Origin of the sequence: Pseudoalteromonas aurantia (genome assembly GCF_005886875.1) — a bacterium.
Classification (GTDB): domain Bacteria; phylum Pseudomonadota; class Gammaproteobacteria; order Enterobacterales; family Alteromonadaceae; genus Pseudoalteromonas; species Pseudoalteromonas aurantia_A.
This window is the reverse complement of the sequence record NZ_PNBY01000073.1, coordinates 1-57671: the sequence shown is the minus strand read 5'-3', so window position 1 is coordinate 57671 and position 57671 is coordinate 1. Positions and strand designations below refer to the sequence as shown.

Below are 57671 nucleotides of genomic sequence, written 5' to 3'. Positions count from 1 at the left end.
TCTTGATAACACCTAACGACTTTTGCGTGTGCGTTCAACGGCGGAGTAGATGCACTATTTGAATCGATATACACCTCTACCATTGCTTCCATATCAACAGGCTCCTCTATCTCAATAGATAACCCCGTTGCACTTAAGTCATTGCATGTCCCTTCAATACTTAATCCAGTTTCTAACAGCGTAATTTTTGCTTGTGCATTAACCATCATCCGCCTAAAGCGACGTTTGTCTTCGTGCAACATACCCTACTCCTAGACTATTAGTTTTAGTTTTTCTAATAAGGATTGCATTGAAAAGGGCTTAACTACATAAGCATCACAACCAGCTTCAAATCCCGCCTGCTGCTCTTGCTCTGTTTCTAGGCCTGACAACATAACGACCGGAATATCTTTCGTCTCTGGCGTGTTTTTTAGCAAACGGCACGTGTCGTAACCATCAAGGCCCGGCATGCACACATCTAAAAGTATCGCGTCAGGCCGCTGCGCAATTGCATTTGATAAGCAGCTTTTGCCTGAATCAGCATAACTTAACGTAAAAACTTCAGACAATGCCACGCTCAGCATCTCATAGTTAAAATATTCGTCGTCCACAACCAATACATGGGGTGTGGTACTCCTTGTTTGCTCAGCGGACATGGCTAGTGTCACTTCCTTTTCAAGATCCAAAAATTGATTCCTCTTATTAAAGTAATGGGCCTGACTAAAAAAGCAAGCTTCAAGTTAAATTATTCACATTCTTTAAGTGCATTCATAACCCTTTTGGCTGAAATAGGATAAGGCGTTCCTAATGTTTGAGCAAACAAAGACACTCTTAGTTCCTCTTGCATCCAAAAAATATGTAACAAAGCTTCTGGTAGCGGTAGCCCTTTAGGTACCCTTGAAACCTCTTTTTGATACGCTTGGCTTACTTTCTCAAGCTCTAACACACATAGTCTATCCCTGTTAGGATCCACCGCTAGCTTTTCAAGTCGCTTTTCTATTGCCTTCATGTAACGCAATAAATCTTCTAACTTGTCTGCACCATGATCACTCACAAAGCCTTTAAATACCAGCCGTTGTAGTTGTGATTTTACATCTCCATGAGCCGTTATCATGGTTAAATCTACAGGCCCTTTCATGCGTTTATTGATAGCATGAGCCACACTTAGTACTTGCTCAACCTGGGTTGCAATCTTAACGACACACTCACCTAACTCACCACGAATGCTCTCTTTCGCTTTATCAAATTGTTGTTCGTCTCTGATATCTCCATGGGCTTTTAGTAATCGGTCAACGCCTGCCGAAATGCAATCATTGATCAGATCTTGAACTTTACCAAACGGATTGAAATACAGTCCAAGTTTGGCTTTATTTGGTAGTTTTTGCTGTAAATATTTGATGGGCGACGGGACGTTTAATAACACTAAACGACGTAGGCCCTGTTGATGGGCCGCTGCTGCTTTCACCGAGCTATCAAATAACTCAATCGCCGTACTGTCTTTTTTATCCACTAGGGCTGGGAAGGCTTTAATCTCGTAGTTGCCCTGTTTTTTTGTATATTCACTCGGTAATGTACCAAATTGCCATTCGACAATTTCTTGTTGTTCGATCCCTTTTTCAGCTACTTGAGACAAGGTATCTGCCACTTTGCCCTGAAGCTGAGTTTTTATTGCATGTAAATCAAATCCGTGTGCAAGTACTGTATTGTTATCTCCGACGACTTGAAATTGCATTTTTAAATGCGCATCGAGTGTCGATAAGTCCCATGCATCACTGTCAACATTAACGCCTGTCATTCTTAATAAACGTGTACTTAACGCCTCAAGCAAAGTTCCCTGCATTGGCTCAACGGCTGCAAGTACTGCATCGGCATAATTAGGGGCTGGGACAAAATTTCGACGTAAAGTCTTCGGCAAGCTTTTAATTAACCCGCAAATTAATTCATGGCGTAATGCCGGAATATGCCAATCAAACCCACTCTCAGATACTTGATTTAACAAAGCTAGCGGAATATTCACCGTCACGCCATCTACCGCTTTTCCGGGCTCAAAGTGATAACTCAATGGCAGAATAATATTGCCTTGCTGCCATGTATCAGGGTAATCAAACTCGGTGATCTGCTCGGCACCATGCTGCATTAATTGCTCTTTGCTCATATGCAAAAAGCGTTTGCCTTGCTTTTTCTTGTCTTTCCACCAATGGATAAATGCGGCGCGCGTATTTACCTCTGCTGGAATTTTACTATCATAAAATTCAAAAAGCTGTTGCTCGTCAACTAAAATATCTCGACGTCGCGCTTTTTGCTCAAGTACCTGAATATCATCTATCAAGTCTTGGTTGTATTGTAAAAAACCTTCATTCTGTCCCAATTGTTGGCCAATAAGTGCTTCTTTAAGAAAAAGCTCTCGGCATAACTTAGGGTCAATTTGGCTATAAACACTGCGCTTGCGACCAACAATGATCAGTCCGTAAAGCGTTTGTTGCTCATAGGCAATAACACAGCCTGGTTTTTTCTCCCAATGCGGTTCACTATAACTACGTTTAACTAAATGTTGAGCTAAAGAAGGCACCCACGCAATATCAATCTTGGCATTAACCCGAGCATAAAGCTTACTTGTTTCTACCAGCTCTGCAGACATCAGCCATTTTGGGCTCTTCTTAAACAAGCTGGAGCCAGGAAAAACATGGAACTGGCTATTTCGTGCCCCCTTATAATTCTGCTTTTCGTCTTTGAAACCAATATGGCTCAACATGCCACTTAAAAGCGCTTGGTGCACATTATCTAATTCAGCTTCATTATCCGTAAGTTTCAGCCCCATCTCTTCAACAACAGTGGTTAATTGATACACAATGTCTTGCCACTCACGTACACGCATATAAGCCAGAAAGTCTTTTTGACATAACTTTCTAAACTGTCCGCGTGATAGCTCAGCTTGTTGCTGTTCGATGTAATACCAAAGATTTAAAAATGCCGTAAAGTCAGAATCAGGATGCTCAAACCGCGCATGCTTTTCATCTGCCGCGCCCCTGCGCTCTGAAGGTCGTTCTCTAGGGTCTTGAATAGACAATGCAGCGACAATAACTATGACTTCGCGCAACGCACCCAACTTACTGGCACTCAGTACCATTTTAGCTAAGCGAGGATCTATCGGTAACCGGCTCAGTAGCCGACCTGACTGCGTCAATTTAGTGGCTTGGTGACGTTTGCTTGGATGAACCGCTTCCAACTCTTCTAATAGCGAAACACCATCGTTAATATTCCGGCTGTCTGGTACTTGCACAAATGGGAAATCATTTATATCTCCCAGCCCTAAGCCCAACATTTGTAAAATAACTGACGCTAAATTGGTTCTCAAAATCTCAGGGTCGGTAAATTCAGGACGAGATAAAAAATCATCTTCTGAATACAATCGAATACAGACACCTGACGCAACCCGTCCACAACGCCCCTTTCTTTGATTTGCACTGGCTTGAGATACCGCTTCGATTGGTAAACGTTGTACTTTCGTTCGGTAGCTATAACGGCTTATTCTCGCGGTTCCTGGGTCAATAACATATCGAATACCAGGCACGGTTAACGACGTTTCCGCAACATTGGTAGATAGTACAATGCGTCGTTGGCTATGGGCTGCAAAAATTCTGTTTTGTTCTGCATTCGATAGTCGGGCATACAAAGGTAAAACTTCTACACCGCGTAAGTTACGCTTTGCTAAGGCGTCTGCGGTATCGCGAATTTCACGCTCACCATTCATAAAGATCAAAATATCACCTGGACCTTCATCGCATAGCTCATCCACAGCATCAAAAATGCCCTGCAACTGGTCGTTTTGTGCTTCGGTGTCATTACTTGCTGTGTCTGCAGGAGGTCTATATCGCACTTCAACAGGATAAGTGCGTCCAGACACTTCTATAATGGGCGCATTATTGAAATGCTTTGAGAATCTTTGTGGATCTATTGTGGCTGACGTAATGATCACTTTCAGATCTGGCCGTTTAGCTAACAAGTTTTTCAGATAGCCCAGAATAAAGTCAATATTTAAGCTTCGCTCATGAGCTTCATCAATTATGATGGTGTCGTATTGATTGAGGTACCGATCCTGCTGGATCTCAGCTAAAAGAATACCGTCTGTCATCAATTTTACGTAGGTATTATCTGACACTTGATCACTAAAGCGGATCTTAAAGCCCACTTCATTGCCAAGTTCACATCCGACTTCTTCCGCAATACGATTTGCAACTGTTCGCGCCGCTAACCTTCTCGGTTGGGTGTGGCCAATATAACCATCAACGCCCCGACCAAGCTCCAAACATATTTTTGGCAGCTGTGTGGTTTTACCTGAGCCCGTTTCACCTGCAACAATCACAACTTGATGTGCTGCAATCGCAGCTTTTATTTCATCTTTTTTCTGACTGACGGGAAGCTGTTCAGGGTAAGTAACTGCTGGTAGTTGTTCAGTGCGCGTTATTCTTAAGGCTTGGCTGCGCGAAATGGCCTGTGCAATAGACTGGACGGCCTTAGCTTGCTTAGTTTCATCGGTAATTTTTTTTGTGCCATGAAGGCGTTTTTTTAAAATGAATTGATCTTTCTTTAGGCAAGATTTTAGTTCAGAAAACAGCGGTCCAACACTCACTTCGCAATACCTTTATATAATACAAATCGCGACGTAGTGTATCAAAAACTAATAACTGAGCCTATGGTTATACCCAGTTATTCTATAAAAGCGGTATTATACGTATCGATTACCTGATTCATAGGTATCGTGAAGGTGTTTGTCTAACGCAAGTAATACATTTGCACGACTGATCACCCCCTGTAATCGTCCATCTTCATCACAAACAGGATAGAGCTTTGGTGCATTCACCGTCATTCGGTCAGCCATTTGTAAAATACTATCACTTGGGGAGACACATAGCGGGGTGCTATTCATAACATCACTGACCACACTATGAGACTCATTCTGATAAGTGGCTTCTAGCATTTTTCGTAAACAGTCCTGCTCAGACAAAAAACCCACCACATGTTTATTACTGTCAATGACCGGTCCACCTGATTGACCACTTTGTAATAATTTTTCTACCGCAGCTTCCACACGCATATCAGCTGAAAAAGTCACGGGACGATGATTTAAATAATCTGCTACTTGAATTGATTGCATGGTATCGACTCCATTAAAAAACGCCAGCATTCATAACTATAGCTGGCGTTATCTAATTTGCCTGTAATTTTTAATCTTGTTTAAAAATCGAGACTCTGGTTGCTTGTGAACTCGATTTACTGGCTCTGTACATCCCTTTAGTGTTAAAAGGCATACACATGTTGCCTTTTGTATCCCTTATGATCACACAGCCTCTTGCAATTTGACACGATATGCTTGTTCTTTTTCCAGTGAAAATTTGCTTTTTTCAATGGTGCCAGCTCCCCCATGAATGGCAATCGCAATAGGGTTTTGCGTCGCTTGAGCCGGTATAGATAGCACGGAGAGCAACAGCGCTATACAGCGAAGTGACGTGTTAAACATCGTGTTATGCCTTTTATTATTGTATTTACCGCTTTAAACAAACTTTGACGAGAATTACTGCACATAGCAAGTAAGTTGCGACACGCTTATAAATATCAGATACAAAAAAAGCACCCTAGGGTGCTTTTTTAACAATACAGATTTATTAAGCATCAGCTTGGCGTTGTGCTTTTAAACGCGCTAGACGGGCAACTTGGTGTGTTGACGTTAAGAACGCAAAAATAGGCGCTAAATAGCCGCGCTTACGCAATTCAAGGTGCGCTTCATCACTTAGTTCATTTAGCTTACGCTCATCAACTAAGTAGATACCATTGATGTCTTTTTTCTCACCTTTGATATCAACAGTTAAAGTTTGTTGAACTAATAACTCTTTATCAGCTAAGTACTGTGTGAACGCTTCTGTTACACGAGAGAACTCAATGAAGTTTACTAAAGCTTCTTTACGCGCTTTTAAGTAATCAGTTTCTTCGCCGTCTTTAAATAGCGCGTTGCCTTGCTCTTCACCAACCAGTGAACTTGCTTCGTCAATTACGATGCCGAACTGGTCTTCTTCAGGATGCTTCACTAAGCCAAATGGGTAACGAGTCGCAGCTAAAGGTGCAAACCCTGCTGTCCATTTCCCATTTTCGATGAATAAGTTTTCACCTGGCTCTAGACCAAACATTGCTACAGCTTGAAATTGACCCGTTTCAGTGTTTTTTACAAACGCCATTGGGAACTCAGTTGCTACACGAGCAAACTCATGTGCAACAACGGGCATTAAGTGCTGTGATTTTAAGAAATCAACGTTGATGCCATTTTGTACTTTAGTATTAGCATGTTTTTCGTTGTGTAAAGGCTGCACTTGTTGCTCTGCCATAATGTTACTCCGTTCATTTACGTAATTATTACTTTTGTGGGCATAAGGCTAAAGGTTTTGGAGCCAAAATGGAAGTGTATTTTCACCATATTCGCTCTAGTCTCAGAGTTTCTTTTTAAACCATTGATGAATGCTCTTTTTATCATCACTTGTCAAATTTACGAGTATGTCATGAAGTGTATCTGGTAAATGCAATTTAGGATCAACCTCTGTTTGAAATACAAAATAATCAAAAATTGCTTTCCATGCTTTTCGCTCAGATAAAGGCAATGTTGGAATAAAAGACATTAAAAATACCATACTATCGAATGGTAACCCCTCTTTACTTGTATCATTGCGCCACCAATAATTTAGTAACATATTCTCATTAGAAATTGACTGCACGCTATGCCACCAAAGACTAGGAATGAAAATAGCCTCACCATCATATAGCTCAACTTCTATCGAATTTTCAAGTGCTTGTGCATATCTAGGGTATCGTATAAAGTCAGGCGAGCTTGCATCAACGAGACTTATTGGTGTGCCACCTGGAGAGAGAGAAATTGGACCGATATATAAATTAGTAATTTGCTCAGGCGGAAATAATGTGAATTTTCGCTTCCCAGCCACGACATAAGCAATATTATGCGCAAAGTCAAAATGTGCCGCTGTATTGCATTGATTACCTATCCAAGCTCTAACATCAACAGAATGGTCAGCTAACTCTTCACAATGAAACCACCTATTCGCTTCATCATTAAAAACAACGCCCGTTGGAATTGCCTGAGCGGCATAAAACCGTTGCTCTTCATGCTCAGTGTTCTCTAACAGACTAAAGAACTCCTTTAAGCTACAGCTGCCGGTCTCAAAATTAAACCCGTTTAGCGCTTCATTATAAAAATACCGCCCCTTCTGATCGTTTGGACATGTTAAAAAGTGTATATTTGGTGAAGTGACACTATTAAGTAACCTACCCCGCCCTTTCTCTCCATGTAAATTTTCCAATAATGATGTTCTAAAGTCAGTGATTTTTATTGGCATAGCTTCTTTAACATATAATGTTAAATTTTTAAAAAACTCAGAACGGCTAACCTCTAGCACTTTCATGAGACAAACCTTTATTTACGCAGTATAATAAAAATGTTTTAACATATAGGGAGTTGTTATTCAAACCATGAAATTTAATACTAGTACTGACATTTCTATAGAAATAAAAGAAGTAGGTGATAGTCATATTTTTATTATTGACAATTTTTTAACTAACCCTGATGATCTGGTTGATTATGCTACAAAGCGGGCCTATTTTTCACCGCCCGGAAAGGATGGTACCCTCTACCCGGGCATCAGAGACTTACTCCCAAAACCATATGAAAGAGTACTCGAAGAATTGTGTAAAATAGTTCATGGTAGCGATCTAATTATTTCTGTTCACCGCTGCTTACTTAGCCTCGTGACAGTTGAAGAGGATAACCTCGGCGAATTACAAACCTTTCCTCATATAGATTCGATAGATAATACAGAGTTTGCATGCGTACATTACTTATGCAGTGAAAAATATGGAGGAACATCAATATACAAATATATACCAGAAAATATTATCAAAATTACTGAAGAAGAAACCCATATTTTCGAAGATATCCTAAAAAATAATAGAAACAAAAAATACTTAAACGGTAGTACAGAACTATTTGAAAGAGTAGTAGAAATAAAAGCCAAATATAATCGTATAGTAATATACCCTAGCAACTTACTTCATTGTGCCGATATAAATCATACATACAGTATCTCCAATGACCCTAAATTTGGTCGATTAACAGTGGCATCATTTTACAAAATAACACCACTGTAATTTCCATTATTAAATACTGGGAAACCCATGTAATTTCAATTTTTTTAATAAAGCGCGCTGATCAGGTAATAATTTTTGCTGCTCTTTCGCAGCCATTAATACTTTTACAACCTGCTCTCCATACCTATCCATCGCTTGAGGGTCTAAAAGCCGTTTTGTAAAGCCGTACTTCATTCCACACAAAATATATAAGTAATTTTCAATATCAAAGACTTCAAACTTAGAGAAAAAGTCATCTTTTGTTGGGTAAGAGTGCTTCCATAATGATAACTTTTCAAGTAATGAGTCAGGAATGGAATTTGTGTTACGGTTTTCTATCCAAAAATCACTGTCCTGCCTATCGGAGATACAATAGTGGAGCTTAACAAAATCAATTACACGCTCCCAAGTATAAATAACAGCGTTATTGAAACGTTTTTCTAATACGGGCAACTCAGAAGTATTATGAGGTAATTTATTGCACAAAAAGTTAGCAGAGAAATCTGATATCAAAATTGCTGTTGCCTCTAGTGGCTCAACAAAGCCTTGAGATAAACCAATGGCAACACAATTTTTATGCCATGCTTTTTTCCGGTGGCCTATTTTCATTTTTATTGCTCTAACATTGAGCGAATCTAATGATCTACCAACGTACCTTTCTAGTTTTTGGTAGGCTTGGTCTTGTGCCATGAAGTGATCACTAAATACAAAGCCAACGCCTCTTCTTCTAGATAAAGCAATATCCCAGACCCACCCGGCCTTATGCGCTGTGGATATTGTATAGGGTGGTATAACACTCTCCTCCTCAGGAACCTGAACTGTAAGAGCACGATTTGAGAAAATCACATCTTTTTTATCTATAAAGGGAATTTCTAAACTCCCTCCCAATAAAATACTTGAAAAGCCAGAGCAATCGACATAAAAGTCAAAATTCTTGTCTCCACATTGTTCGAGTACAATAGCTTCAATCAAATTTTCAGTGCCTAATCGCACATCCGTTACATTATCTTGAATGTACTCAATTCCTAAATTATCAATAGCATTGCGCTTTAATAACACTGCAAATTTATGCGCGTCAAAGTGGTAAGCATAATCGGATACACCCTCGAATTCTCTATGTACCATATCTTTTGGTGCTCGCATGCTTTCAGCTGTATGCTGTTGAATTGAGACCATTTCAGCAAAATCAGAAGATTGATCGTTGTGCCAATAAGGGCATAAGTTATCACCAAATGGAAAGGGGTAATCAAACAGGTGGTGGTAGCTATTATATTTACCATGTATTGAATTATCTAACCAATTGGTGAACTTAATTGACTGTTTAAAGGTCGCATCGCAATGAACGAATAAATCTCTTTCTGAGATTCCAATTTTACGCAGGGTTTCTCTAATCGATGGAACAGTTCCCTCTCCAACTCCAATAATAGGGATGTTAGGTGACTCAATAATAGTCACCGTTTTGGTAGGATCTCCTTTTAGCTTTTTTGCAAGCAAGCTTGCACTAATCCAACCTGCGGTGCCGCCACCGACCACTACATACCTGTTAATATCCAAGCTACTTCCCCTTACTCATATCTATCGATACAAAACCACTCTTACCTGAAATATCTTGTAAATAGGCCTTATGGCTCATTACATGACTACAAACTTGCGCTTTCCTATTGTCAAGGTAATCAAATACTTCATCAAACTCTCCAGGTTTGAACGGAACAGCAAGTTCAGGGTAATATTTCATACCATATAAAATATACCTATAACTTACATCACTAAACATATGAGAGGTAGAATCAGAGACATCAAAATATTCACAAACCTTGTGTTTCCATACTGCTAATCTCGACTTTAATGTAGAGCACCCATCTAAAGTTTTCGAAACATCACACCAAAAATCAGAATCAGTCCTATCACTTAATACATAATGCAATACGATAAAATCCTTTAATTCATCATACGTTTTGCACATTGTTTTATTATAATTGCCAATAACAACATCATTATTTTGCTCAAAGTTGTAATGTAACGCGACAAAACGTGCTGCAAGATATATTAAATGTAAACCTGTCGACTCGAGTGGCTCAATAAAGCCACTCGACAAACCTATCGCGACACAATTTCCTATCCATTGTTGCTTTCGGCGCCCCACACGCATATCAATATGATTGAATCTGTCGCTCTCATCGAGACCTAAATGAGCTCTAAATTCAGACTCTGCGGCATCAGGTTCAAGGTACTTACTTGAATATACATAACCATGACCAGTACGATTTTGTAAATCGATTCGCCATGACCACCCAGCGTTCAAAGCGTGTGAAACTGTGTAACTTTTTGGAGTGTAGCCTGGTTTATGAGGGCGTTGAATAGTCACCGCTTTATCACAAAGTAAGACATCTTGATAACTCTGCCAATTACTATCTGATTCAAGTTCAGATATTAATAACCCTTGAAACCCAGTGCAATCAATAAATAATTCAGATCTAATCTCATAGCCATCGGTCACCAAGGAGGTAATCTTTCCATCTCTGGCATTTACTTTTTCCACATGTGCCTCAATTCGAGATACACCTTTACTCGTTGCATAGTCACGTAAGTATTGACCGAATAAACGAGCATCCAAATGAAAGCTATACCCAACCAGGCCTTGGTATGGTTTGCTATTAAAGGGTTTAGGTGTCAGGTTATCTTTAGCTAATGAAAAAGATAATGAAACGGATTCGTCATAACCCTGAGCTCTAGAGGACAATAACCAAGAAGTTGCAACGTCGAGTCTTTTTTCGACTCGCTCTTGGTCAAAAGGGTGCATATAAGAATGCAACGACCCATCCTCATTTGGCACACACCAATTCTTAAATATAATACCCGTCTTCAGTGTCGCATTCGTATGCTTAATAAAGTCAGCTTCGTCTATTCCAACGACTTGTAAAAAATCTTTTATTGCAGGGACTGTTGCCTCTCCAACACCTACAATATCTACATCTGGGCTTTCTACCACTTGTATAGATACTAATCTATCAAATTTATTGTATGTTTGGTTTAACAACACAGCTGTCATCCACCCAGCAGTCCCACCACCAACAATAGTAATTGAATACATAGATACTTCCCCAAATTTAAAGCTAAAAAGCCCAGCATATGCTGGGCTTTTCTAACTAATCAACTTCTTAGAAGCGGAAGTTTACACCCGCCTTAATACGTCTTTCGCCTTCAAATGACCAAGCTGGGTATCCAGTTTTAAGGTCATTTTTAACCACTGATTCTGCTGGTGCTACACCGTATTGAATACTATCTTCTTCAAGAAGGTTAACTACCTCAAATGTGAAACCAATAGACTCTGACAAAGTGTATGTCGCAGATAAATCAAGCGTTGCATAATCATCATGCATACGGTTTCCGTAGAATTTAGCTCCTTCACGGATCATATACTCAGAACGGTAGTTGTAAGCAGCTCGAACTGTGAAATCGTCAGCTTCATAGTAGCCAACTAAGTTAACAGTATGCTTCGATGAATCAGAGAAACGAGCAACTAAATCTGCGTAGTTTCCTGCTTTCGCCGTTGCATCTACAAATGTGTAGTTTGCTACATAACCAAAACCGCTATCAAACGAGTTTTGCCATTGAAGTTCGAAACCTTCAATTTTTCCACCCGTTGAGTTTTGTTGAGTACTTAATGTCCAGTTATCATTACCAAAGTTATCAATTATACCCAACTGTTGATTAGGGATTAACTCAGCAGTTGTAAACGTTGAAATATCCTTGATGAAATATGTAAATGATAAAAGCGCACTACTGTCATAATACCACTCTAAACTTAAGTCTGCCTGACTCGCCTTAAATGGCTCTAAAGCTGGGCTACCTTTTGATAATACTTCATTTAATTCGATATCATCATTATAACCATTTTGTTCCTGACGTGAGAACATATTTGCATAATTTGGACGGGCAATTACTTGCGCTGCTGAAGTACGCAGGATCAACTCATCTGATAAGTCAAAAACAACGTTAATACTTGGTAACACATCGTTATAGCTTGCTTTCTCTGTCGATAGAGTCGTCTCATATGCTTGATGGCCTTCAAGTGAGCCTCCTTCAAGATAATTTCCAGCGGCAATACCGGCAAAATCTACAGCATAAAAATCTGATTCAACATCTGTACTGATATATCTCAGACCGAAGTTACCACGAACACCATCAGCTTCAAACTCAGCCATGACATAAGCAGCTACATTCTCTTCGTCGATAGTTCCATAACCAGAACGAAGTAACTCCATCTCACCCACGCCACTTTTTGCTCGTGCTAATAGCGCACCATAGTCAGCTTCAGGGAACATATAACCCTGACCTAATTGTAATTGGCTATCTAAATAAAGGTCACCTGGTACACCATCAATCAAGCCTGTTGGTGCTACTCTAGGATTTGGCCAGAAAGTCTTTTCTTCAACAGAGTGATCTGCATATGAAAAACCTGTTTTAATAGCGGTTATTGCTCCGAAATCAACAAAAAACTTCACATTACCTTGAACAAATGTTTCTTCATCTGTATTCGGCTGACTTCTAATAGACCAACCGGGTAAATCCAAGTTACTAACAAAGTCATCATGAGTCCATGACTTAACAGCTGTGTCTACGTTATATACTTTGCCAGTTGCGTCGTATACACCAGCGAAATCAGATGCTAAACCTATACCTGCGCGTTGTGCTGCTGTAAAGTTAGTACCACCTTCTGACTTAGTAGTACCAATACGGCCATCAGCTTCAAAGCCATCGCCTGTATATTTACCATTTAATTCAAGAGTCTTTGAATTCATTTCTGCATCACGAACCCAAGTCTGTCCCCAACTACCACCAGCTAAGCTGTCTAGTGTTGTTTTAACACATTGGTCAGCTGCGTTAACTTGCTCACACGTAGGCATGTTACCTAAAGGACCATCAACAGGGTTTTCTGTACCACCACCATCGCTGTATCTATCCCCAAATGGGATCCAACGTGCCGCGTCAGCGCCTTGTGAGAACATAAATAATGAAGAGTTGATGTTATCCGCTTGTAAGTCTAATGACGTGTAGTTTAAGCCAAACTCAAGCTCATCTGATGGTGCATATTGTAAAGCAATATTTGCAGCTGTACGCTCACGTTCCTGTTTGAATACAGACGGTGCAACGGCACCACCCCAGTTGATGATTGTTTCTGTACCGCGACGCTGATACTCAGTGTCTTTACGAGACAATGCGACTAACGCACCAAAATTCTCATCATCATTTTTCCAGCTATAAAGACCAGAAACCTCAGGGTCCCACTTCTCAGATACTGAACCGTAGTCAAATTTAACACTACCAAACACTGTATTGGCATCTAAATCTAATGGCTTACGTGATTTAACGATGATAACACCACCAACACCACCTTCTGGAAGGTCTGCTTGAGATGATTTATAAACATCAATTCCACCAACCATCTCTGATGGCATTAGTGAATAATTGAAGCTTCTATCAATCGCTTGTTGATCATACCAATTCGTCGATGCAACAGTATGACCATTTAGTAATGTTCTTGTAAGTTGTGCTGATGCACCACGGATTGAAACCTGCTGACCTTGGCCAAACTGTCGACCAACAGACACACCGGATATACGACCAAGCGCTTCACCAACATCACTGTCAGGGAATTTACCTACATCTTCAGCTGAAACAGCATCAACAACCGAGTTTGCAAAGCGTTTAGTATTAATCGCAGCTTCTAATGAACGGCGAATACCACGTACTTCAATTACTTCTACGTCTTCTTGAACTTTATTTTCATCAGCAGCATAAGCTACGCCTGAAGCGCCAGCACTCAATATAAGGCCGACATTTAAAGCTAGTAAGCTTTTCTTAAAATTATTAGCTAACACAGGATTCCCCTTGAATCATATTGTTGGTTTTTTAATCACTTCTGCCCAGTGATGATGACAACGCTGTCATCTAATAACAAACATACACCGTAAATTACAAATTCGCTACATCTTTTTTGTCATATTAGACAAAAAACAACCAACAAAAAGCCTAAGTAATTGGTTTAATTGAACTTTGAAATTCACTAAAGATAATTTGTTACAAAAATCGAGGCAAATATACCATAAATTGAAGGGCGCGCAGTACTAAATTAGTTAAATTGGGGACTTTATAGCGTTCAATTATAGAAGGCTCGGTATGGATAAACGTAGCTCATTGGTAATGAAAACTTTGGCAGAAGTGTTCAAGGGTGATAACCATTCTCAATGACAACGCTGTCATTATAGATTTTCATGTACACTATGTCCAGTAATTTAATAAAAATATACATAGCTATTTCTATCGAGATACCTTTAATTACGGTACATACAGGCAAGTGCATGAGTTATCAATATTTATCTTTTTACAGAAATAGGGAATAGCAAATTCCTAAAGAGATTTTTTGTCTTGAAATAAAGTACAGGGTTACGAAAATGATTTTTGGGTAGGCTAGAGAGATTAAAGCTTTTTTATTAACCGTAGTATTAGCCTAAGCTCACCTAAGGTGGGCAATTAGGCTAATACTATCAACTGCACATTAAGGGCACCAAAATACCGAGAGGGTAATATCTGGGTGATTAAGTACGGCTCTTAACGGTATATCAAACTCTGAACCATGAGTTTTCGCTTGCTCATACATAGCACGTTTTTCTTCGCCACTGATAAGTAATACCACCTCTTTTGAGCGAGTAATTCCGTGTAAGGTTAAGCTCATACGCTCAGTAATACTGCCCGTCACTTCACTTTCTATTGCGTTTATAGGGCAAACAATATTTGACGTCTTTAAACCATGCTCGAGACCCTGTGCATTCGGGAACAAAGAAGCGGTATGTCCATCTGGCCCCATTCCTAGAATCGTCACATCTGGTATTTTCAAGGCATTATAAGCTTCTTCACAGTGTGCATGCCCATCGATAGCAGAGCTAGCAACGTTTTTCATCGCAGTAAAGTGTGTGCCAGCCGCTTTGTTTTGCAGTAAGGTCTCATGAATAAACGCTTCATTTGACTTTGCGTGGTTAGGTTCCACCCAACGCTCATCAACCATTGCAATTGAAACCTTATCCCATTCTAGAGGTAAGTCTGATAGATATTTATAGGCAGGTGCAGGAGATGACCCTCCTGATACCATAACCAACGCTTTTCCATCTTGCTTAATACCGTTGGCAATACCTGCTTCAAGCAAAGATGCTAAAGCTTCTGTCATTTGAGCTTTAGATTCAAATATACGTTCCACAATATTTGCCATTAGACTTGCTCCCCTGCGTTAAACCACACATGACCACTTTCTGCTAACAGCTCATCAGCACCTTCAGGGCCCCAAGAACCCGCGCGATACAATGCTGGAGCACCTTTTTCTTGCCAACGTGCAACAATTGGATCAATCCACTGCCACGCTTGTCTTACCTCGTGACGATGAATAAACAGCGCTGGGTTATTTGCCGCGGCATCTAACATTAAACGCTTATAAGCATCTGAGTGAAAACCATTTTTATACTGTTCACTCAATTCAATATTCAATGTTACAGGCTCTAGTTGCATCTCCAAATTGTCTAGGCGTTTAGACATTAAAGTCAGCTGAATACTTTCTTCAGGCTGCAAACGGATCACTAAACGGTTTGGTTGAATTGGGCCAACAGAGTCATCGTATACATTGTGTGAAACCGGCTTATATTCAACTACAATCTCTGCACAGCGTTTGTTCATGCGCTTACCTGTGCGTAGATAGAATGGCACGCCTGACCAACGCCAGTTATCAATATGGGCACGAATAGCGACAAACGTCTCAGTGATACTTGAACCCTCGCCTAGCTCCTCTAAATAACCAGGTACTAATTTCCCTTGTAAATCACCAGGAACGTACTGCCCACGAACAATATTATTATCTACATCCGCGTCAACTAATGGGCGTAATGCTTCTAATACTTTAAGCTTTTCGGTACGAATACTACTGGCATTAAGCTTATGAGGAGACTCCATTGCCACTAAGCACAATAATTGTAATAAGTGATTCTGAACCATATCTCTTAACGCACCGGCCTTATCATAAAAGCCAGCCCGTGCTTCTAAGCCTACAGTTTCTGAAATACTGATTTGAATATTATCAATAGACTTTGCATCCCATAAGTTTTCAAACAAGGCGTTAGAAAAACGTAGGGCCATTAAATTTTGTACTGTTTCTTTACCTAAGTAATGGTCAATACGGAAGATTTGCTCTTCACTAAAGAACTGTGCAATTTTGCCATTTATTTCTTCAGCAGACTCACCGCAGTAACCAATTGGCTTTTCTACAACAACACGAGATGTATCAGTGATGAGCGCTTTAAGTGACAATATTTCACAGCATCGTCCATAGACTGCTGGCGGTAAAGACAAATAAAAGACCCGTGACTTATCACTGGCATCTTCATCTAAAATTGCTTTTAATTTGTCCCAATTATCATCAATGTCAGTGACATTAACCACAACGGGCACCAAAAACTCAGAAAAGGCTTGCCAATCTTTTTCGTTAAACTCTCCCGCGCTCAAAAAAGACTGAAGCGCTTGATGCGCTGTTTCGATGTATTCTTTTTGTTTATTTTCTTCTCGAACAGTTGGCAGAATACGAGAGCCCTTTGGCAGGTTCCCTTCTTGATATGCTCGATACATAGCTGGTAATAATTTACGTAAAGCTAAATCACCACCTCCACCAAAAATTACGATATCAAAAGGATTAAGCATAATTTACTCTCTACAGGTTAGGCGCGTCGCAACAAACTAGGGTTAAAAGGCGCGCAATTTTCATTGTTATATTTGCTAGTTAAGACTACTTAGCCTAACAAAACAGTCGCGTCATACGACATTGAATTCGATTGCAAGATACTTTAACAGGAATAGGCTGTAGGTGGACATTTTGCGATAAATGAGCCTTAGGGGCCCTGTAATTCCTCTCACAAAAATACAGGCCCTAAGAACTCCAGCGCTACCCGTTCAAAGGTAATCTTTTCACATTGCGTGATTCAGTTGTCTCACTATTTTGAGACGAATTTATTACAGTTATCAGCGATGTTGCTTATAATAAGCGATTAAACCGCTCGTTGAGCTATCATGTTCTTGATTAACATCGTTTTGTGTTAATTCAGCTTCAATGGCAGAGGCAAGCCCTTTTCCAAGCTCAACACCCCACTGATCAAAAGAACAGATCTCTAATATAATGCCTTGGCAAAATATTTTATGTTCATACAGAGCAATTAAACGACCTACCGCTTTAGCATCAACCACATCTAAGATCATTGACGTTGTAGGTCTGTTTCCTTGATGAATTTTATGCGCTACCAGCTGCTCAATCTTCTCTTGAGCAACCCCTTTCGAGGATAAGTCTTCACGAACTTGTTGTTCATCAACACCTGCCATCATCGCTTCTGTTTGGGCAAAGAAGTTAGAAAGCAAAATATCGTGATGCTGACCAATCTGTTTTTGTGGTCTTACGGATGCAATAAAATCAGCTGGTACTATGGTGTTACCTTGGTGTAAGTACTGGTAAAATGCATGTTGACCATTGATACCTGTCATCCCCCAAATAAGTGGAACTGTCGTGTAAGGTACCATTTTGCCATCGAATGCGACGGACTTACCGTTACTCTCCATTTCACCTTGCTGCAAATATGCAGGGAGCATGTGCAATGCCTGATCATAAGGTAACACTGCCTGAGCTTTATGTCCCAAGAAGCTAGTGTTCCAAACACTCAACAACCCCATTATTAATGGAATATTTTTATGAGCAGGCGCATTCTTAAAATGCTCATCAATTTCAAAAGCGCCATCTAAGATTTCAGAAAATGCTTCAAAGCCAAGGTACAAGGCAATCGGTAAACCTATAGCACTCCATAAAGAAAAGCGACCACCAACCCAGTCCCACATGGTAAATACGTTTTCATCGGCAATACCAAATGCACGTGTTTTCTCTAGGTTTGTACTTACCGCAACAAAATGCTTTGCTATGGCAGCATCGCTTTGCGCACTTTCTAAGAACCAGGTAACGGCAGAGTTTGCATTTGTCATGGTTTCTGATGTAGTAAACGTTTTTGACGATATCACAAACAAACACGTTTCCGCGTCTACTTTTTCTAATACATCAGCCAGTTGAACACCATCTACATTAGATACGTAATGTACACTTAACTTATCATCAGCATACGACTTCAACGCGTCCGTTGCCATTTGAGGCCCTAGATTCGAACCGCCTACCCCAATCGCTACTACATCTTTAACTGCTTTACCTGTGAATCCTGCCCATTGGCCGCTTCGAACCTTTTCTGAAAAAGCTTTAATTTTTTCTAATTCGCTTTGTACTGCGGGCATCACATCATCACCATCGACATACACTGGTGACGCAGAACGATTTCGTAATGCAGTGTGCAGTACAGCCCTATTCTCAGTGAAGTTAATTTTTTCACCGCTAAACATTTTTGTTCGCCAGCTGCCTAAATCGACTTGCTCTGCCAAAGACAGCAATTGATTAAACGTATTTTCATCAATTAGTTGTTTTGAATAATCGAAAAGTAAGCCAGGGATTTGACAAGAAAACTTATCAAAACGCTGCTCATCTTGAGCAAACAGGTTCTTTATTTTTTGTTGTTGTAAATTAGCTGCTGATTGCTCTAATGCTTGCCAGCTACTCAGGTTGCTTCGGCAACTCATACTCTTCCCCTAAACACGACTAACTCGTTGTAAAACACACTATATAAGAGATATAAATCAATAAAATGATACTTGCACAATAAACCTTAAGTCAAAATGACAACGCTGTCAATGTTCTACTTTTCAATTTTACAGTGGGGATAATAACCCAAATTTCACCATTTGACACCGGTATCATTAAATTATTTATGATCTTTATGCTGCTATTTTATGTTTGGATTAGATAGACTAAGCTACAAATAATGATATTTACTGAATTTTGAGCTCGTTGCGCTCTCTCACATAAAAGAACAACAACATGAAAGTCACTATAAATGATGTCGCTAAGTTAGCCGGTGTATCGATGAAAACCGTCTCTCGTGTGATCAATAAAGAACCATCGGTTCGCAAGAAAACGTACGATATCGTAATGAATGCGGTTAAAGAACTCAACTATCAACCTAATATTGCAGCAAGGAACTTGGCAGGAACATCCTCATTTGCCGTAGGCTTAGTTTATGATAACCCAAATGCTTATTATGTGATTGATATGCAAAACGGTGTATTGTCTCGATGTAAAGAAGAAGGGTATGAACTGGTTATACACCCTTGTAGTTACTCTGACGATAACATGCAAGAAGACTTTATCACCATGATAAAGCGCTCTCGCCTTGCAGGGTTAGTTTTAACTCCCCCATTGTCAGAACAACAAAAAATTATTGATATGCTTGATGAAATCGGTATTCAGTATGTACGCTTGCTTTCCGGTAGAGCGACCGAAACCGAAAATAGCAGTAATTGTATATTCGTTGACGATTTTGCAGCCGCGCATGAAATCACGGAACATTTAATATCACTAGGGCATAAAAGAATTGGTTTTGTACTTGGGGACAAAGAGCACAAATCAACCTCTGAACGTTTAGCAGGCTACCGCCAAGCTTTGCAAGATCATGATATTAGCTATTGTGAAGATCATATATTTGAGGGCAGCTATTCTTTTGAATCAGGAGTATTAGGCGCACAACACCTATTAAAAGACAGTAATAAAAACAATATCTCAGCTATTTTAGGGGGTAATGATGAAGTCGCTGCTGGTGCGTTATTTGCGGCTCGATTAATGAATATAGATATTCCCGCTCAACTTTCTATCACAGGATTTGAAGACTCACCATTCTCTCGTCAAACATGGCCAAAACTAACGACAGCGCATCAGGCTAACAATGTCATTTCAGAGCATGCTGCACGATTGTTATTTTCTAAAGCCAGGGGCTCTCGTAAACAAGATAAAGAAATTATTAGCACCTTTACGCCGTCACTGGTTATACGCCAAAGTACTGGGGTAGCCGTAGACAAAGCTTAAACAGCTACCCATTAGAGCAGTCATAAATTTACTGCTCTAATGAACCCGACGCATTTTCCTGCCATTGGGTAGACCATGCATTAAATAATGCTTTAACAAGTGATGCTAAAGGTATTGCAAAGAATACGCCCCAGAACCCCCAAAGCCCGCCAAAAAATAGCACTGCTACAATAATATAAACTGGGTTCAGGTCTACCGCTTCTGAAAATAATAAAGGGACTAGTACATTACCATCTAACGCCTGTATTACACCATATACCATTAATACCGTCCAAAATTGCGTATCAATACCAAATTGAAATAAGGCAACAGCTGCAACAGGAATAGTCACTAACGCAGCACCAATAAATGGGATCAAAACAGACAAACCAACTAACGCACCTAATAAAGCTGCGTATCGTAAGTCCAAAATATAAAAAGCAATAAACGTGACACTACCAATTATCACAATTTCAAATACCTTGCCTCGTATATAATTCATGATTTGATGGTCCATTTCATGCCAAACCTGCGTAATCAATCGCCTATCTTTTGGAATAAGACAGCTGATCCCTTCAGTTAAAGACGCTTTATCTTTTAGCATAAAAAAGACCAATAAAGGCACTAACACTAAATAAATTAACCAAGCAACCACATCTTTTAGTGAGGTAAGCGACGCAGACACGATAACTTGCCCCAGCTCAATTACTTTACTTTCTACAGTTGTTACAAACGATTGTACTTGCTGTTCAGTGATCAAGTTTGGATAGTCATCAGGTAAATGTAGCAAGAAGTACTTACCCTTCTCAATCATATGTGGGCTTTCTTGTAATAAGTTACTCAACTGCTGCCAAAGCACTGGCACAATACCAAGTAAAAGTGCTAATACAACACCAACGAATAACAGCATGATCAACGTTGTGGCTAATACCCTATTATGAACAACATTCTGCATATGGGCTGTTGGCCAGTCCAGTAAGTAGGCAATCACAAGCGCAACTAAAACAGGCACCACAAAAGGCCCTAAAAAATATAATAAGCCAATCAATGTAATCAGCATGAGGAGCAATGTAACAGAATGAGGGTCTGAGAATTTATTTTGATACCACTGCTTTACTATTTCAAACATAGTCGGCATTTACCTCGATAAATAATTGGGATGTTGTACTTTGGGTATAAGAATAGTGATGCAATGTTAAATATTTAAATACATCTGTCATATCTTGCGCATCTGAATAATAAAAACGGACTCTATTACCGGTCTTCTTAGCTTGTAATAAATGCCATTTAAATTGAACAAAAAGCTGAGGACATTGAAGTTCATACAGTTCAGTCTCTATCATATATTATGCCTATACCGACGCATGAGTTACCACCTTGAAACCACGTTAATTAACGAGTGTAACACTGTGATGTACAAACTAAAAAGAATAGTTCTATGGCTTGCCTCATGACAATAGTTTATCCTTGTAGTTATACGTTATTTTAGGAAAGTTTTTCATGCCAAAGCCTAGTGGCAAAGCACAGTTGCCCAGTAACCCCACGCTAAAAGAAATTAACTGGTACAAGAAACAAATTAACTGGGGCGAACTGCCGCCATTTTATCATTTGGTCGCGTCTTCGGTCAGTGAAAGTGAGGGGATTTTGCAACATGGTTTCGATAACGCAGTAAAACGTTTACTCGATAAACGCAACTGGAACCTGGAACTCCTCAATGGCTATGAAGATGACAATGGGATCATCCATAGTCATGAAAAACCGCGTATTGCATTACATCAAGCATTCACCGATAGAGGCTTTGAATTATGGGCTTTCCCTTATGCTAAAGATATGAAAATAGATAATTATGTAAAAGAAAACCGTTTTATGGAGTTTCAAATATGGGACCCTCACACCATGAAAAACCTAATCCGGATCAACCAACTACATAAGTTTATCGGTTTTTATTTTGAACGAGGTGATATTGCAGACAAGGCCGTGATTTTACATGCTCACAAAGTAGTGCATAAAATTATTACTTTTTTGAAGAAAGAATTGAACGTCAAAACGGTAGATGGGGTCTCAATTAAAGATTTTTATCAATTGTGCGAAAAAGATAGTCGTGCATGCGACGATGAGATTGATCTTGCCAAGCTTATGCTCGGTGATGATATTAAGAAGGATTAGTATGACGTTAAAAAGAGTATTCGCCTGTGCAGTAAGTGCAGGATTACTAATATCTAGCTCACTAACATACGCTCAAAGTAATTTTAAACTCCCTGATTTAGGCACATCTGCTTTGCAGGCGCTTCCGCTAGAGAAAGAAAAAGCGATTGGTGAAGTAATGATGATGCAAATTCGTTCGGGTTCCCCTTTATTACAAGACCCTGTTTTAGACGAGTACCTAACGTCATTAGGCAATCGGTTGGTCGCTAATGCTAATGATGTCAGGTTTCCGTTTACATTTTTCTGGATCAATAACCCAGCAATCAATGCCTTTGCATTTTATGGGGGTCATGTTGGCGTGCATTCTGGGCTCATCGCACAGTCCGATAATGAAAGTCAATTTGCATCTGTATTAGGACACGAAATTGCGCATGTTACTCAACGCCACTTAGCGCGAAGGTTACAGCAAGCTCAAGACAACAGCGCGCTCACAATCGCGGGGATGATCACCGGCATATTAGCAACCGTTATTGCCCCAGATGCCGGTATGGCAATCATTGCAGCCAATTCAACGCAAGCAGCTTTAAGTCAATTAACTCACAGCAGAAAAGCAGAACAAGAAGCCGATAGAATTGGTATGCAGACGCTCCACAACGCAGGCTTTGATACAACACAGTCAGCAGAGTTTCTGAGCAAACTCGCGGCACAAATGCGCTTTAAAAACAAACCACCCGTTTTTTTGTTAACCCACCCATTACCAGATTCACGTGTATCAGATGTTAGACTACGTGCACAACAGTACGCATCGGTTAACCTACCAGAAAGTCCAAAATTTCAATTAGCTAAAAGCCGAGTGCTTGCGCGTAATCATTATACAAGTGAAGATGCTCAGGCTTATTTCGAAAAGCAGATTAAACAATCGTCAAAGCTGGACGATAGTGCATTAGAATATGGTTTAGCTTTATCACTACTCGATCAAAAAAAGTATCAGCTTTCAGGGAACCTCATTGTCAAATTACTTAAAAAAGAGCCTGATAACCTATTTTATCTTGATGCATATACCGACATATTAATTGGGCAAAAAAAGGCTGTTGACGCGGTAAAAATACTTCATAAAAAACATGAGTTTAGACCAAACAATCAAGTCATCACCTTGAACTATGCCAATGCTGCTATAGAAGCAAAGCAATACGATAAAGCAGAACAACTACTGAAGATTTTTTTACTTGATAAACCAGAGCACACACTCGCAATCGAACTATTGAGTAAGGTTTATAAACAACAAGATCATAAATCGGCTTATCATGAGGTCAAAGCCAGTTTGTTAGCCCAATATGGTGCATATATACAAGCAGCTGATGAAATTCAACGTGCACTAAACCACGTAGAAAAGAAAGAAACCGTTAAAGAAAGTCGCTTAAAGGCACTCTTGAGCCAGTATCGTCAAATGCAAAAAGAGCTCGCAAAGCTTTAAGAAACCAAATAGATAATTTAAAATAACGAAAACATTATTCGGAGCTAATTATGTCTGTCACCATCTATCATAACCCACGTTGTTCAAAGTCGCGCGAAACACTCGCGCTTATTGAAGCTCAAGGTGTCACTCCAACTATTATCGAGTATCTGAAATCTCCGATAGATTTAGCCCAGTTAGATACCTTATTGGAACAACTCAACTACAGTTCTGCACACGAGTTAGTACGTAACAAAGAAGCCATCTACAAAGAACTAGAACTCTCAAAAGCCACTGATGAAGCACAATTAAAGCTCGCAATGATAAACAATCCAAAATTGATCGAGCGACCTATCGTTGTAAACAATAACAAAGCCGCTATTGGCAGACCGCCTGAGTCTGTTTTGGCAATTCTCTAATGCTTAATATCCTAGTGCTATACCACTCTAGTCATGGCTCTGTCGCCAATATGGCTCATGAAATTAGCGATACTATTGATAACTTAGGCGCCACTGTAAAGCTAAGAACATTCGAAAAAAAACAACCTCATGACATCATCATCACAAAGCAGGATTTAATCGAGTGTGATGCCTTAGCTTTTGGTACACCAACCCGCTTTGGCATGATGGCCTCGCAAGCAAAATTATTCTGGGAAACAACCAGTGATCTATGGTTAAAGGGGCAACTCATAGACAAGCCAGCCTGCGTATTTTCATCTTCTAGCAGTATGCACGGCGGGAACGAAGCAACTTTACTTAATCTATCTTTGCCGCTGCTGCACCACGGTATGATGTTATTAGGTGTACCCTATGATGTACCAGAACTCATCGACACTGTAACCGGTGGCACCCCATATGGTGCCTCACATGTTGCAGGGGCTGATAACTCCTCAAAGTTATCAAACACGGAAGTTAAAATATGCCAATCCGTCGGAAAACGATTATTTACCATTGCAAGTAAACTTAAATGACACATATTACCAAAAGTAAAATCACACAAAAATATCAAAGAATGGCATTAGTAGGTTATGTTGGCTTACTTATTTTAATGCCTACTTGGATGTTTTTAATAAGCCCAACAGAGCAATATAGTAATGGCTTTATATTTACTTTTTACGTATTACCTTTATTGCTGCCACTCAAAGGAATTATTCAAGACAAACCCTATACATATGCTTGGGCTAATTTTATTGTAATGATTTATTTCATCCATAGCCTGACAATGATTTGGATTACTCCAGAACAGCTTATTTGGGCACTGTTAGAATTAGCCTTCGCAACAAGTATGTTTATTGGTTGTACCTACTATGCCAGGCATAGGGGACAAGAGCTTGGGCTAAAAATACGAAAGTTAAAAGACGACTTAGCTGATGAAAAAGCAGCACATCAATCAACAAAAGATTAATCGCTGTTTATAAGCTAAAAACCCTTTATCTTGGGTGCCTAATATTAGACACCCAACAATGTGATAAGCACTAATAGTGAAAACATACTCTGTAAGCTGATACTCAGCCAGCTTAATGCACTTAAGCCTTTAAGAGACCAAGGGTGTGGCTTTGATGGATACAACGGCCCTCTTCGCACACCACGTGCAATCGCAAAAATACTCCCACCCAGCAATGCAGCACCCCATACAAACTCTTGCTTTGCACTTAAGCTATCATGAAAGAAAAAGAATAACTGAAGGGGCAAAAGTAATGTCACTAAAGCATACAAACCATGCACCTGTCGAATTTTGTTATACTGCGCATCTTCCGATAACTCAATGATCCCATGTTCTTCAAGTACTTTTCGCGCTGCTAATGCACCATTTTGCATTGTGAGTCTGTAAGCTGTCTGATCATGAACATCACGTTGATGAGGATCACAGCCTGCGTGAAGTATTAATTTTACCATACTCGGTAGGTTCGACTTTACAGCATAATGTAAATAAGTTTCTCCCATGTCATCGATACAAGTGATATCTTGATAGGGTAAAAGTTGTTCAACAACATTAACAAAGCCTTTTTCAATTGCCCACATAAAAGCAGAGCGCCCGACATCATCTTTTGCATGTCCTTTTGCCCCTTGGCTAATAAAAGCTATCAAGGTTGACTGTTTCGCTTGAGGGTCTATAACATGGGCCAGTAATGCTTGTTCAAGTAAACTACTCAACTCACTTTCATCACATAACTCACGCAGTAAAGAGTAGTACTCTTCCCCTTTAAGCAAATGCTCTGTAGCTAGCTGAATTGTTTCTGTAATATTAGTAACACACTCAGGTAATACATCAATGATCCCACTACGCAGATCTTCATTACTCCAGGCATCACAGAGGTCAGCTCCAGTGAGCTTTACGCCTTGAGATAAAGCCCAAGTCATGGTTTGAAAATAGCGCCTATGAGTTAGTAGCTCATAAAATGAAGGAGTAGATACGCTGTCTATCTGTAATTGCAGGTCACTATAGCCTTTCAACCTCTCTAACAACGTTATCGTCAGAGATTGTCGAGTCATATCAGTCGAGTCAAGGTGCTCAAAAAGCTGTTGAGTGTATACCTGCTGCTGTTCATCATATTCATCGATGTGTTGAAAATAACAAGACTCAAATGGTTCTAACGGTTTTAGCCAAAGTAAATAAAATGCAGGAGGTAAGATAGTACTTTCAACCCCTTGCTCATCGATTGATGTACCACAAACAGGCCATGATTCCAACGCATCAAGGATAAAAGCACCATTTTGTTCAGCTAATCCACGTAATAATAACGGATATTGTGCCGGCCAGATTAATACATGTTCCATCAGTTGACTACTCACCCTGTCCCAAAATTATAAATATGCTAGCCTAAAATGACAGGCCTGACTGAGAAGTGAATAATATCAAGTTAACGTTAAAATTGCTTTGGAAAAAGGCATAATTTTACATTGATTTAATTCATTGTTAGCGGGCGCCACATTGGGCACTCGCTTTTTAGCCAAAGCACAGTACAATAAGGATTATTAGTAAGTCGGAGAACCATATGCAGCAGTTAGAAACTTGGCAAGTCATCTTAATCATCGCAGGCGTACTCGGTATTATTTGGAGCAATATCGCATTATTGAAATATGCCACTAAGTTTGAAGTTAAAAAGAAATTAAACAAACAGCTTCACAGTGACGACAAAAAAAAAGACACTGATTAAGCGCCTTTCCTCTGTTGTCTAGTTTATTCTATGCTCTGGCTATCCAACCAACCAATGCGCCATCAATGCTATCACAGGTAAAGTCACTAACGTTCTCAGGACGAAAATAGCAAATAGCTCGAATAGATTAACTGGTATTTTACTGCCAAGTAATAAAGCACCTACTTCTGACATATAAATCAATTGAGTTACACTCATTGCCGCAACAATAAAGCGAGTGACGTCACTGTCAATACTACTGGCCGCCAATATCGAAGGGATAAACATATCGGCAAAACCAACCACAATTGTTTGCGCAGCCTGCGCGGCTTCAGGCACCTGTAACAGCTCTAAATACGGTACGAATGGCGTGCCTAAAATTTGGAATATACTGGTATGTTCAGCCACTATCAGTGCAAATGTCCCCACAGCCATCACAACAGGTAAGACAGCAAAAACCATATCAAGTGCATTCGTCACTCCTTCTTGTAAAGTACCTTTGACACCTGGCGCTTTTCTCGCCTTCGCTAAAGCCACGTCGAGTGCGTGAGTAAATAGGGTCTTCCCTTCTGGGACTGACTCAGCATCGACATCAACGGGCGTTCCATCAATATAAATATCTTTTTTAAACCGTAACGGCGGTAAGCGCGGCACAATGATCGCAGCAACCAGACCCGCTAAACAAACAGTCAAATAAAAAGGTGCAAACAAGTGCTCTAGTTTGACCTGGCCAATAACAACAAGACAGAATGTAATTGATACTGCCGAAAAGGTTGTACCTATGACAGCCGCTTCTCGTTGAGTATAATACTTATCTTCATATTGACGCGCCGTCATCAATATACCCACACTGCCATCACCCAACCATGATGCCACACAATTCACAGCACTGCGGCCCGGTACACCGAACAAGGGGCGCATAACACGTGTGAGTAGGGTTCCAACCAACTCCAATAACCCAAAGTTCAATAATAAAGGGAGTAATAAGCCCGCTAAAATAAACACTGAAAATAATACGGGTAATAGGTCGTTTAAAACCAAAGCACCCGTATGTTCTGAATAGATAACCTCAGGACCAACTTTAAAGAAAGTCATAATTATAAACGCAGCCCCAAACAACCGCGTTATTAACCATATCCAGCTCACATCAAAGAGATGCTGTACTAATGGTACTCTTTCTAACCAATTAGGTTTTACCACTTTAATAACAGCACTCATCAGGCCGGTTAAACAAATGATGCCAAGGATCAGCTCACTGATAAAAGGAGCAACAAAAGCCTGTAAAGATTTAGCCATCACTGCAATCGGAATGGTCATTGCCTCGCCAATCGCAACCGGAGTCATAAATAGAAAAACACCGATTAACGATGGGACAATAAAAGCGAATAATGTGCGAAGGTCCAAAGACTTATCGCCACTCAATTGTGTTGTCATTATATTTTGCCTACAAAAACAAAGAAAAGAGCCTAAGCTCTTTTCTTTTTTAAAAACAGAATGATTAAATAGTTAACCCTTTCTCGCGAAGCACCAGCAATAATGATTGCTGTAATTGCGCCATCACTTCAGAGTCTAAAACATCGCCTGCTGCGTCACGCCAAGTCAACGAAGTAGTCGTTTCTTTCGTTTTCGCAACACGGATCGTGTAATCACCGCTGCTTAAAGGCAACAATAATACATCATCACCCCAAATTGAATCCCAAACACTATCATCTGGCTTTTCATAACGCACAGATACTAAGCCTGACTCACGATCAATCTTAATGACAGTAAAGTTTATACGCTCCAAAAACCCTGTAAACCTATCTATCACAGCTTCATTGCTTTGCTCTGTAATCAAAGCACCATTGCCTTTATCATCAAACCCAAGATTCAAAGACAATACACCTTGTTGCTTGCGAAGCTCAACTTGCAGCAAACGATATAGGTAATCAAACTCAGCAATAACTTCATTTAAAGCCCTCACCTCTAATTGTTGTTGCAACAACTCACTAAGAGGTTGACTATCACTACGATAATCGATTAACTCGGCCTTTAATGACGCTGTACGTTGATGCTCTTTTTGCTCAATAACGAACTTAATTCGTTGCTCAGAAACTAGTTTTTTATCTTCCCAAAACCAACCATCAACTGGCTGAATTAAAGAATACCAATCCGTATCAACACCACCTTCAGTCAGTTTATCCCGCGATATAGCCGTTTTGTTATTGAGCATAACGCTATCAATCGCTTGAAAAATAAACTGATTTAAATCATCAATGCCATCATTTTTATCAAAATAGACCCGCGCAACAGTTTCATTTTCTTCAACCCAACTACCAGCTGCAAGTGTTAGTACTTGCTGTGGTGGACGGAAACTCTTCGCCTCTGGGTCATTTTTAAACGTTGCCACATCCATTTTATATGTTGGATCTTGATATGGTTGCTCTAATTGAACTGGTGCTTTAACTGCATCATTAACACGGTAGTTCCGCTCATTATGCGCGTCGTTAACAAATACACTACACCCAGACAAACCAAGAATCACACCAACTGTCAACGCTTTAGGGATCCAATACTGCACTGATTATTCTCCTTAGCAAACCCGTTATATTTTAATTCATTACTATGAGTGAGGAATGCTGATTTGGTTCACTGTAAAATATAAATTTACGCCTATATCAAGATTGCGACATTATTAGTGAAGCACTTAGCCTATACAAACGAAAAAACGACACTATGGTACTTTCCCAAGCCACTAAACACAAGAAAGCCGTTAATTTATTGCATATTTAAAGCCCTTATAACAAAATCAACCATGTGTTTATGCGCCAACTATGGTACTATTTTTGGTTAAATATCAATTATTCGTCGTATTGCTAGATTGTCTTATGGCATTCAGTGGTATAGGCATAAATTTAGGCACCTTGAATGACTGCTTTTGAAAACCAACAACTGGTATTAACAGCCATCGGTGAAGATCGCTCAGGTATTGTCAGTGAGTTGACCCAGTTAGTCAGTGATTGTCACTGCAATATAATAGACAGCCGCATCGCTATTTTAGGTAATGAATTTACCTTTATCATGCTCCTCAGTGGCGATATGTCAGCTATTAGCCGTGTTGAGCATACGCTGCCCGTAAAGGGTATGGAACTTGGCTTACTCACCATGATGAAGCGTACAAGCGCTCATCAGCATAGTAACTTCAGTGCAGGGTATACCCTTGAATACCATGGTATTGATATGCCCGGCACACTGAGTAAAATAACGCGTTTTTTTGCGGAACAAAGTATTAATATTTGTTCATTAAAGTCAGATACATATGAAGAAGCAGACGAAACTCATATGCGTTGTGAGCTTGAAATAAATATTCCAACAGATGTTGACGTTGACGCATTTAAGATTAAATTTGAAGATCTTTCTGGTGTACTCAACGTAGACTATGTACTAAGACGCATTCGCTAAGGAAAACATTAATGAATACACTCACTGAAGGCGATAACGCCCCTTTATTTTCTTTAAAAAACCAAAATGACGAAGTGGTAGAGCTTGCAACCTTGCTGACCGAACATCAAGTTTTAGTTTACTTTTACCCAAAGGCACTGACACCAGGTTGCACCGTACAAGCGGAGCAGCTGCGAGATCATAAAGAACAACTCGCTCAGCTAAATACTGTTGCTGTGGGTATAAGCCCAGATCCAGTGAAGAAACTCAAAAACTTCGAAACCAAAAAAGAACTGAATTTTGACTTATTGTCAGATGAAGACCACGCCATTGCTGATGCTTTTGGTGTTTGGGGGTTAAAAAAGTTCATGGGTAAAGAGTATGATGGCATTCACCGCCTAAGCTTTTTAATCGCTAAAGACGGCACCATAAAGCATGTTTTCAATAAATTTAAGACCAAAGAGCATCACCAAGTTGTGCTTGACTACATAAGCAGCAACAGCTAAAAAATGCTGTGCAGTAAGCATTCACAACTCAGTGTGAATGCTTACCTTTAGGTTAATAATCTCATTACTTAACAATGACTTTCATATATTTCTAGCGCTTGCTGCAAGTCAGTAATCAAATCTTCTACATCTTCTAAACCAATATGCAAACGAATTATTGGACCATCCTGCCACCCTGTTGTCGTGCGCAGAGCCGCCATCGACTTATTCGCAGTGACGAGACTTTCATATCCGCCCCAAGAAAAACCCATTTTAAAATGCTGTAAGCCATCTAAAAATGCGTTAATCGCTTTTTGATTGCCTTGCTTCATAACAAAAGAAAATAGTCCATTACTCCCCGTAAAGTCACGTATAAAATGCTCATGCCCTGGGCAACTCGGCAATGCAGGATGACGCACATGATCCACCAGCGGGTGAGTTTCCAACCAATGCGCCACCTTTAATGCAGCTTTTTCATGTTGTGCTAATCTTACCGGCATAGTACGTAACCCACGCAGTGCCAAATACGCATCATCGGCTGATGTGCACTGACCGAGTAGATATGAATGCTCTCTTAATGTTGGCCACAGCGCTTCATTTGCAACCGCAACCCCCATCATGACATCGGAATGACCCACAATATATTTTGTCGCTGCTTGAATGCTAATATCAACACCATGATCCAACGGTTTGTAATGCCAGCCATTGCCGTATGTATTGTCTAGCATCGTAATTAAATCATATTGCTTGGCAACCGCAACCAAACTTGGTACATCTTGTACTTCCATAGTTATGGAACCAGGAGACTCTAAAAAAAGCACCCGAGTATTAGGCTGTATTAAAGCCTTAATTCCAGCTCCGATCATAGGGTCATAATAGGTCGTCGTGATCCCTAGCCCTAATAAAATCTTATCGCATAGGTCCCGCGTAGGCTCATAAGCAGTATCCACCATGAGTAAGTGATCGCCTGATTTTAAAAACGACAGTAAAGATTGACTAATGGCAGCGGCACCTGATGGATATAACGCACACCCTGCAGCATTCTCTAACTCCATAATAGCATCTTGCAGCGCGTAATGTGTTTGCGTGCCTCTACGCCCATAAAACAACGTACGATTACCCCGCCCTTTAACTGCCTCATGTAATTCAGCAACGGAATCAAACACCACGGTCGAGGCTCTTTGCACGACGGGATTTACAACCCCGTGCGTATACTGGCTCTTTCGACCAGAACTGATCAATTTTGTATTCTTCTTCATATTTTAACCTTTAAGATGCTCGCCAATGTTCTAGAAGATAGCGAGATATTGAATCTTTACGTGTTAACTTAAAACCTGGTGCATCCACTCCCCACTCTAAAAATGCGTCTAATTCTGAACGGGAAAACCATTGTGCATGATCAAGTTCATCTTGTTCAACAGCAATATCGGTTGTCGTTGCTTTCGCAATAAAACCCAGCATCAAAGAGCTTGGGAATGGCCATGGTTGAGAAGCCAAATATTTCACTTCTGCAACGTCAATATTTGCTTCTTCTTTAACTTCTCGAATAACAGCTTGTTCAAGCGTCTCAGCAGGGTCTACAAACCCGGCTAACGTCGAATAAACCCCATCAGGCCATTGAGCTTGACGACCAAGTAAACAGCGTTCTATACCATCGCTGAACATATGTGTTACCAACATTATGACTGCGGGGTCCGTTCTAGGAAATGTCATATGTCGACACTCAGGATTTAAGCATTTACGGGCATGCCCAGCTTCAACACTTATATTTTTAGTCCCACAACGGCCGCAAAACTGATGTGTATTGTGCCAATAGCACAGCCCTTTAGCTAACACACCAACAGACGCCATAGTTGGTGGTAATTGCGGGCCGACCTGACGCATATCCACAAAATGTGCGCCGTGAGGGAGTGTCAGATGATCTTTATTCGCACTCTTACTAATATCTAACGCAAAATAACTTTCCTGACCATCAAGTCCGAGAAATACTGCATTATCTAAATGAAACTCTTTGACTTCACTGAATGATAACGTAATGAGCTGGCATGTCTCAGTGTCTACCAAATTTTTGTCGTCATCTATCAAAAGCCAGTGGCTATCACCGCGCATTTGCGCAATGATCCAATCGTTACTTTTTCGCTCACTAGAAGCACGATTTAAATGCATTTCGGTATAATGTAGCACAGACGGTTCCCTGTTAAATATTTAGCCCAACGCTATCATAACAGAGGATAAAGCAAAACTATTTCAAGAGATTAAGAGTGTTCCAAAGAAGTTGGAGCAATAGATCAAAAAAAAGCCCTTTCGGGCTTAAAACTACAGTGTAATTTTTTACACTACAGAGAAGCTAAATAAGCTTGAAGCTTCTGATTTTCAGCTTCAATATGTTGGTAAAACTCAATATCTTTAAGTTTGCTTGCCGCTGCTTTATCAATAACAATAACGGCATCTCGGTGCATTTGCAGTGCAGATGCCGGACAAGCTGCAGTCAATGGACCTTCAATCATCGCCTGAATGGCTTCAGCTTTATTTTCACCTGTTGCCAATAAAACCACTTTCTTAGCGTCTAAAATTGTGCCGATACCCATTGTAATAGACAAATGAGGCTGATATTCATCAGGTTTAAAGAAACGTGCATTATCATCAATCGTTGCTTTGGTTAGTGTTTTAACACGGGTTCTTGACGTTAATCCAGACGAAGGTTCATTAAAACCGATATGTCCATTACGGCCAATACCTAGCAACTGAATATCAATCCCGCCTTTTTCTGCAATCTTCTCTTCATACTCATGACATGCGGCAACCGGATTCTTTGCATCTCCCGGTGGAACATATGTGTGCGCTTTATTTATATCGATATGATCAAAAAGCTGACTATTCATAAAGTGACGGTAACTTTGTGGGTGACTACCATCTAAGCCAAGATATTCATCTAAGTTAAAAGACGTAGCCTCTTTAAAGCTCACATCTCCAGCTTGATTACGTTCAATCAATGCTTGATATAAAGCAACAGGAGTTGAGCCTGTAGCCAAGCCTAAAATGGACCTTGCATTTCGATTTAACTGAGCGGTAAAAATATCTGCGCCATAGGCTGCAACTTCGATTGCGTCATTAAGAATAACAATTTGCATAATGTGGGCTCGATTTATAAATTAGGAAAAATGGGATCTGAGCCTCACTTCGCGTGCAATCAAAGTAAGGTCAGATCAAACCTAAAAACGATAGAAGTTTAGGTTATTACCATTATGACAACGCTGTCATTATTATCAGAAAACAAGTATTTGTAAAGTAAAAGTGAAGAAAGTTTTTGGAATTACATATTCAAATATGTGAGGTCCGCATGTGGCGCGGACTTCACAGGCAAACTTATTTACACACTGACAAATATTTTACGTTTATACATCCAGTGTAAAACGATTAGCTGTACAGCCAGTAATGCCACTACACTCAAGAACGGCTGCCATTGCGCTGGTGAACCACTGATAACACCACCAAATACGCTACGCGACACAAACGCCCAATTGACCAATGATGATGCTAAATAAATAATAATGGAATTTGCGCCGATAATCACAAATAGATAAGCAAAACGCTGACCATTAAGTACATCAACCAAAGCATAAAAAGCTGCCAACAGTATGGCACTCCAACCCACTGTCACAAGTACAAATGAGCTAGTCCACAATTCTTTATTTACAGGAAAGTGTAAATCCCATAACCAGCCAAGGCCTAACGAAACAAGCCCAAACAGAAATAACCTTCCGACAGTATGCCATTGACCCACATTTTGTGCTTGTGCAATAAGTCGCCCTGCAAATACACCTGCAATCGCGTTCACAATAGCAGGTAAACTAGATAAAACACCTTCAGGGTCTACAGGTCTATTTTGATAGCTGATCCCAGGTAAAAAGATTGAATCAACCCAAGCATTCCAACTCCCCTTAGCTGACAAATCCCCAGCAATTCCGCCCGGCACAGGAATGAAACATAACAGCACCCAATAGCCGACCAGCACACCGCCGCCAATTAAAGCTAGCATCCGTAAGCTGGTGTGCCACACTAAAAGCATACAAAAAAACCATGCGATTGCGATGCGCCCCAATACACTGGCGTAACGTACTTCATCTAACGCAGCTGGTATTCCAACGCCCCATCCATGATTATAAAGCACTCCAAGGGCCGACAATAAAAACAGCCGCTTTAACGCTTTGTTGTAATAGCCCCGACGTTCAGAGAAAGGCAAATGATCAATGCGCTTGGGAGATAACCCCATAGCAACACCAGATAAGAAAATAAAGAGAGGAAAAATTAGATCATAAAATGTAAATCCATGCCATGCACTATGCACTGTATGGGCCTCAAATACTTTCCAACCTTGCCAACCCGTCAATACAAATAATGCTGCGAATATAGACTGACCGCCTAAAATCCAGAACATATCCATGCCTCTCAGTGCATCAAGCGAAGCTAAGCGTTTTTTTTCAGTTTTTGTTGTCATATTTTGCTGCCTTAAAAACAAAAAAGCCCCGCGATTAATTCAGCGGGGTTTTTCTCAGGGAGAGTTAAATCTGTTTTCCAGCGATAAAGGTCGCTTGAGTATAAATCTGGTCATCTAACACAACAAAATCTGCGTCAGCACCATCACGTAGGTGGCCTTTCGTTTTCAAACTTAAATACTCTGCTGGATAAAGTGATGCCATACGTAAACTTTCCGATAGCGGCACATCAAGCCAGTTTACCGTATTACGAACGGCACTTGCCATATCAAGGACACTGCCCGCAAGTTCACCCGTTGTTGAGTTTAGTCTATCACCCGTGCGGATCACTTTTCGCCCGTCAAAGAAGTCAAACTCCATATCATCAGTGCCGACTGGTGGCATCGCATCAGTCACTAGCATTATTTTTCCACGCTGCTTAGCTCTAAGCGCAAGCTTGGCTGATGTGCTATGAACATGATGTCCATCAACAATTAATCCACACCATGAGTTATCATCCCATAACGCAGCACCAACAACGCCAGGCTCTCTTGAGGTAAATGCTGACATTGCATTAAATAAGTGAGTAAACCCATCAGCACCAACATGTAATGCATTCATCGTTGTTTGGTAATCGGCATTTGAATGGCCTACACACACCTTTACGCCTAAGCTAACAAGCCTTTCAATGTCTTGTAATGGCACTGTTTCAGGCGCCAGTGTAACCATTTTCACGCCTAAGTCTTGTCGAGCATAAATTTCAAACTCTTGCTCTGTGATCGAGCGAATATATTGCTCGCTATGGGTGCCTTTTTTAGGATGTGACAAATGTGGACCTTCAAAGTGAATACCCAGCACACCTGCTTGCCCATTGGCAATCGCTTCTGCCGTGGCATCTGCCGCTTTAGCCATTACTTCCACTTTGTCAGTAATGAGCGTTGGCATAAGTGCTGTCGAGCCAAATTGGCCATGTGCAGACACCATTTTAGCTAAGCAACTAGTTGTTTGCTCAGCATTAAAAAATGCCCCACCACCACCATTGACTTGCACATCAATAAAGCCAGGTACAACTAATCCATCAAGTTCAATTAAGTCAGTGCTTAATTCATCATGTGGATATGCAATCTTTCCATCTTCAACAGCAAATACCATGTTGCTGATGAATGTATTGCCGTCAAATAACTTTTTTGCTCGATATAATTGCCTAGACATTACTTGACCTTATTTAATTGTTGCTCAACAGAGTTTATTGCAAAGTATATCGCACCCATTTCTGGCGGTTGCTTGGGTAGTTCTACTTTTTCAGCAATCTCAGGGGCAAGCCATTTATTTAATGGCTCAGCTAAGCCACCAATCATAGACAACCGAGGAGGGCCACTGTCTAATAAGCGCTGCGCTAAACGACTAATATACTCTGCACCTTGCTTTACAATTGCTAACGCAAGCGCATCACCCTGCTCTGCAGCACTAAACACAAAACGCGCTAATTTAGCGTAGCCACTTGATGGTTGACCTGCCATCTGCTCTGCAATGCCCATTGCATTTTCTGTATTGAAGTGCTGTAGTAATAAGCCAGACAAGAGTGTTGACTGACCTAACCCATCCAAATCAAGCAATGCTACTTTCACAGCTTCTAAGCCCATCCAAGCGCCGCTACCCATATCACCTTGAGCAAAACCATGACCACCAAAATTAACTGTTTTTCCACTCACTAACGAGAACCCACACGAACCAGTTCCTGTTATTATTACAGCTCCATCCTCACCCTCGTGAGCACCAATACAGGCTGTATGAAGATCCGTCGTCAAAAACATTTGTTGAAACGGGTGATCCCACTGCATAATTTTGTCATACAATGCAGGTAAGTTAACACCGGCAAGTCCTAGGCCTGCATTGAGCGAATGGACTTGTTCTACGTGTAATCCCGCATCTTGCAAAGCGAGCTGTGTTGAGATCATGATAGACTCGAGAGTACGTTCAAGACCGTGCAACGGGTTTGCTGGACCACCTAAACCAGTGCCTAGCACACCGTGTTCTAAAGAATAGATAGTGGCTCGGCATTTCGTCCCTCCGCCGTCTATACCTATATATAATTGGTCTTGTTGCACCTGTTTAGCCATCATGTTGCGACCTCTATGAAAATGGGGTTTGGCTCAATTTTATTTATTTCTTTACTGAGCGTTTAGTCATGTTGAATTAATGTTACACATAAAATGACAGCGTTGTCATTACTTTTTTTTTAAAAACGAACAATATTGAAAAAATCTAATATTGCACATCTTAAGATTATTGTCAGGAAAAATTTACCTAATTTGTTGAAATCAAGCAAAGAAATAACAATTACTGACGACTCCACCTAACATATAGCTTAAAATTACGGCGATTTTTACTTTCTTCATAAAAAAGCCAATCCTTAAGATTGGCTTTTTTTCGTTATTGATTACAAGCTAAGCTTACTTTACACCGAGTTCTTGCAAACGTTCTTGTAAGTAACTGTCTGCAGTGTAACGTTCAGATAGCTCCACATCTGGACGAGGGTGTAAAAACAATGGCAAAGATATCCTAGATTTTTCAGACCCCTTACCTGTTGGATTAATTACTCGATGAATCGTTGATGGAAAGTAGCCTCCAGACGCCTCTTGCAACATATCCCCAATATTGATGATTAATGAACCAAAATCACATGGTACATCTAACCAACCGCCGTCTTTATTCTGTACTTGCAAGCCTGGTTCATTAGAAGCAGGTAATACAGTTAACAGGTTAATATCTCCATGTGCAGCGGCACGAATAGCCCCTGGTTCCTCGTCACCAGTCATTGGCGGGTAATGTAAAATGCGTAGTAGCGTTTGCTCTGACTCAGCAATCATGTCTTTTAGATCGATTGAAAATTTAGAGCGCACATTTTCAGGCGCTTGCGCTTGAACCCAGCTTAGCAACTCTGCTGCAAACTCATTAGCTAAACGGTAGTACTCGCGGATCTCCACTTCTAACTGAGCAGGTACACGCCCCTTTGGATAAACATGAAAGTACTCTTTAATATCTTTAACGGTGAAGCCTTTAGCAACTTCCGATACATCAGGTGGGAAATAACCATCTTGAGTGTTTTTATTAAATAAAAATTCATGCTTTTGCTCTGAATTAAAAAACACCTGCCAATTTTTATAAATGGATTCGACGAGCGATTGTGGGATCGGGTGGTTTTTTAAAACACCGAACCCTGTATTACGAAGAGATTCGACAAATTGAGATGCGGCGTCAGAGGCTCGATAATCGACTGTTGGTAGTAGTTGCATAATGGTTCCACCCAGATTGTTGCGTGATCAATAAATCACATTCAATACCAATTCTTATGGCTGAAGTAATCAATTTAAATAATCTATTATTGCTCGCGAGCATAGATAAATAAACCAGATCAGATAAGGACTTTTGTCCGCTACACTGCCACTTATACAACGACTTTGATTTAGCGCAAACGCACCATAGGTATTTTTATTATCCATTCTATACCTCGGTCGGTACTTCGAACTGTATATCCACCTTGTAACGCACCACTAATGATATTAGCAGCAACCGGTGTACTCAAACCAACGTGACCACTGTTCCCTCTTCGAGACGTAACAAACGGCTTAAGTAAATCTTCAATCGTTATATCAATGAGCCCTATCCCATTATCCGCATAGTGTATTTCTATTTCTTGCTCATTTGCGCGTAACATTATCTCAATTGGTCCTTTTTTATCTACCAAACCATGATTGATAGAATCTTCAATAATATTGCCCAACACTAATTGTAATAAATTTGCATCTAATGTCACATCGAGCACTGAATGCTCCGTCGCTAATTTTATCTCTACGCCCGTTTCATCAAAATGATATTGACTGATCAATTGCTTAATTAACTCAACAAGATCACACATGCCTGGCTGGGCAGGTGCCTCGGCCTTTGAAATAGTTTTAAGTAAATTTACGAACTCAGCCACACGGCTCAAGCTCCTTTCACAGAGTTCGATACTCTCATTAGATCGTATTAATAAGTCTGAAAGTAAGTTTTGTGACAGTGTTTTCTTCTCAAACTCTTTCGTTAATTCAGTGATCACCCCAAATAAATGAGATGCGGCCGTGATCCCTGTACCAAGCGGCGTATTGATTTCATGGGCAACACCAACGACCATTTGGTTTAATGCATCTGATAATTGCCGTTTAACTTGTAATGCATTTGCCTCTAATAATTTTATTTGCGTATTCACACGCGCATTAATTTCTGCGGGTCTAAATGGTTTACTAATGTAATCAACTCCTCCGACCTCCAATGCTTCCACAATATTACCCGTATCGGTGTAAGCACTTACAAATACAATAGGGATGTGGCTCGTTCTCTTATCTGCTTTTAAAAGTCGACACAAATCCACGCCACTCATGTTAGGCATTTTAATATCGGTGATTATCAGATCGGGTAATTGATTTTCAATGAGTTGCAAAGCAGTATGACCACTAGTTGCAGCTCGTATTCTAAATCGAGGACACTTTAAGATTAATTGTAACATTTGCAGGTTTTCTGCCACATCATCGACGATTAAAATATCAAACATGCTAACTCCCTAAGCCTAATGGGCTTAGTATAGTAAACTCCACGTTGATTGCTTAGTTAGAGTGAATTTTAGAGTTTTCTTGTGAAAAGTGTATAGCAGGCTATTGTTTAATCAGGGTAACGTAAAGTCATAGTATTGGAGACAAATGAGCGCGAAATTGCTGGTTAACTTATTATTTTATATGATGAGCCTCTTATTTGTGTTGTTGCTCAGCCTCGTGCTTTATTCGTTTCACATATCAAAACAACAAGTCCGCACTTTAAACGCCATCAATTCGCTTCAAAATCTCACCAACGAACTAAAACAGAGTTCAGACTTGCTAAGCAATTATGCGCGAAATTATTCAGTGACAGGGGAAAAACAGTGGTTTATTTTATTTAACCATGTTTTGGCAATTCGTAATGGGTATTTGCCTGCACCAAAAAACCCCATTAATTATTGGGATAATTTAGCCAAAAACTCAGTCCGTCATTTAAGTAACCCCTTGGACGAGAAAAACCACCTCTCAATTATTGATCGGATCGCGCAGACTGGGATACGACAAGAAGAAATCAATAATTTAACCCTTGCGCTCAATACTTCTAATCAATTGTTAAAGTTAGAAGAACAAGCATTTGAGTTACTTCATAACCAACCAATTGAAGGCAAAGCAGCTGCACAAAACATTCTCTTTGGGCAACCATATTTAGAAGAGAAAGCAAAAGTAATGAATGCCATCGCCCACGCCAGTAAAATCATTGATATTCGTAAACAAACACACCGAGAAATATTGAATGAGCAAGCAACTAAAAATCAATATTTAGTGACAGCTTGCTTTTCACTTACCGTCATAATGTTCTTGTTTTCTTATATAACGCTCAGGATCCACTATTTTTTACCGATAAGAAAAATTCACAAAGCTATTTCAGAATCTTTAAATCAAAAGCGTCAAACACTCCAACTGCCTAATGATCTTTCTGGTGAATTAGGCACCTTAGCCAAAGAATTTAACGCGACATTGAAGCAATTGAACAGCAAAATACAAGCCGCGGGCGCCATAGAAAAATACCATACGGCCTTACGGGGTAAAAACAGGCTCAATGATGTTATTCGAGAGTCTCTGCAATTTGTGTCACTGCAATACAACGCACCTAGCTGCGGTATTTTTCTGTTCGAGGAAGATAACTTAAAACTATTTGAATCAACAGGAACCCCTCCGTGCTTTGATAAACGCTCTCCCTATATTAAGGCAGCTTTAAAAACTAAAAAGCCACAGAGATTAGGCGCATCATCACAAACACTTACTATCACAAAAGGCCAACAAGTACTAGAACTTGCGCAAATTCAATTATTCCCTTTGTTAGTCAATGATCGCTGTATTGGCATTTTATATCTCGGGTGCGTATTTATACTCGATAAATATCAGCTAGATAGCCTTGAACAAATCAGTCGTGAACTGGCCGTTTCAGTTGAGATAAGCAGGAACAATGCAAAACAACAAGAAATTGAAGCTGCTTTATCTCAGCAACTTGAATTAACACATCATATTGTCAATGCAATCCCTAACCCCACGTATTATCGAGACAAAAGTGGGAATTTTATGGGAGTAAATCGTGCTTTTTTGACATTCCTCAATCAATTCGAAGTGGATGTAATCGGCAGCTCACTCGACACAGTTTTTGATACAGGCACAGCTAGCCTATTTCATGCGCAAGCGCAAAAGATTTTCCAAAAACAAATGAACGTTGCTTACGAACTTATCACCTTGGATGGTCAAGACAATGCGGTAGAGCTCATCGTATATGAAGCGCCATTCTTCAATAGCAAGGGAGAAGTAGCCGGTATCGTAGGTATGTTTTTAGACGTTACACAACGAAACGAACTAGAAAGAGAGCTAGTGTCATCGAAAGAATTAGCAGACCGCTCAGCCAAAGTCAAAGGGGAGTTCTTAGCAAATATGAGTCATGAGATCCGCACTCCCATGAATGCAATTATTGGCATGGCACATTTGGCATTGAGCACAGATTTAAACCCTAAACAATATAACTATGTAAACAAAATTGATGTAGCAGCCAAACAATTACTGTGCTTGATAAACGATATTTTAGACTTTTCTAAAATCGACGCTGGAAAAATAGAAATTGAACACACTAAATTTGAACTCGACAAACTTTTAGATAATGTAATGACCATCGTCAGTGTCAAAGCACAAGAAAAACAACTGGAGCTCATTTTTGACGTGCCAAGTACGATCCCAAATAATTTAATGGGTGACCCATTACGGTTGAGTCAAATTTTGATTAACCTGGCTGGTAATGCCGTGAAATTTACCGAACAAGGGCATGTATCAATAAAAATTAGAGAACTAGAACCCAGTAAAGAGAGTACTAAAATCACATTCTCTGTCATTGACACAGGTATTGGCATGAACCCACAACAACAGCAAAAACTGTTCAAGTCGTTCTCCCAAGCCGATGCCTCAATTACCCGAAAGTATGGAGGCACCGGATTGGGCCTCACTATTTCACAACAATTGGTCAAACTAATGGGTGGAGAAATATATATAGAAAGCAGCCTAGAGAAAGGCTCTACGTTTTATTTTACGTTAGAGTTACCCCTTGATAAACACTCTCAACAGGCGGTCCCTCCGACACTTACTATTACAAAAAATATTCTAATCGTAGATGACAATGTGCAAGCAACAGAGGTGCTAGAGGGCATGCTCAACAATATGAATGTTATGGTATCAAGTACCAATAGTGCGCCCAATGCTATTGATATAATGACGGCAGCCTCTGAGCCTTTCGACGCGCTCATTATTGATTGGCAAATGCCTGAAATGGATGGCCTAACAGCCATCGAAATTTTAAATGAACGTAACTTGCTCACTAAAACTAAAGTAATATTAACAACCGCTTATGGCCGAGAGTTAGAGCTTAACCCCTCTCAAAAGGCATGTATTTCTGGCGTCGTCCTAAAACCCATAAATGCCTCTCATTTATTCGATACACTCATTAGCTGTTTGGGGCCATACACTCAGCTAAGTAACACTAAAGACGCATCACAAGAGACAGTATCAACCAGTTTACAAGACATATCTATACTGCTTGCCGAAGATCAGCCCGTTAATCAAGAAATCGCTGTAGAAATATTATCTAGTTATGGGGCAATGATTGATGTTGCTAACGATGGGATGGAAGCACTAGAAAAAATAGCGACGACGCGATATGACATTGTATTAATGGATATGCAAATGCCTAACATGGGGGGTATTCAGGCCACACAGGCCATTCGCAAACAGCCTCAAAACGATGATCTCCCCATCATTGCGATGACAGCCAATGCCATGCAAGAAGATATAACGCTTTGCTTAGATAGCGGGATGAACGACCATATATCTAAACCCATTGATGTTCCAGTTATGATCAAAACCATACAAGCACATCTCACCCCATCAGTTACAGAACCTAAGACACTTCACATACCTGAATCAGATAAAGCCCATGAGGAAAATAGCGAACAAGCTGCGTCCCCAGGGCGCAACTTAAAGGGGGTCAATATTAAAGAAGGCATAGAGAGAGCTGCCGGGAATAAGCAAATATACTTCAATATACTCACTACCTTTTTATCACAGCAAGTCGAAGAGTTAATTAATTTAAAGCAAGCCATAGTAATCACAAACTATGAATTAGCTGCAAATATTTTACATGCAATCAAGGGCGCAGCGGCAAATCTATCTATTTACTTCATCACAGAAAAAGCAAAATCACTGGAAATTCAGTTACAAAATATGGCGGTAGATATTAACGATATCGACATTATGATTGAGTATGTAAACACCACGCTGGCGGTATGCCCTCATATTATGAATCAACAGCTAAATGATGATCCGCAACCTGGCCTAGACACAGCCTATATGCTAGATAAACTTGCACAAGCACTCAAAGAGTTCGATACGAGTGCATCAGAGCTTGTTTTACAATTAACGTGTAATGAACATCTTAGTCAAGCTGAACTTGATGAATTAAAAACACTTATTTCACGCTTTGAATTTGCCCAAGCGCACACGGCGCTGGATAAAATCCAAAGTAAAATCTCAGAACCGAACTCAAGCTACTTACATTGAGGCTTTTTCCCAGACTGCCATGCAGCTTGCTTTAGTCTAGACGCTTCATCTAGTTTAGACGTTAAGTTTGCAATTCGACTTTGTGGTGAGGGGTGTGTTGACATAAATTCTGGCCGGCGCTCTCCTGAAGAAGCCGCCTCCATGTTTTTCCAAAGTGCCACAGATCCCTCAGGCTGAAAACCTGCTTTGGCCATCAGGTCCAATCCAATCACATCAGCTTCACTCTCATGTGTTCTTCCGAATGGTAACGCAACGCCATATTGTGCACCAAGTCCTAACCCCTGCATAATTGCATCTCTATATTCAACATTACCCATTTGTAGTGCAGTACTACTCGCCTGCAATCCAAACTGTAATAAGCTATTTTGAGAGACTCTCTCATTTGAATGCTCAGCAATAACATGCCCCACTTCATGACCCATAACAGCAGCTAACTGATCTTGATTCTTAGCGACGTTCAACAAGCCTGTGTGAACCCCAATTTTTCCGCCCGGTAATGCAAAGGCATTGGCGCTTGGCTCCTTAAACACGACCACTTCCCAAGGCTGATTTGCATAATTACTGGGAAGCTCTGCAATTAAATGCTCCGCAATGCATTTCACATACGCATTCATGCTTGGATCGGTTTCAATCGCTTGTTCTTTCTTCATTTGTTCAAAGCTCGCCGACCCCATTTCATTCATCTTTTGATCTGAGTAAAGCGCGATTTGTGTCCTACCCGTAGGCGAGGTTTTGCACCCACTCACTAATAAAGCAATAGCCAATGTTGAAATGATTTTTTTCATTGTATTATCCAAAATAGGTGGTGACTGTACCTAGTGTAAAACATGCACATGATGTCTCAAGATACAAATTAGAATCTTTCATCTATCATAACTCAAAAACAGCCTTTCTTGTCTCATATCGAGCTAATGTCATTAAATATTTGATAGAATAACAACAAATATAATCAAGACACGTCACCAATGACACAAGATCACCCACTTGGCCGGCTATTCCTGCCTCTGCTCGCCAGTATTGTTGCACTTACACCACTTGCAATTGATTTATACTTGCCTGCAATGTTAGTCATTGCATCTGACTTAAACTCTAATTTAGAAAGTGTTCAGGTCTCATTGAGCAGTTATCTCGGGGGCTATGCATTCGGCATGATGGTTTTTGGGCCACTCGCAGACCGGTTTTCTCGCACGCAATTAACTCAGATCGGTTTGCTCGGTTTCGCCGTTTGTTCTATTGCACTTGCGATTACACGAGATATCGACGCTTTTTGTGTTTTAAGGATCGTACAAGCATTCTTTGGTGCAGCCGCAACCGTAGTTGTCCCAGGCATTATTCGTCACTACTACAAAGAGCATACGGCCAAAGGCATGTCTTATGTCTCAATGATCATGATGGTTGCTCCGCTTATCGCGCCCTCTTTAGGTGTTGTACTGATGATGGTTTGGCACTGGAGTGCAATATTCTTCGTTCTCGCGTTTTATGCTGTCATCTTATTTTGCATCACGCTATCAACAAGTATCGACGTGCCAAGGTTTACCAATGAAAAAATAACCGTGCTCTTTTTTACAAAAAACTACTTAACCGTTTTTGCAAATAAAGCAGCTCGAAATGATATCCTAACCTCGATGCTCGCTTCGTTCGCCTTTTTTTGTTTTTTAACGTCGGTACCTTTTATTTATCTAGATTACTACCGTGTATCTGAGCAATTGTTTGGCGTGCTGTTTGCGCTGAATATTATTGCACTCATGTTAGGCAATTTACTCAATACGCGATTAGTGCCAAAAATCGGTTCTCGAAAAATGCTCTATATTGGCCTTTTTACGGGTCTATTATCGGGTATTGCCGTATTAGCAGAAAGTATGGCTGATATGGGTGTGTGGATTATAGCCAGTACCATTGCGCCTTTAATGATGAGTTTAGGAATAATTGCGAGTAATGCAGACGCTTTAATCTTAATCGCTTTTGAAAAGCATACAGGTACTGCTACGGCGGTAATAGGCACGCTTAGATTTGGCAGTGGGGCGTTAGTCGGACCGTTATTAGCATTAATTCAACCAAACAATACAATCCCCTTTGCAACCTTTATGTTTATGGCTGTGATATTGGCTGGGTTGTGCCAACTCAGACAACGTAACTTTATTTAGGGTATAAAAAAGGCCGAGTAATCGGCCTTTTTTATACCCTACAAACTATTAAGAGTTATTCGGCTTCTTTTGAAACCATAACCATCGCAGGGCGTAATAAACGACCGTTTAACGTATACCCTTTTTGCATAACCGCCAGTACGGTATTTGGTGATACATCATTACTTGGCTGAATAGACATTGCTTGATGGAACTCTGGATTAAAAGTTTCACCTTGTGGGTTTAGCATCTCAACGCCGAATTTTGCCACTGCATCTGAGAAACTTTTTAAGGTCATGTCAATACCCTCAAGAACTGGCTTTAATGTTTCATTTTCTTTATCTGAAAACTCAATAGCACGTTCTAGGTTATCAATAACAGGCAGCAACTCATTTGCAAACTTTTCTAATGCAAATTTGTGTGCTTTCTCTACATCTTGAGCTGCACGACGACGCATATTTTCAATATCTGCCGCTGCACGTACTACGCTGTCTTTTTGGTCAGCCACTTGCTTTTTTGTTGCTGCTAATTCAGCATACAAACCAGCAATCTCTTCTTCTGGGCTTAATTCAGCTTCAGCTTCAACTTCAGTTTCTACGTCTTGTGCTTCAACGTTCTCAACCGAGTCGCTAGCTTGTTCAACTGGCTCTACAATTTCTTGCTCATGTTCAGTGGCATTATTTTGCTCAGACATGTAAAACTTCTCCGATTCTTTACAATTGACGCTAGTTATGGGGATTGAATTTATAGATTCAAGACCCAACAGTCTCAATTTGAGAAAATTCTCCTATGATTGCCTCAATTGGCGCATACACAGGACAAATTATACAAAATCGACTTTGATATTCACCTTCCGTAAAATAAGGAAGACTTATCACGATAGACTCCTCAATATTAAGGGTGCTCAATTCATTTGCATAAAGTACCGATACCCCGTTTTTAAATGCAAGCTTGTCTTCCACTTGATGTAAAAATGGCACACCAATATTTAATTCACTCTCGAGCTCTAGGCTTTGATATAAATACCGTTCCCCAACTACAATGCTGTTATCAGTACCTAACTGCTGACTTAACTCTCTGGTCCACTGTGCAAGTTGATCATGACACTCTGGCGGCGCACTATGAGCCATTGCTCTCATTCTGTGTAGCCCTTCAATTAAAGTCTGCTGACTAAACACCGTGTTCATCCAAGCAGCAAATTGATAGCGCATAGCGTCTGAGTCATTATCTGGCTTCTTAATACAAATATTATGTGATTGACCCGCTTTGTCTATCAATAACACCAACCAAGACTCACTATCAAACCCCAATACCTCAACCCTAAATACCAAACGAGAACTTGCTTGAGGTAAACCTACACAGCAACACACTTGGTATTTTTGACTCAAACCATGAGCAAATTCAACTAACTGATGTTGTTGAGGTTGCCAGTATGTTGCTATTTTCGACAGCTCAAAAAACTCTTCAAACCAATATTTAAAACCAGCTTCAGTGGGGACTCTACCCGCCGATGTATGTGGCGAATATAAGAGGCCCTCACGCTCCAGTCTTGCCATCACATTTCGGACGGTCGCAGAGCATACAGCCATCCCTTTTTGTTTGGCTATTTTACTAGACGCTACAGGGCTGCCTTCATTATCACAGTAAAGGCCCATCACCGCTGTAAAGATTTGTTGGTCGCGTGCTGTTATTTTCATATTATTTTAATGGTGACGTTAATTGTCAGTTTCAAGTGGTAAAGAATTCAGTTAATCTTGCGCTATTAAAGAACAAAGGCCATTACCATGACAACACCTTTTAAAACCATAGGTTTAATTGGCAAGCCAAGCCATGAAGGTGCCGCGTTGACATTACAACGCTTGTATACCTTTTTGCAAGCATTAGGTTATGCGGTTTTAGTAGAATCCCGTGTTGGCGCACAAATAGATTCAATCGATAACAGTGCATTAACAGAACTCGTTGAATTGGGCCGTTTATGCGACTTAGCCATTGTCGTCGGCGGAGATGGTAATATGCTCGGTGCGGCCAGAGTGTTAGCTCGCTTTGACGTTGCAGTGATCGGTGTTAACAGAGGCAATTTGGGCTTCTTAACTGACTTAAGCCCTGATGGATTCGAAGCGAGCTTAGAAGCTGTATTACGAGGCGAATTCATTTCTGAATCGCGCTTTTTACTCGAAGTCGAAGTCTATCGTCACGCGGAGTTAAAAAGTGCTAATTCCGCTGTCAACGAAGCGGTTTTACACGCAGACAAAGTGGCACATATGATAGAGTTTGAAGCATTTATTGATGATGAATTTGTTTTTTCACAGCGCTCTGATGGGCTCATTGTTTCAACGCCTACCGGCTCTACTGCCTATTCATTATCTGGCGGTGGGCCGATCCTCACACCAGAACTCAATGCTATGGCACTGGTGCCTATGTTTCCTCATACTCTATCTAGCAGACCTTTAGTCGTCGATGCGGATAAACAAGTGAGATTAAAATTAAGCCTTTCAAATACGGACAGTCTGCAAGTTAGCTGTGACAGTCACGTTGTGTTAGCGGTGCTGCCTGGGGATGAGGTTGTGATTAAAAAAGCCGACAAAAAGCTGCGTCTGATCCATCCGAAGTCTTATTCCTACTACAATGTTCTTAGACAAAAATTAAATTGGGGCAGCAGGCTTTACTAACACCATAAAGATAACGCACAATAGCGAATTAGTATTTTTCTAAATTAGGAAATTATAAGAATTATGAGCTACATTGTTTTTTCCACATTAGTACTATTAATAACTTTATTAGGTGTTTATGTGGTGATTGAAAATAATCGTAAAAAGGCACGTGAAGCCGAAAAAAAAATGTTCAATGATCGATTAAAGAAAATCACGTCTCAATTTAAATCTAAAACTGCAGAATTTGTTGAAGCCAAAGCTCTACGTCCAAAGTATTCGCCAAAAGTGAATGCGATTGTTGGTAACTTCTTTGTTGTACAAGCACATACTGAAGAAAATCTGGACCAACTTGAGCGTGTAGCAGAGCAATTTATCTACTGTGTCGTCAGTGAATTAAATAAGTGCCGAGAAAATGGTAACTTAGATTTGCTCTCTGAGCAGCTTCAATATTTTGTCGCAGAACTCCCTGCGTCGGGCATTTCTTATAACAAAGAATTTTATCAAGAGGTTCTACCCGCTTTGATCATTATGATAAAAACTCCAGATCAAGGACCAAACAGCACGCCTAATGACGAGTCAACCCAAAATAATGACGGCGCAATATCTGAGACTACGGATGAGAATAAGGCGACGCAAAAAGTAGCCGCTAAGCCACAATCGGTAGCCTAACGGTGACGCGAAATAACAAGTTATTTCTATTTACTGGTTGCATTTTGATTAAGCACTGTATAAATTAACAGTAAAACACTGTTCGGATACACAGTATGCTAACCAATTTAGAAGTAAATGATTTTGCTATTGTCAGTGCACTCAATATTGAATGGCACTGTGGTATGACTGCGATTACCGGTGAAACCGGGGCAGGTAAATCAATAGCCATTGATGCGTTGTCTTTATGCTTAGGCGAGCGCGCTGATCCCACCGCTGTTCGCCCAAGTGCAGACAAAGCCCAAATAAGTGCACACTTTGATATTAGTCAGCTCCCTATTGCGCAACAATTTTTAGCCGAACACATGCTAAATAATGATGAAGAAGATTGTATTTTACGACGTGTAGTCAGTAAAAATGGTCGCAGTAAAAGCTATATTAACGGCGTATCCGTTACGGCTAGTCAGCTAAAAGAGCTCGGCCAATATCTCATTTCGATACATGGCCAACATGCACATCAATTACTTTTAAAACCCGAACATCAATTGCACCTGCTTGACTCTTACGCGGGGCACACCCCACTAATGAATGCAGTACGAACCCAATATACGCATTTTAATAAATTACAGCGTGAGCACAGCAGCCTTTTAAAGTTACAACAAGCACAATCAGCACGTAAACAACTATTAGAATATCAGGTTGCTGAACTCAATGAATTTGCGATCGCTGAAGAAGAATACGAAGCGATAGAAATAGAACATAGTAAACTCAGTAATAGCCAAACAATTATTGATACCTGTCACCGAGAGTTACAACACCTCTATGAACGTGATGAGCAAACTGTCCTGAGTCAATTACAACAAAGTGCACAACAATTTGTTGATTTAACCGGTTATGACCAAGCATTAGAGCCCATAGCACAAATGCTCGACGAAGCCGCAGTTCAAGTTGAAGAGGCATGTAGAGAGCTTCGTAGTTATAGTGGCAGAGTAGAACAAGATCCAATGCGCTTACAAGAGGTAGAAGAACGACTATCACAAGCGATGGATTTGTCGAGAAAGCACCATATCAAACCACAAGAGCTTTATGAATTTCATCAGCAGCTATGTGAAGAGTTAACTAGTATTAGCTCAGACTCAGCACGCATTGACGACCTTGAGATTGAAATTGCCGATTCGTTACAAGCGTATCAATTGGCCGCACGCTCACTCAGTGAAAGTCGTGCTAAAGCGGCTACCAAGTTGAACGCTTTGATCTCTAAGAGTATGCATTCTTTGTCTATGGATAATGGTCGCTTTGCAATTGAATTACAGCAAATGCAGCAACAAAAACCAAGTAGCACTGGGTTCGATAATATTGAGTTTTTAGTCTCAACTAACCCAGGCCAGCCCTTACAGGCACTTGGTAAAGTTGCATCGGGTGGTGAACTATCTCGTATAAGTCTCGCAATCCAAGTTATTATTGCTCAACGGGTCACAACCCCAACCTTAATTTTCGATGAAGTCGATGTAGGTATATCGGGCCCAACCGCATCCCAAGTAGGTAAACTCCTTAGACAGCTCGGTCAGTCAACTCAAGTTATTTGTGTCACGCATTTAGCGCAAGTCGCTTGTAGTGGTCACCAACAGCAATTTGTTGCTAAAAAAGTCAAAGATGGGCAAACATTTACATCAATGAAAACGCTTGAACACGCTATGCGCGTTGCAGAAATAGCCAGATTAATAGGTGGAGATAAGATAAGCGATACAACAAAGGCTAGCGCCGAAGAATTACTCTCAGTACAAAGCGCATAAAAACAACGCTTGAGTTTGTTCACATTGGGTGATTTACCTACCAGTGAACCATCTTACAGAGAAAAAAATAAGGCCCAAAATTGGGCCTTATTGTCTCCAGGGTATTACAAACTAAACTTCTAAATAATCCAATATCCCTTCTGCTGCATTGCGGCCTTCAAAAATTGCCGTCACAACTAAATCGGATCCTCTGACGGCGTCTCCGCCAGCAAATATCTTAGGGTTACTGGTTTGGTGAGTAAAATCACCTTGTTCTGGCGCTTCAATGCCCCCCCAACTATTAATCTCTACATCATATTGCGATAACCAATCTAGGCTATGCGGTTTAAACCCAAATGCCACCAAAACGGCATCTGCATCTAAAATATGCTCAGAACCCGCCACTTCTTCTGCTCGACGTCGTCCATTTGCATCTGCTTCACCTAATTGGGTTTTAACCATCTTCACACCGGCAACTTTCCCTTCGGTGTCTAATACAATTCCCTTGGGCTGAACGTTAAATTGAAACTCAATGCCTTCTTCTTTGGCATTTTTAACTTCACGACGAGACCCAGGCATATTCTCTTCATCTCGACGATACGCACAAGTCACCTTGCTCGCGCCATGGCGTACTGAGGTGCGCACACAGTCCATAGCAGTATCACCGCCACCGAGTACAACGACCTTTTTTCCCGCCATATCAATGTAAGGTTGTGTAGATTCATCATAATTCATTACTCGATTGGTATTACCAATCAAAAATGGTAAGGCATCATGAACACCTCTGGCATCTTCATTTTCGAGTCCGCCTTTCATACTTTGATAAGTACCAACGCCAACGAATACAGCATCATATTCACTGAGTAATTCGTCCATTGAGATATCGGTCCCAATCTCCGTATTCAACCTGAATTCCACGCCCATTTCAGAAAAAACTTCTCGACGCTTTTCCATTACTGACTTTTCAAGTTTGAAAGACGGGATCCCAAAGGTTAACAAACCGCCAATTTCTGGGTTTCTATCAAACACAACCGGCTTTACGCCATTTCGCACCAAAATATCAGCGCAGCCCAGTCCCGCTGGACCCGCCCCTATTACAGCGACTTTTTTGTCAGTCCAAACGACATAGGACATATCGGGCTTCCAGCCCTGAGCAAATGCCGTATCTGTAATATATTTTTCAATATTACCTATGGTCACAGCGCCAAATTCTTCATTAAGCGTACATGCGCCTTCACAGAGCCTATCTTGAGGACACACCCTGCCACACACCTCTGGTAAGCTGTTAGTTCGATGAGACAACTCAGCCGCTTCAATTATTCGACCTGTGCGAATTAACTTAAGCCATTGTGGAATATAGTTATGTACCGGACATTTCCACTCACAATATGGGTTACCACAATCAAGACACCGATCTGATTGCGAATTAACTTGATTTGTTGAAAACGGTTCATAAATTTCAACAAATGATTGCTTTCGCGTAGAAATGGGCTTTTTTCTCGGATCTACACGTTGAACGTCGATAAACTGATATACATTCTCGCTCATACTTCCCCCTATTGAGCCTGAACACGTAATTCTGCACTGCTTCGTGCTCTGTGGCCTAGTAAGCTATTTACATCACTAGATTTTGGTTTAATTAACTTAAACATCGGCAAATACAATTCAAAGTTAGCCAAAATCTGTTCCGCACGAGACGAGCCTGTCAAATCAAGGTGTTCAGCAATCATGCCGCGCAAATGTTCTTGATGCGACACAAGTTCAGCTAAGCAAACCACTTCAACAAGTTCTGAATTAATGCGTTTCGAAAAGTCATCACTTTCATCTAATATGTAGGCAAACCCACCAGTCATACCAGCACCAAAGTTAACACCCACTTGGCCGAGGACACATACAACGCCTCCGGTCATATACTCACACCCATTGTCCCCGAGTCCTTCAACTACAGCGTTCACCCCCGAGTTGCGCACCGCAAATCGCTCTCCGGCTCTGCCTGCGGCATAAAGCTTTCCACCTGTTGCACCGTACAAACAAGTGTTACCAATAATCGTTGCATGATGACTCGCAAAACTTGACCCAACTGGCGGCCTTATAACTAACTTACCACCGGCCATCCCTTTACCAACATAGTCATTTGCATCACCGACAAGCGTCATTTCAAGACCACCAGCATTCCATACTCCAAACGACTGCCCTGCAGTCCCATGAAGTTCAATTGCAACCGGATCTGCCGCCATGCCTTGGTTACCATGTTTACTCGCAATATAACCTGACAACATCGCCCCTACAGAACGGTCGGTATTACAAATTCGATTAACGAGTGAGATGCCACTTTTATCTGTAATCGCTTGCTTTGCTTTATCAAGTAGCAGCTCATTTAATTTACCCTGGTAATGCGATACATTTGGGGCTGAGCAATACAATGTTTCATTGGCTAGATTATTCGGTTTTGCCAACAAATTCGATAAATCAAGCTTGTTTTGTTTGCTGTTTTTACCTTCAATCATATCAAGAAGATCTGTGCGTCCGATCAAATCAACCAATCTTGTGACACCCAGCTGAGCCATTAACTCTCTGGCTTCTTGAGCGATAAATTTAAAATAATTCATCGCCATTTCTGGTAGCCCGTGATAGTGCTTTTGACGTAACGTATCGTCTTGCGTTGCAACACCTGTTGCACAGTTATTTAAGTGACATATCCTCAAGTACTTACAACCAAGTGCAACCATCGGGCCGGTACCAAAACCAAAGCTTTCAGCTCCTAAGATTGCCGCTTTAATGATATCAAGACCCGTTTTTAAGCCACCGTCTGTCTGCAAGCGAATACGATGACGTAAGCCATTTTCAACTAATGCTTGCTGTGTTTCTGCTAAGCCAAGTTCCCATGGGCTTCCTGCATATTTTACTGAGGTAAGCGGACTTGCCCCTGTACCGCCGTCATAACCGGCGATGGTAATTAAATCTGCATAAGCTTTCGCTACACCCGTTGCGATTGTGCCCACGCCCGGTTCGGACACCAACTTGACTGAAATCATGGCCTGTGGATTGACTTGTTTTAAGTCAAAAATTAGCTGTGCTAAATCTTCGATAGAATAAATATCATGGTGTGGCGGCGGTGAGATTAAAGTAACTCCCGGCACAGAGTATCTTAATTTCGCAATATAAGGAGTTACTTTTTCTCCAGGAAGTTGCCCTCCTTCTCCCGGTTTAGCGCCTTGCGCAACCTTAATTTGTATAACATCCGCGCTTTGTAAATAATGAGGTGTAACGCCAAACCGACCTGACGCAACTTGCTTAATACGCGAGTTTTTTTCAGTCCCAAAACGGAGCTTATCTTCACCACCCTCGCCCGAGTTAGAGCAGCCTCCAAGTCTGTTCATCGCAATCGCTAATGCTTCATGCGCTTCAGGAGATAAGGCACCAATGCTCATAGCAGCAGAATCAAAACGTTTATAAAGCTCTGTAGCAGGCTCTACCTCATCTATTGCTATGGCTTTTTGCTCGGTATTAACCGTCAACATATCTCGTAAGTTGGTCACAGGGCGTTGGTTAACCAGATCAGCATATACTCGATAGTCTTCGTAATTTCCTGAACGCACCGCAACTTGTAAAGTGCTCACTACATCAGGATTATAAGCGTGATATTCGCCACCATGAACAAACTTGAGTAAGCCACCATGACTAAGAAGCTTACGTTTGCTATAGGCTAACTTATGTAATTTAGTTTGATCGAGTTCGAACTCATCAAACGACGCTCCCTGTATGCGATTTGTGACCCCTTTAAAACATAAGTCAACCAGCTCATCAGACAAACCAACGGCTTCAAACAACATCGAACAGCGATAAGAAGCAATGGTACTGATCCCCATCTTCGACATTATTTTGTATAAGCCTTTATTGATGGCAGAGCGATATGACAGCGTGACTTCTCTGTAGCTCTTTTTAATAACGTTCTCATCACACATGGCCACCAATGATTCATATGCCAAATACGGATAAACCGCTGTTGCGCCAAAACCAAGTAACACCGCATAGTGATGAGGATCTCGCGCACTGCCTGTCTCGACAATAACGTTTGCGTCACACCTCAAGTTGGTATCAACTAGCCGTTGTTGCACTGCACCAACCGCCATTGCAGCTGGAATAGGCAACGCGTTTTTTGTGGTATTTCTATCGCTCAGGATAATCATTACACAGCCATCTTTAGCACTGCTTTGCGCCTCATCACACACCCGTTTGATGGCACTTTTAAGACCTTCATCAGGCGCATAATTCAAATCAATAATGCATGAGCGATAATGCGCATCGTCGGCCTCAACCAACTGCTGCATATCAGAGTAAGTCAGAACAGGCGAATCAAACTGTAACCGTTTAGCGTGCCCTGTTGTTTCATTGAATACATTTTGTTCGCGCCCAATACAAGTTGCTAATGACATCACATGATTTTCACGCAATGGATCAATAGGCGGGTTAGTTACTTGGGCAAATTTTTGTCTGAAGTAATCATACAATGAACGAGCACCTTCAGATAACACAGCAAATGGTGTGTCATCTCCCATAGAACCCGTTGCTTCTTGACCATTATCACCCATAACTCGCAGAACTTGGTCTAATTCTTCATTGCTGTAACCAAATAACTTTTGATAAGTTTGTAACGTTAATTTATCAAAACTGCGCTGACCTGCGTCCTGCTTTTCATCCAGTTGTTCAAGTGGTGTTAAACGCTTAACATTTTGTTCAAGCCAAGCTTTATATGGATGACGCGCTTTCAGATCTTGGTCTATTTCATCAGACTGCCAAATTTTGCCATGTAGCGTGTCAATAACCAGCAGCTCGCCCGGCCCTACACGCCCTTTCTCAACTACCTCGTCTGCCGCATAATCCCAAATACCGACCTCAGACGCTAACGTAATAAAGCCATCTTGCGTGATCACATAACGCGCTGGACGTAATCCATTTCTATCTAAGTTACAGGCTGCAAAACGACCATCAGACATAACAATACCGGCAGGACCATCCCAAGGCTCCATATGCATTGAGTTAAAGTCATAAAAAGCACGTAAATCTTCATCCATAGCCCTATTTTTTTGCCATGCGGGTGGTACCAACATGCGCATTGCTCTAAACAAATCCATGCCGCCAGCCAAAAAGAGCTCCAGCATATTATCTAGGCTAGAAGAGTCTGAACCCACTTCATTCACAAACGGTGCTGCGCTCTGCAAGTCAGGTAGTAGTGGCGAAGAAAATTTGTATGCCCGAGCACGTGCCCATTGCCTGTTACCCGTGATCGTATTTATTTCACCATTGTGGGCCAAATAACGAAACGGCTGAGCCAGAGGCCAACGAGGTTGAGTATTCGTTGAAAAACGCTGATGAAAAACACAAATAGCACTGGTCATCCGCATATCTGCCAAATCAAGGTAAAAATTTGGCAGGTCTACTGGCATCATTAAGCCTTTGTATACGGTTACCAGGCCTGACAAACTCGAAATATAAAAGGATTTATCATCTTCTAGGCGTTTTTCTATTCTGCGTCGTGCGATATATAGACGACGTTCCAAATCTTTTGGCCGCCAACCTTCTGGAGCGCTGACAAACACTTGCTCAAATGTTGGCAATTGCTGCTGTGCAATTGGTCCTAACATTGATGGATCTGTCGGCACTTCTCGCCAACCGACAAGTGTTAACGTTTCTTTTTCTAATTCTTCGTTAACCACATCCCTTGATCTTGTGGCAAGCGCTGCATCAGGGTTCAAGAACAACATACCTACTGCATAATTTTTACCCAACCGCCAATCGTTTTCCGTCGCTATTGCTCGAAAAAAACTATCTGGTTTTTGCAGCAACAGGCCGCATCCATCTCCGGTTTTGCCATCGGACGCTATTCCGCCACGATGCTGCATACGATCTAACCCTGTGATCGCTGTTCTTATTAATTTATGGCTAGCCTGACCGCTCGTGTGCGCTATCAAGCCAAAACCACAATTATCTTTCTCTAATGCTGAGTCATATAACATGGACTCCTCCCCTTGCTACCCCTGCCAGTGGATTAAACTGCTGACGATTATTACTGGCCGATATTCAAAATTAACGGGGATTTAAAACTGAGTCAACACATTTATGAATACATATTCATAAACATGAATATTTCTCATTGGTCTGACAAATTAACCAAAATGTAAAAAAGTATCTAAAAATATATATTGAGAACAAAAAAACACCATGACACCAGTGTCAATGTGACTAAAAAGTAAATCAATAATATGAAAATTTACAGTTTACGTTAACGTAAACACACTCAAAAGATGAATAGATATTCAGTAAACACTATTGATAAATGGATGAAAAATAAATTAAGTGAATAATATGCAGGTCAAGCAACGAGTCATTACGGAATATCAAAGTAATGTATGTGAAAGGATGGGGGTATCCAAATTTACATATAAATACTACAAAAAAGCCGAGCAATAAGCTTAATGCCAGTCAGT

General features: G+C 40.7%; 45 protein-coding genes and 2 pseudogenes (1 of these 47 running past the window's edge). 15 read left to right on the top strand and 32 right to left on the bottom strand.

What is annotated here, in order from left to right; genetic code table 11:
- The 8 genes and pseudogenes from CWC18_RS15100 to CWC18_RS15065 form a co-directional block, all read right to left on the bottom strand.
- Positions 1–242, bottom strand: partial view of a PilZ domain-containing protein gene (locus CWC18_RS15100; protein WP_138675589.1) — the 5' portion only. It extends 49 nt beyond the left edge of the window; only the first 242 of its 291 coding nucleotides appear in the window; the start codon lies at positions 240–242; its stop codon lies off the left edge, out of view.
- A gap of 9 nt (positions 243–251) precedes the next feature.
- A complete protein-coding gene (locus tag CWC18_RS15095; RefSeq protein ID WP_138675594.1) occupies positions 252–635 on the bottom strand; it encodes a response regulator in 384 nt (127 codons plus the stop codon).
- 89 nt (positions 636–724) lie between these two features.
- Positions 725–4609, bottom strand: coding sequence for an ATP-dependent RNA helicase HrpA (gene hrpA / locus CWC18_RS15090; protein WP_138675588.1), 3885 nt, complete (start codon positions 4607–4609; stop codon positions 725–727).
- A gap of 96 nt (positions 4610–4705) precedes the next feature.
- The gene (locus CWC18_RS15085; protein ID WP_010362615.1) at positions 4706–5134 is read right to left on the bottom strand and encodes a CBS domain-containing protein; all 429 of its coding nucleotides are present in this window, start codon (positions 5132–5134) and stop codon (positions 4706–4708) included.
- Between the two features lie 70 nt (positions 5135–5204).
- Positions 5205–5327: pseudogene (locus CWC18_RS21870) on the bottom strand (beta-aspartyl-peptidase); the annotation flags it as partial.
- Positions 5321–5497 (bottom strand): annotated as a pseudogene (locus CWC18_RS15075) (beta-aspartyl-peptidase); the annotation flags it as partial. The pseudogenes CWC18_RS21870 and CWC18_RS15075, both read right to left, overlap by 7 nt.
- Positions 5498–5642: 145 nt before the next feature.
- A complete protein-coding gene (locus CWC18_RS15070; RefSeq protein WP_138591501.1) occupies positions 5643–6356 on the bottom strand; it encodes a SapC family protein in 714 nt (237 codons plus the stop codon).
- 102 nt (positions 6357–6458) lie between these two features.
- Positions 6459–7442: a cupin-like domain-containing protein gene (locus CWC18_RS15065; protein ID WP_138675587.1), complete on the bottom strand. Its 984-nt coding sequence runs from the start codon at positions 7440–7442 to the stop codon at positions 6459–6461.
- 67 nt (positions 7443–7509) lie between these two features.
- Here CWC18_RS15065 and CWC18_RS15060 point away from each other — a divergent pair, with 67 nt between their 5' ends.
- A complete protein-coding gene (locus CWC18_RS15060) occupies positions 7510–8184 on the top strand; it encodes a DUF6445 family protein (RefSeq protein ID WP_138675586.1) in 675 nt (224 codons plus the stop codon).
- A gap of 9 nt (positions 8185–8193) precedes the next feature.
- Here the strand turns inward: CWC18_RS15060 and CWC18_RS15055 are convergent, their stop codons facing one another.
- From CWC18_RS15055 to pgi, 6 genes are all read right to left on the bottom strand, one after another.
- Positions 8194–9717 (bottom strand): tryptophan halogenase family protein, encoded by a 1524-nt coding sequence (locus CWC18_RS15055; protein ID WP_138675585.1) that lies wholly within the window; start codon positions 9715–9717, stop codon positions 8194–8196.
- A 1-nt stretch (position 9718) separates the two neighbouring features.
- On the bottom strand, positions 9719–11254 hold the full coding sequence (locus CWC18_RS15050; RefSeq protein ID WP_138675584.1) for a tryptophan halogenase family protein: 1536 nt from the start codon (positions 11252–11254) through the stop codon (positions 9719–9721).
- A 67-nt stretch (positions 11255–11321) separates the two neighbouring features.
- On the bottom strand, positions 11322–14045 hold the full coding sequence (locus CWC18_RS15045) for a TonB-dependent receptor (protein ID WP_138675583.1): 2724 nt from the start codon (positions 14043–14045) through the stop codon (positions 11322–11324).
- Positions 14046–14722: 677 nt separating this feature from the next.
- Positions 14723–15430: a 6-phosphogluconolactonase gene (pgl, locus tag CWC18_RS15040; protein ID WP_138675582.1), complete on the bottom strand. Its 708-nt coding sequence runs from the start codon at positions 15428–15430 to the stop codon at positions 14723–14725.
- Positions 15430–16902: a glucose-6-phosphate dehydrogenase gene (zwf, locus tag CWC18_RS15035; RefSeq protein WP_138675581.1), complete on the bottom strand. Its 1473-nt coding sequence runs from the start codon at positions 16900–16902 to the stop codon at positions 15430–15432. The genes pgl and zwf overlap by 1 nt, the downstream gene beginning before the upstream one ends.
- Before the next feature lie 318 nt (positions 16903–17220).
- A complete protein-coding gene (pgi, locus tag CWC18_RS15030) occupies positions 17221–18861 on the bottom strand; it encodes a glucose-6-phosphate isomerase (RefSeq protein WP_138591507.1) in 1641 nt (546 codons plus the stop codon).
- A 298-nt stretch (positions 18862–19159) separates the two neighbouring features.
- Here pgi and CWC18_RS15025 point away from each other — a divergent pair, with 298 nt between their 5' ends.
- Entirely contained in the window at positions 19160–20200 is a 1041-nt protein-coding gene (locus tag CWC18_RS15025; RefSeq protein ID WP_138591508.1) for a LacI family DNA-binding transcriptional regulator, read from the top strand.
- Positions 20201–20228: 28 nt separating this feature from the next.
- On the opposite strand, the gene CWC18_RS15020 is transcribed toward CWC18_RS15025, so the two are convergent.
- Both CWC18_RS15020 and CWC18_RS15015 read right to left on the bottom strand, forming a co-directional pair.
- Positions 20229–21308: an AI-2E family transporter gene (locus tag CWC18_RS15020; protein WP_138675580.1), complete on the bottom strand. Its 1080-nt coding sequence runs from the start codon at positions 21306–21308 to the stop codon at positions 20229–20231.
- Positions 21301–21522, bottom strand: a complete 222-nt coding sequence (locus CWC18_RS15015; RefSeq protein ID WP_138591510.1) for a hypothetical protein — start codon at positions 21520–21522, stop codon at positions 21301–21303. The genes CWC18_RS15020 and CWC18_RS15015 overlap by 8 nt, the downstream gene beginning before the upstream one ends.
- A gap of 157 nt (positions 21523–21679) precedes the next feature.
- Between CWC18_RS15015 and CWC18_RS15010 the strand changes: the two genes are divergently transcribed.
- The 5 genes from CWC18_RS15010 to CWC18_RS14990 are packed head-to-tail and all read left to right on the top strand — an operon-like array spanning position 21680 to position 25181.
- Complete coding sequence (locus CWC18_RS15010; RefSeq protein WP_138591511.1) at positions 21680–22345, top strand: hypothetical protein; 666 nt, start codon at positions 21680–21682, stop codon at positions 22343–22345.
- 1 nt (position 22346) lies between these two features.
- Positions 22347–23798, top strand: a complete 1452-nt coding sequence (locus tag CWC18_RS15005) for a M48 family metalloprotease (RefSeq protein WP_138591512.1) — start codon at positions 22347–22349, stop codon at positions 23796–23798.
- Positions 23799–23848: 50 nt separating this feature from the next.
- The gene (arsC, locus tag CWC18_RS15000; protein WP_138591513.1) at positions 23849–24196 is read left to right on the top strand and encodes an arsenate reductase (glutaredoxin); all 348 of its coding nucleotides are present in this window, start codon (positions 23849–23851) and stop codon (positions 24194–24196) included.
- Entirely contained in the window at positions 24196–24747 is a 552-nt protein-coding gene (gene wrbA, locus CWC18_RS14995; protein ID WP_138591514.1) for an NAD(P)H:quinone oxidoreductase, read from the top strand. The genes arsC and wrbA overlap by 1 nt, the downstream gene beginning before the upstream one ends.
- The gene (locus tag CWC18_RS14990; RefSeq protein ID WP_138591515.1) at positions 24744–25181 is read left to right on the top strand and encodes a DUF2069 domain-containing protein; all 438 of its coding nucleotides are present in this window, start codon (positions 24744–24746) and stop codon (positions 25179–25181) included. Before wrbA ends, CWC18_RS14990 begins: the two co-directional genes overlap by 4 nt.
- Positions 25182–25225: 44 nt before the next feature.
- Here the strand turns inward: CWC18_RS14990 and CWC18_RS14985 are convergent, their stop codons facing one another.
- Complete coding sequence (locus CWC18_RS14985) at positions 25226–26554, bottom strand: ankyrin repeat domain-containing protein (protein ID WP_138591516.1); 1329 nt, start codon at positions 26552–26554, stop codon at positions 25226–25228.
- Between the two features lie 218 nt (positions 26555–26772).
- On the opposite strand from CWC18_RS14985, the gene CWC18_RS14980 reads away from it, so the two are divergent.
- A complete protein-coding gene (locus tag CWC18_RS14980; RefSeq protein WP_138591517.1) occupies positions 26773–26934 on the top strand; it encodes a DUF2897 family protein in 162 nt (53 codons plus the stop codon).
- Positions 26935–26973: 39 nt separating this feature from the next.
- Here CWC18_RS14980 and CWC18_RS14975 read toward each other — a convergent pair whose 3' ends face one another.
- Together CWC18_RS14975 and bamC are read right to left on the bottom strand one after the other, a co-directional pair.
- Positions 26974–28347: a YjiH family protein gene (locus CWC18_RS14975; protein ID WP_138591518.1), complete on the bottom strand. Its 1374-nt coding sequence runs from the start codon at positions 28345–28347 to the stop codon at positions 26974–26976.
- A 64-nt stretch (positions 28348–28411) separates the two neighbouring features.
- Positions 28412–29473 carry an outer membrane protein assembly factor BamC gene (gene bamC, locus CWC18_RS14970; RefSeq protein WP_138675579.1) on the bottom strand — a complete coding sequence of 354 codons (1062 nt, stop codon included), beginning with the start codon at positions 29471–29473 and terminating at the stop codon, positions 28412–28414.
- Between the two features lie 347 nt (positions 29474–29820).
- On the opposite strand from bamC, the gene CWC18_RS14965 reads away from it, so the two are divergent.
- The gene (locus CWC18_RS14965) at positions 29821–30354 is read left to right on the top strand and encodes a glycine cleavage system protein R (RefSeq protein ID WP_138591520.1); all 534 of its coding nucleotides are present in this window, start codon (positions 29821–29823) and stop codon (positions 30352–30354) included.
- 11 nt (positions 30355–30365) lie between these two features.
- On the top strand, positions 30366–30839 hold the full coding sequence (gene bcp / locus CWC18_RS14960; RefSeq protein WP_138591521.1) for a thioredoxin-dependent thiol peroxidase: 474 nt from the start codon (positions 30366–30368) through the stop codon (positions 30837–30839).
- Between the two features lie 68 nt (positions 30840–30907).
- Here bcp and CWC18_RS14955 read toward each other — a convergent pair whose 3' ends face one another.
- The 8 genes from CWC18_RS14955 to CWC18_RS14920 all read right to left on the bottom strand — a co-directional run bounded on the left by CWC18_RS14955 (position 30908) and on the right by CWC18_RS14920 (position 39884).
- Positions 30908–32077: a cystathionine beta-lyase gene (locus CWC18_RS14955; protein ID WP_138591522.1), complete on the bottom strand. Its 1170-nt coding sequence runs from the start codon at positions 32075–32077 to the stop codon at positions 30908–30910.
- A 10-nt stretch (positions 32078–32087) separates the two neighbouring features.
- The gene (nudC, locus tag CWC18_RS14950) at positions 32088–33002 is read right to left on the bottom strand and encodes an NAD(+) diphosphatase (protein ID WP_171041124.1); all 915 of its coding nucleotides are present in this window, start codon (positions 33000–33002) and stop codon (positions 32088–32090) included.
- A 152-nt stretch (positions 33003–33154) separates the two neighbouring features.
- Entirely contained in the window at positions 33155–33949 is a 795-nt protein-coding gene (gene nagB / locus CWC18_RS14945) for a glucosamine-6-phosphate deaminase (protein ID WP_119861902.1), read from the bottom strand.
- Between the two features lie 239 nt (positions 33950–34188).
- Positions 34189–35316, bottom strand: a complete 1128-nt coding sequence (nagX, locus tag CWC18_RS14940; RefSeq protein ID WP_138591523.1) for a transmembrane glucosamine N-acetyltransferase NagX — start codon at positions 35314–35316, stop codon at positions 34189–34191.
- A 64-nt stretch (positions 35317–35380) separates the two neighbouring features.
- Positions 35381–36505 (bottom strand): N-acetylglucosamine-6-phosphate deacetylase, encoded by a 1125-nt coding sequence (gene nagA, locus CWC18_RS14935; protein ID WP_138591524.1) that lies wholly within the window; start codon positions 36503–36505, stop codon positions 35381–35383.
- Positions 36505–37416 (bottom strand): N-acetylglucosamine kinase, encoded by a 912-nt coding sequence (gene nagK / locus CWC18_RS14930; protein ID WP_138591525.1) that lies wholly within the window; start codon positions 37414–37416, stop codon positions 36505–36507. Before nagK ends, nagA begins: the two co-directional genes overlap by 1 nt.
- A 330-nt stretch (positions 37417–37746) precedes the next feature.
- Complete coding sequence (locus CWC18_RS14925; protein WP_138591526.1) at positions 37747–38589, bottom strand: isopenicillin N synthase family dioxygenase; 843 nt, start codon at positions 38587–38589, stop codon at positions 37747–37749.
- 170 nt (positions 38590–38759) lie between these two features.
- Positions 38760–39884 carry a hybrid sensor histidine kinase/response regulator gene (locus tag CWC18_RS14920; RefSeq protein WP_138591527.1) on the bottom strand — a complete coding sequence of 375 codons (1125 nt, stop codon included), beginning with the start codon at positions 39882–39884 and terminating at the stop codon, positions 38760–38762.
- A gap of 145 nt (positions 39885–40029) precedes the next feature.
- On the opposite strand from CWC18_RS14920, the gene CWC18_RS14915 reads away from it, so the two are divergent.
- Complete coding sequence (locus CWC18_RS14915; protein WP_138675578.1) at positions 40030–43989, top strand: response regulator; 3960 nt, start codon at positions 40030–40032, stop codon at positions 43987–43989.
- Here the strand turns inward: CWC18_RS14915 and CWC18_RS14910 are convergent.
- Positions 43977–44774, bottom strand: coding sequence for a M48 family metallopeptidase (locus CWC18_RS14910; protein WP_138591529.1), 798 nt, complete (start codon positions 44772–44774; stop codon positions 43977–43979). The two genes, CWC18_RS14915 and CWC18_RS14910, sit on opposite strands and share 13 nt — an antisense overlap.
- Before the next feature lie 180 nt (positions 44775–44954).
- Here CWC18_RS14910 and CWC18_RS14905 point away from each other — a divergent pair, with 180 nt between their 5' ends.
- Positions 44955–46133 (top strand): Bcr/CflA family multidrug efflux MFS transporter, encoded by a 1179-nt coding sequence (locus tag CWC18_RS14905; RefSeq protein ID WP_138591530.1) that lies wholly within the window; start codon positions 44955–44957, stop codon positions 46131–46133.
- A 55-nt stretch (positions 46134–46188) separates the two neighbouring features.
- On the opposite strand, the gene grpE is transcribed toward CWC18_RS14905, so the two are convergent.
- Both grpE and CWC18_RS14895 read right to left on the bottom strand, forming a co-directional pair.
- On the bottom strand, positions 46189–46806 hold the full coding sequence (gene grpE, locus CWC18_RS14900; protein ID WP_138675577.1) for a nucleotide exchange factor GrpE: 618 nt from the start codon (positions 46804–46806) through the stop codon (positions 46189–46191).
- A 58-nt stretch (positions 46807–46864) separates the two neighbouring features.
- Positions 46865–47809 (bottom strand): HrcA family transcriptional regulator, encoded by a 945-nt coding sequence (locus CWC18_RS14895; protein WP_138591531.1) that lies wholly within the window; start codon positions 47807–47809, stop codon positions 46865–46867.
- Positions 47810–47896: 87 nt separating this feature from the next.
- Between CWC18_RS14895 and nadK the strand changes: the two genes are divergently transcribed.
- The 3 genes from nadK (at position 47897) to recN (ending at position 51204) form a co-directional block, all read left to right on the top strand.
- Positions 47897–48781 carry an NAD(+) kinase gene (gene nadK, locus CWC18_RS14890; protein ID WP_138591532.1) on the top strand — a complete coding sequence of 295 codons (885 nt, stop codon included), beginning with the start codon at positions 47897–47899 and terminating at the stop codon, positions 48779–48781.
- Positions 48782–48844: 63 nt separating this feature from the next.
- Complete coding sequence (locus CWC18_RS14885) at positions 48845–49432, top strand: hypothetical protein (protein WP_138591533.1); 588 nt, start codon at positions 48845–48847, stop codon at positions 49430–49432.
- Between the two features lie 95 nt (positions 49433–49527).
- Entirely contained in the window at positions 49528–51204 is a 1677-nt protein-coding gene (recN, locus tag CWC18_RS14880) for a DNA repair protein RecN (protein ID WP_138591534.1), read from the top strand.
- Positions 51205–51315: 111 nt separating this feature from the next.
- On the opposite strand, the gene CWC18_RS14875 is transcribed toward recN, so the two are convergent.
- Together CWC18_RS14875 and gltB are read right to left on the bottom strand one after the other, a co-directional pair.
- On the bottom strand, positions 51316–52731 hold the full coding sequence (locus CWC18_RS14875) for an FAD-dependent oxidoreductase (RefSeq protein ID WP_138591535.1): 1416 nt from the start codon (positions 52729–52731) through the stop codon (positions 51316–51318).
- Between the two features lie 8 nt (positions 52732–52739).
- Entirely contained in the window at positions 52740–57200 is a 4461-nt protein-coding gene (gene gltB, locus CWC18_RS14870; RefSeq protein ID WP_138591536.1) for a glutamate synthase large subunit, read from the bottom strand.
- Between the last annotated feature and the right edge of the window lie 471 nt (positions 57201–57671).

Bases quoted from the DNA above. Each gene is read 5' to 3' on its own strand.
- CWC18_RS14920 (WP_138591527.1), bottom strand. From the start codon at position 39,884: ATGTTTGATATTTTAATCGTCGATGATGTGGCAGAAAACCTGCAAATG.
- nagX (WP_138591523.1), bottom strand. From the start codon at position 35,316: ATGACAACAAAAACTGAAAAAAAACGCTTAGCTTCGCTTGATGCACTG.
- CWC18_RS15050 (WP_138675584.1), bottom strand. From the start codon at position 11,254: ATGTATTCAATTACTATTGTTGGTGGTGGGACTGCTGGGTGGATGACA.
- CWC18_RS14915 (WP_138675578.1), top strand. From the start codon at position 40,030: ATGAGCGCGAAATTGCTGGTTAACTTATTATTTTATATGATGAGCCTC.
- CWC18_RS14975 (WP_138591518.1), bottom strand. From the start codon at position 28,347: ATGACAACACAATTGAGTGGCGATAAGTCTTTGGACCTTCGCACATTA.
- CWC18_RS14925 (WP_138591526.1), bottom strand. From the start codon at position 38,589: ATGCAACTACTACCAACAGTCGATTATCGAGCCTCTGACGCCGCATCT.
- CWC18_RS14965 (WP_138591520.1), top strand. From the start codon at position 29,821: ATGACTGCTTTTGAAAACCAACAACTGGTATTAACAGCCATCGGTGAA.
- CWC18_RS15005 (WP_138591512.1), top strand. From the start codon at position 22,347: ATGACGTTAAAAAGAGTATTCGCCTGTGCAGTAAGTGCAGGATTACTA.
- CWC18_RS15010 (WP_138591511.1), top strand. From the start codon at position 21,680: ATGCCAAAGCCTAGTGGCAAAGCACAGTTGCCCAGTAACCCCACGCTA.
- CWC18_RS14885 (WP_138591533.1), top strand. From the start codon at position 48,845: ATGAGCTACATTGTTTTTTCCACATTAGTACTATTAATAACTTTATTA.
- CWC18_RS14990 (WP_138591515.1), top strand. From the start codon at position 24,744: ATGACACATATTACCAAAAGTAAAATCACACAAAAATATCAAAGAATG.
- CWC18_RS14875 (WP_138591535.1), bottom strand. From the start codon at position 52,731: ATGAGCGAGAATGTATATCAGTTTATCGACGTTCAACGTGTAGATCCG.
- CWC18_RS14980 (WP_138591517.1), top strand. From the start codon at position 26,773: ATGCAGCAGTTAGAAACTTGGCAAGTCATCTTAATCATCGCAGGCGTA.
- CWC18_RS14910 (WP_138591529.1), bottom strand. From the start codon at position 44,774: ATGAAAAAAATCATTTCAACATTGGCTATTGCTTTATTAGTGAGTGGG.
- grpE (WP_138675577.1), bottom strand. From the start codon at position 46,806: ATGTCTGAGCAAAATAATGCCACTGAACATGAGCAAGAAATTGTAGAG.
- CWC18_RS14985 (WP_138591516.1), bottom strand. From the start codon at position 26,554: ATGGAACATGTATTAATCTGGCCGGCACAATATCCGTTATTATTACGT.
- CWC18_RS14905 (WP_138591530.1), top strand. From the start codon at position 44,955: ATGACACAAGATCACCCACTTGGCCGGCTATTCCTGCCTCTGCTCGCC.
- wrbA (WP_138591514.1), top strand. From the start codon at position 24,196: ATGCTTAATATCCTAGTGCTATACCACTCTAGTCATGGCTCTGTCGCC.
- pgi (WP_138591507.1), bottom strand. From the start codon at position 18,861: ATGAGTTGCCGAAGCAACCTGAGTAGCTGGCAAGCATTAGAGCAATCA.
- CWC18_RS15025 (WP_138591508.1), top strand. From the start codon at position 19,160: ATGAAAGTCACTATAAATGATGTCGCTAAGTTAGCCGGTGTATCGATG.
- CWC18_RS14955 (WP_138591522.1), bottom strand. From the start codon at position 32,077: ATGAAGAAGAATACAAAATTGATCAGTTCTGGTCGAAAGAGCCAGTAT.
- arsC (WP_138591513.1), top strand. From the start codon at position 23,849: ATGTCTGTCACCATCTATCATAACCCACGTTGTTCAAAGTCGCGCGAA.
- nagA (WP_138591524.1), bottom strand. From the start codon at position 36,505: ATGTCTAGGCAATTATATCGAGCAAAAAAGTTATTTGACGGCAATACA.
- CWC18_RS14895 (WP_138591531.1), bottom strand. From the start codon at position 47,809: ATGAAAATAACAGCACGCGACCAACAAATCTTTACAGCGGTGATGGGC.
- CWC18_RS15070 (WP_138591501.1), bottom strand. From the start codon at position 6,356: ATGGCAGAGCAACAAGTGCAGCCTTTACACAACGAAAAACATGCTAAT.
- CWC18_RS15020 (WP_138675580.1), bottom strand. From the start codon at position 21,308: ATGTTTGAAATAGTAAAGCAGTGGTATCAAAATAAATTCTCAGACCCT.
- CWC18_RS15015 (WP_138591510.1), bottom strand. From the start codon at position 21,522: ATGATAGAGACTGAACTGTATGAACTTCAATGTCCTCAGCTTTTTGTT.
- CWC18_RS15085 (WP_010362615.1), bottom strand. From the start codon at position 5,134: ATGCAATCAATTCAAGTAGCAGATTATTTAAATCATCGTCCCGTGACT.
- recN (WP_138591534.1), top strand. From the start codon at position 49,528: ATGCTAACCAATTTAGAAGTAAATGATTTTGCTATTGTCAGTGCACTC.
- pgl (WP_138675582.1), bottom strand. From the start codon at position 15,430: ATGGCAAATATTGTGGAACGTATATTTGAATCTAAAGCTCAAATGACA.
- nagK (WP_138591525.1), bottom strand. From the start codon at position 37,416: ATGATGGCTAAACAGGTGCAACAAGACCAATTATATATAGGTATAGAC.
- gltB (WP_138591536.1), bottom strand. From the start codon at position 57,200: ATGTTATATGACTCAGCATTAGAGAAAGATAATTGTGGTTTTGGCTTG.
- bcp (WP_138591521.1), top strand. From the start codon at position 30,366: ATGAATACACTCACTGAAGGCGATAACGCCCCTTTATTTTCTTTAAAA.
- nadK (WP_138591532.1), top strand. From the start codon at position 47,897: ATGACAACACCTTTTAAAACCATAGGTTTAATTGGCAAGCCAAGCCAT.
- CWC18_RS15065 (WP_138675587.1), bottom strand. From the start codon at position 7,442: ATGAAAGTGCTAGAGGTTAGCCGTTCTGAGTTTTTTAAAAATTTAACA.
- CWC18_RS15060 (WP_138675586.1), top strand. From the start codon at position 7,510: ATGAAATTTAATACTAGTACTGACATTTCTATAGAAATAAAAGAAGTA.
- CWC18_RS15095 (WP_138675594.1), bottom strand. From the start codon at position 635: ATGTCCGCTGAGCAAACAAGGAGTACCACACCCCATGTATTGGTTGTG.
- zwf (WP_138675581.1), bottom strand. From the start codon at position 16,902: ATGCTTAATCCTTTTGATATCGTAATTTTTGGTGGAGGTGGTGATTTA.
- nagB (WP_119861902.1), bottom strand. From the start codon at position 33,949: ATGCAAATTGTTATTCTTAATGACGCAATCGAAGTTGCAGCCTATGGC.